Genomic DNA, 46,236 nt, shown 5'->3' with positions numbered 1-46,236 from the left:
ACCCTGACTTACTGCCAGGCGGTGCTGTGGATTGATCAGCTACTAACCGCCATTGACATGGCAAACAATCAACTCGCTGCAATCAGGAAGATAGAAAAGGATCGCCAGAATGCAAAAAATTCCTTAACTGGCTGAAGGGCCTGTTCATCCATCCCAAAGAGACAAACACCATGACAGAAGGCAAAGAAGTCACTGAAACAGCAGTAAGCGCTGAACCGGCTGTAGCATCAGCACAAGTGACGGACAAAACAGATCTGGTTCTGGCGAAGCTGAAAGAGCTTGTTGCTGCCGCTGGCGCACAGACCCACGAAGTTATTGATGACCTGATTGAGCTGGCTAAAAAACTGGCCTGATAGTTCGTGTTACAGAGCATTCATCCGTGAGTGCTCGATTATGCAGAATTAGTTTGCTGTCGGTTCGGTGGTGCATGTTTATTTTTCAGCAGGAAATTCTTAATGATAATTACCTCTGGCGCCTCAATTATCGGTGCGACTAAATCAGGCATCTGGACGCCAGGCACCACAGTAATCGGCAACGCATCATCTAAGCCGACAATCCGACCGATTGACCTGACAGCCCCGGCTCTCGACTCGCGCATCACGTACACCGGCCCGGCTCATTTTGTTCTTGATGATACAGGGAATCTCGACCTGTGCGATACGAACGAGTGGAGAGTGGAAGGAACTATGTCGCTGGGCATCCTGGGCAGGCATGAGCCTGAACCGGCTGCAACAAACCTGCAGCCTCAGTCACGTGCCACAGTGCTGGACGATTATATCAAAACGTCTGGCATCGACAGCCTGCAGGTCAGCCAGGACGGCGGCCCTGATGGTGGAGCAATCGCGCTGGCTCCGCTGGAGTGCGACGTGTATGCATTCTCACAAGATATCGGCGGCGCATACCTGTACCCGCCAACAGCCTACAATCTCACGCCCGGCTGGCAGCGTATTGTGTTCACCGTCACTTCGACAGCGCGTAGTGCTCTCAGGCTGTGGCTTGGCCGGAACAGCGTTACAGGTACACCCGCATTCTGGGGTACTCAGGGCTATCTTAATGCAGGAACTTACACAGCATCATTCTACGTGCGCAGCAACGACGACAGCACGTTCCGCGTTGGGTTTGCACAGATTGAAGCTGGAGAACTGGCAACATCTCCGATTGTCACGACTGACGCGCAAGCTTCACGCACAGCGGCTTCAGTCGTTGTCGACACTACCGGCGCATCATCAATGACTGTTCATTACAAAAACGGCGAGAGCGACACGTACGCAACGCCAGACGACAGTTTCACAATACCACCCGCTCAAAGGAATTGGGGAGTGAGGTACATGCGGAGAATTGAATTCAGATGAGTGTTTCTATCAGGTTAACTGAAGCGCCAGTCCAGATCACAGACGGAACCAACAGCGCGAACATTACTATCGGAAACGGCAATGCGGTGTACGCCGATTCGGAAAACAGCGAGGCCTGGCACCCGGCAAGTGGCCATATCTATTTCGGCTCTCCCTGGGTGATCTGGATGAAAGCAGTTAAATCAGTAGCTGGAATATCAACAGCTGACATTGTTGTGAGCTATCTCACTGAGTAAATATTATGGCAAAACCGGACTGGGGAGCTCTGCAACACCAGTTCCTCGCCGAGCATGCTAAATCCGGTATTTCCCCCAAAGACTGGTGTGAAGCGCAGGGGCTTAAATATTCATCTGCGAAACGCTACATCAAGGTAACGAGTTACGGTGCGAAATCGCAGAAAAGCACAGCGAAAAAAAGTGCGAATTCGCAACAGCAGAAACAAAGAAAATCGGAAGGTGATCGGCGTTCACAGAAAATCTGCGAATCACCCCACCCGTCAAATTCTCAGGGTGCGAAACGCGCACCCTATAACGCACGTCCAGGCAATCAGAACGCACTGAAGCATGGTGGCTACGGTCGCCGCATGCTGCTATCGGACGCAATCACTGAAGATGCTCAGGCACTCACGCTGGACGATGAGCTTTTCTGGCTGCGCGCGGCGAATCTGAAGGCGGCTGAGAATATTGGTCGCTGGCAGGCAGAGCTGGAACTGGCGGAAGGTGATAAGGCCAAAAACTATCAGGAACTCATTTCTTCCGCTGAAAAGGCCATGCATCGCAACACGGCGCGAATTGAGTCTCTGGAGTACACCAAAGGGTCGATAGCCAAGCTGTTGGTGGATACGGCGTATCGCGAAGCAGCGACAGAAAAAGTTGAATTAGAAATCGATGTAATGAAGGACGGTGACAGCGACAACGCCATCGTCGTTCACAATACGCTGCCAATACCGGGAAGATAATCATGGCCGACATTTACCTGCCCACGCTCCACGAGGGGCAGTTAACAGTCTGGTCTGATTCCTGGGATCACCAGTTAAACGCCGTTCGATGTGGTCGCCGGTGGGGTAAGACGTTCATGCTGTCCAGTGCGGCGGTGACTTATGCGACGTCGCAATTTAAACGCCCCGGCATGGATGTTTTGCTGGGTGGTCGCGTTGGCATATTCACTGCTGAATATCGCCAGTATCAGGAGATTTACGACAAGCTGGAAGAAATCCTGCTGCCGCTGAAAAAGAGCTTCAGCCGTCAGGAAAAGCGCCTGATGCTGAAGAACGGCGGAAAGATAGACTTTTGGGTCACCAATGACAACAAACTGGCCGGGCGCGGGCGTGAGTACGAAATCGTCCTGATAGACGAAGCGGCCTTTACCAAGTCTCCGGAGATGTTGAAGGAGATCTGGCCGAAGTCGATTAAGCCCACTCTGCTGACGACCAAAGGTCGGGCCTACGTTTTTTCAACCCCTGATGGCGTGGACGAGGACAACTTCTTCTACGCAATATGCCACAACAAGGATCTTGGATTCCTGGAGCATCATGCTCCGACATCATCCAACCCTTTTGTTCCTCCTGAGGAGCTGGAGAAAGAGAAGCAGAATAACGATCCGCGCGTTTTCCGCCAGGAGTTTATGGCCGAATTCGTCGACTGGTCGGCAGCCTCTCTCTTCGATGTCCGTAAGTGGTTTGAGGGTGAAAATCAGGATCAGCCTGTCGAGTTTCCGGAGATGTGCGAGGCAGTCTTTGCCGTTCTGGATACGGCGGTCAAGGGGGGCACTGAACACGATGGCTCGGCCGTTGTTTATTACGCCGTTGATACCCGACCGGGAAGGATGCGCCTGACCATCCTCGACTGGGACGTGGTTCAGATTGATGGCGCGCTGCTGGAAACGTGGCTGCCATCAGTTTTTGTGCGGCTCAATGAGCTTTCGACACAGTGCGTGGCCGTAAACGGCAGCCTTGGCACATTTATCGAGGATGCCAGCATGGGCAGCATACTCCTGCAAAAGGGAGAAAGCCTCGGCTGGCCGGTCAACAAAATAGAATCCGCGCTGACCAGCAAGGGAAAAGATGAACGCGCAATTATGGCCTCCGGCTATCACTACCGGGGGCTGGCTAAGATTTCCCGCCACGCTTATGAAAAAACAGCTTCTTTCAAGGGCGAGACGGCAAACCACCTCCACAAACAGGTTTCCCGATTTCACCTTGCTGACAAGAACGCGCACAAACGCGCTGATGACCTCCTCGATGATTACACCTACGGGCTGATCATCGCGTTCGGCAGCGGCGATGCAATCTGACGAGACAACCAATGAACGAAGATGATTTCGAGATCGGCAGCTGCTCGACAGAGCTTGTCATGCTTCTGGACAGCGAGGATATCCAGCCAGGAAGCACGGCCGGTTACCAGACGTGCAAGACGATTTACCTCTACCACCCGCTGGGCGGCAAGATGGTGGACCGCCCGATTAAAATGGCGATGAATGAGCCCAGAACAGTGCATGTTGCGCAATCATTCGGACTGGAACAGCGCCTGCGCGATGCGTTTGAACGGGAATGGAAAGCGCTGGGGGCAAATCAGCACATTGCCAACGCGGCGCGGATAGCACGAATTTACGGCGTTTCGGCGGTCGCCATGCTGGTTGATAATCAGGAGGCGAATCAGCCCCTGGACTACCGCACGCTCTATAAGCACAACATCAGTTTTAACGTTCTCGATCCGCTGAACGCCGCGGGCAGCATCGTCCTGAATCAGGATCCGAATGCGCAGGATTTCCAGAAAGTCGATGGGATCAGGGTTGGAGGAAAGCCATATCACAAATCCCGTTGCGTCGTCATGCAGAACGAGGATCCGATTTATCTGGCGTACAACCCGGCGGCATTCGGTTTCACCGGGCGCAGCGTTTATCAGCGCGCCCTGTTTCCTCTGAAATCCTTTATCCAGACCATGCGCACTGACGATATGGTTTCGGTGAAAGGCGGCCTTCTGGTCACGAAAATCAAGGGGCCAAGCTCTGTCGTCAACAACATGATGCAGAAGCTCAGCGGTATCAAACGCATGATGCTGAAGCGCGGTAAAACCGGCGAAGTTCTGCAGATCGGAGATAACGACAGTATTGAGTCCATCGACCTGAGCAACCTGGAAAAACCCCTCGACGCAGCACGTAACCATATTCTGGAAAACATCGCAGCGGCGGCTGACATGCCAGCGATAATGCTGAATTCCGAGACGTTTGCACAGGGATTCGGAGAGGGGACCGAGGATGCGCGTTCGGTAGCGGTTTACATCGATAATATTCGCGAGTGGCTGGACACGGTTTATGCGTTTTTTGTTCGGGTATGCCAGTACCGGGCGTGGAGCATTGAATTCTTCCAGTCGCTGCGCGCCGACTTCCCTGAGCTGAAAAACACTTACAGCCTGTACTTCTCAACGTGGATCAACAACTTTGAATATCGCTGGCCGTCTTCCCTCAAGGAGCCGGAAAGCGAGAAGGTGAAGGTCGACGAGATACGGTTTAAGGCGATCATCGGAATGGGAGATGCGTTGCTTTCCCAGCTGACTGACGACCCGGAAAACCGTGCTGCGCTGATCGAATGGATGTGCGAAAACGCGAATGCAAACGAGCATTTATTCCCGCAGCGCCTGGATCTGGATTTCGAAGCGCTGCTGAACAATCCGCCGTCTCAACCTCAGCAGGAATCGCCCGGCGCAGGAATGGAGCTATGAAAACGTTCACGCGCACCGTCAGAGAAGCCGTGAGGTTCTTTTTGCAGAATGGGTACTCCTCACGCGAGGAGCTGGAGCGCTGGCAAAGCATCATTCGCCAGGCGGCGGAAGGCGAGACCGCTGGCGACTACGCGAACATTGTCTCCCGGAACCTCACGCATGCGTATGACCTGCAGGTTGGCCGGGCAGCGGCGCTCAAGCGTCATCCGGGCATTTCCCGGTTCACCATTAACTATCTTGAACCAAAGCTGAGAACTGAGCTGGACCGGCGCATTATGGCCAGTGTGGATCTGATAAAGCTCAATCGCCAGAAAGCCATCGATACGACGCTCTCACGGTTTAGCGGCTGGGCTAGCAGCATTCCCTCCGCTGACTCGATATCCCTGGCCGGTATTCAGGGAAAGATGCGTGAGACGGCACAGCACATCGAGAAGGCGGCCGGGAACGTCGATTATGCCGCGCGCCGCGTAATGATCGACCAGAACCATAAGCTGATCGCCAACATCGATAATGTGATCGCGACCAGCAACAACGCTATTGCAGCGATCTGGCACAGTCACTGGCGACGACCTGGTTATAACTACCGCGAGGACCACAAGGATCGCGATCAGCTTTATTACCTGATTCGCGGGAGCTGGGCGCAGAAGAACGGGTACTTAAAAGCCGGTCCCGCCGGCTACCTCGACGAAATAACTCAGCCTGGTGAAGAGGTTTTTTGCCAGTGCTACGTGACCTACATCTACAACCTCCGCAGCATCCCTGAATACATGCTGACCCGGAAGGGAAGCAAATTCATGGAGTCACTGAAAGCAGCATAGGAGCATTAAATCTTGGCTATTTTTGGCAGCGGGATAATGTTCCGTCAGGGCAAATTCGTTTTCCTGATCCAGCGTTCTGATGATGGCACATGGTGCCCTCCTGGCGGAAAGATTGAGCCGGGTGAAATGGCTGTTGACGCAGCCCGCCGCGAGGTGATGGAAGAAACAGGCTATCAGTATGATGGACTGTTAACTCCGTACAGCGTGGCGGGCGACTACCTCACGCTACGTGCAGACGTAACGGATCAGTTTGAAGCGAAGATAAACGACGAGTCGCTGGCCGCCGGATGGTTTCACATTGACGATTTGCCAAAGCCACTTCATCAGCCATTCGCTGAGATGATGGCACAGCAGGCGCTGAATGAAACCGACGTGGCCGCGCTTATCGCGGACGGAACACTGAGCAGCCCGCAATATTTTATCAACATGTGGATGTTCGCCATCCGGGTAACCGGAACAGGGGTCACCTGGCGCTCTGCAGATCAACAGATGGCCTTCCGTAACCCGGACGACTATCTCACCCCCGAATTTCTCCAGCGTGTTGCCGGTGTGCCACTTATCTGGCTGCACCCGGAGAAAAATACGCTCGATAGCGATGAATTTGTTAAGCGTGTTATCGGCACCCTGACCAACGGTTGGGTTGCTGATAATGGTGAGGTGTGGGCGATTGCCCGCGTGTATGACGCTGAAGCAGCCGAAATTATGGCCACCCGGCAGTTAAGCACATCACCCACCGTCAGGTTTGACGAATCGCCCGGCTCAATCATCAAAATCGACGGTCAGCCTCTATTGGTGGAAGGTTCCCCGGTATTGCTCGACCACGTAGCAGTTTGTGAACAGGGTGTATGGGACAAGCTCCTTGCCCCTGGTGGTGTTAAATCTGATTCCATTCCAAAAGAGGCTGAAAAGATGGACGAGGAAAAATTCCTGGAGTTGTTCAATAAGTGCATGGATGCACGGATGGCTAAGGCTGACTCAGAGGCGAAAGAAGCCAAAGAGAAGGCAGATGCCGATGAGGCTGACAAAAAAGAGAAGGCTGACGCTGAAGAGAAAGAGGCCGAAGAGGCCAAAGCCAAAGCAGACTCTGAAGAGAAAGCCGCTAAAGAAAAAGCAGATGCTGAGGCCAAAGAAAAGGCCGATGCGGAAGCTGATGAAAAAATGGCAAAAGAAAAGGCTGATTCCCAGCTCCGTCAGGAAATTGCAGAGCTGCGTTCCCGCATTCCTGTTGAGCTGAGCGATGAAGAACGTAATGAAGTCGCTGACGCTCAGGTGAAAGCGGACAGCGTTTTCTCCAGCTTCGGTAAGCGCGCACCAGTACCGCTCTCGGGCGAGAAACCAATGGCGTATCGCCGTCGCATGATGATCCAGCTGCAGGAGCACTCAGCCGACTATAAGACGGTTGATCTGTCCGCTATCGCCGATTCTGCCCTGCTGAATGTGGCCGAAAAGCAGATTTATGCCGATGCGCAAAAATCAGCAAGCCTGTCTGTTGGTCCCGGCATGCTGCGCGAGATTAAGCGTGCGGATGCTACCGGACGTCAGATTAGCACCTTTGAAGGCGATCCTGCTGCCACCTGGGGACCGTTCCAGTCAGGCAAGCGTCAGGTAACCAGTTTTAACAATCAGGCTTAATGGGAGCTCTGAAGCATGGCAAATTTATCTTTAAATCCGATGGCTACCACCAACGCGCTTGGTTCCTTTGGTGTGCAGTCCGACGGATATATTCAGGGTGTTGCTCTGGATGATCCGGCTAACCGTTTCAATCTGGCTTCCGGTACCGTGGCGGCAACAGAAACCCGTCCGCTGTGGGGCGGTCTGCCGATTGCTGAACTTATCCCCGGCAACCAGTCAAGCCCCCGTGGTTCGACTATCCGCCGTGCTGCCTCCGTCGCAGAGCTGGAAGGTTTCACGGTGTTCAACCAGGCGCATAACGGCCTGACCACGCCGCAATCACCGGTACCGCTCTATGCGTCAGGAATGAGCGTTTCATACTATCGGATCGGTTCTAACATGCGCGTGCCGCTGAAGGCGTCCGCTCAGGTGGTGGCGCTGGCCACTTCCGGGGCGTCGGTGAAAACGCCTCTGGCGTGGGACTTCGTGAATAACCAGGTAACCACTGCCGCGACCGCTGCGTTTACCGGAGATGACATTGCTACCACGTCCGTTACGTATGACTCTGGTGTGGCAACAGCGACCACAGCGTCGGCGCATGGCCTGACGGCGGGTCAGTACGTCAAAATCAGCGGTGTGGCTCCGGATGCATATAACGGAACCGTGGCTGTTCTCTCCGTCCCGACGGCAACGACCTTCACGTACATCCCGGCAGCAGTTCCCGGTGGCAATGCAACCGCTCAGGGAACCATTGGAGCAGTTACGCCTTCCGACATCACCCTGCCGGTAAAAGTGATCGCCGTAGAAGCGGGTAACTCCAAAACTGTCAGTTACGACAGTAATACGGGTTTCCTTACCTGGAATAACACCGACAGCTGCGCGCTGGTCTTACTTTAATCGGGAGCTGAATTAAATGGCTGCAATTACCCCCAGCTACACCATCGTCAATCCGTCGTACATCGCGCCGGAGATGATCATCGGTTACCAGCAGGCGTCCGGTGCATTCGAAACCATCGCCAGCGGTAACCCGCAGGTTCGCCTCGGCGTGGGCGATCAGTACGTGTACATGCGACGCCTGGACATCCGGACTCAGGTCACATCAAGCCAGTCTGGTAACGCCAACCAGCTGCCAAGTGTTGCGCTTGAGGCGAGGATGATCTCCACACCAACCTACCTGTTTCGCTGCCGTGGTATCTACGATCACCATGATATGGCCGCCGCCGGTAACTGGAACTTTGCTCTGCCGGAAGCCCAGCGCCTGGGCATGCGCCAGGGTATTTTCCAGCAGCTTCGCTCTGCGTTGCTGTACGGCATGAACCCGGCGGGCGGGGAAGGCCTGCTTAACACCGCTGGCGCAACGACCGAAACGCTGCCGCCGGACACCAACAACAACAATACTGTTCTCACCTACGATCATGGCCAGATGGCAGTTTATCTGCTCGGCCATGTTCAGGCCGCTCTGACCCGCACCATGCAGCTGGGCCGCCAGCAGCGGGTGGTTATCCTCGGGCCTCAGCGCGTACTGGGTGCCATGGAAATTCAGCAGATTGTTCAGTTGACATCTTACCAGCGCCCTGGCGGTGGTACTGACTCAGTCGGCGGCATGGTGAAAGATGTGCTGAAGGGTGCAAACGTTCAGGTTGACTGGGTGTATGACGATACGCTGATCGGTGCCGGCGCGGGCGGAACAGATGCGGTAGTAATCACCATCCCGGAAGTTGAAGTGCCTGTGGTTAATTCCACTGTGAACACCAACGAGTTCGCGAAACTTACCCCGTCGTTGTCCGCTAACGCGCTGATGTTCTGTGACATGGCCGCGCCGCGGGAAATTCCAACACCTATCGCAGGTGGTGCGGTTGATGTCCTGTCCGAGATGCGTTCCACCTCCGGCTGGGCCGTCCGTCCTGAAGCAATCACCATCCTGTCGATGGCGTATAACGCCTGATTCATTTTTGATGTAGCTAAGCCTCTGCCGGGGAAACTCAGCAGGGGCTTTTTTACGAGGGTAAACAATGAAACTGTATATCGCTAACACCACCAAGCAGCGCAATATTTTTGCTTTCCGCACGCTGGAAACAGGCCGCCTGCGCCAGATCCCCATCGACCATGGTTCCCAAATGATGGTGCTCGATGGATCCACAGAAGAAGTGGAAGCAGTCATCCAGCATCATCAGACCTACGGGCTGCAGGACTCGTCCAGAATTGACCAGAGCAAGGCGTTTGTTGGCCTGTGCTACAGCGTCAATAAGCCCGTTCCGGCATCCGTTATTGAGAAGACCATTCGCGATAACGACATCCATCTGACCAACAATGCGCATAACCGCCGGCAGGCTTCAGTTGCAGCACTCGACAGCAAGCTTCGGGAAAGCGGGATCGGCTACGAAGGCGATATGGAATTCAACGCCGAGCAGGCCAAAGGTCGTGATGAAAATGATGACACTCCGACCGTAAACGAAACCATTGCCACCTCTAAAGCCGGAGCCCGGAAAAAATGACCATCAGTCTGTCGGGCTTTATCGAATTCGTTCGTGCTGACATGGATATCACTCCGGATCAGGTTCCCGACAACTCACTGTCATTTTCTCTGGCCTATGGCGGCGCGGTTGAATGGGTTAACCGTGATATTGAAATGGTGATGCCGAACCTGTACGCGGTCGCTGTGTATAACCTCGCCGCGTCCTTCCTGGTCAATTACGGCACAGAGGACGTGTTCGGGGCATTCCGTCAACAGATGGGGCTGAACAATATCGCAACCGGCGTGATCACAGGTGCCGGAGATAACTCTACCAGCGCACAGAGGCTGGTCCCTGACTTCTTCAAAGACCTGTCACTGACAGACCTTCAGATGCTGCAGGATCCGTGGGGTCGCCGCTACCTGATGATTGCCCAGCAATTCGGGAGTCTCTGGGGGTTGTCATGATCACCCTGCACCTTGGCGTGATTGATATTCCGTATGAGGACGAGGGCACCACAACCGGGGATGTTGCGGAGAGGCTGGAGGAAAAGTACCAGATTATGCAGACGTTTTTTAACCGGTACGGGAATGAAATCGCCGACATGATGAGTAATGACCTCGCCGCCGGTCTGGAAAACATGCTGGCCGGTGCGCCTCCGTCGAAAGACCCGTTGGCGGAATCCATGTCGCGGGTCCACGACCTGTTTGTTGCGTTTCTCGATAACAGCGAAATGAACGGCATGCCGGGGGTACCGACGCGCCGGGCGCTGCTGGGAATATCGAAACGCTTCAAAAACAAGAAGGGCACTCCACGACCTTCGTTTATCGACACCGGAACCTATCAGGCTGTAATGCGCGCCTGGGTAAGCGGGGTACTTAATGCCTTCCCTGAATGAGTTACAGCAAACGGCCAGAACGGAACTCAACGCCACGCTGACGCAGGGTCTGGATGACCTGAGTCAGTACCAGATCGTCACTTTTACCAAATATCTCCGACAGGTTCTGCCGCTGGACGGCTTCGTATTCTGGGTAAAGGCGTCGATTGTCTCTGATGATCCCGATCCGGAACCTGACACGGTTGAGGTGAAAGGCTATCTGCATCTGACTACTGAAAGCATACAGGATGACGAACAACTGTATGACCGGAACGTTGTCACGCTGACAGCGCAATCCGATATCGATCCCTTTAACGATATCGGCCCTGACGTGCTCTACATAGGGGAGTTTTACGGCATCCAGTTTTCATTCTCACGCCGTACCGGACTCAACGAACCCGCCAGGCTTTACCATTACACAGGCGAGGCGGTTTACCCGCACATGCGGTCGCAGATTATCAATTCAGCGGATGATATCGATCTGAGTGATGTCGTGGTTTCCGGCTCTCTGCCGATATGGCTTGGCCTGAACGAGTACATGCCAATGTTCCCGGCGATGCTCTCCACGCAAAACCTGTCACCACCGTATGCCACGGTAAAGTGCAGCAACACCGCCCCGGTGGCTGGCGCTTTTTATCTGGATGAACAGCAGAATCAGTATCAGCTGGTTTGTGAGGATGTGACCATTTCGGTTACCGGGCTGCGCAATTCGGCCATTGAAGATTTTTTGCTGGCGGTCCAGCAGTACACGCTGAGCGATACCGCTGAAATGGGGGTGATGAATATCCCCGTGGTGCAGGATGAGCGCGTCACCCAGAACGAGCTGAACATTCTGGCAATGCGCAAAACCATTAAATTCAAAATTAACTACTACCAGCAGCGGATGAGAAATGTTGCCCGCCAGCTGATCACGTCTGCGATCCCCGCCATTTATCCGGAGAAATAGCTACATGTCGATTGTCAATATTAACATTTCGGTGACAAATCCACCGAAGCCCTCGCAGCTGCTGAAAACCGGCGCGATGATCTCAACCGGGGGCACCACGCTGGAGGCGGGTACTTTTCAGTTGCTCACCTCAAAGGACGACCTGAGTGACTATGCCGCACCGGCCAAAACAATCTCCTCATTGTCATGGGCAACGAATACAGTGACCTTAACGCTCTCAGCAGAACATGGCTGGACGAACGGGCAGGAGGTGCCGATCGTTGTCACTGGCGCTGCGCCAGCAGCTTACAACGGTGCGTTCACTGCAACGGTGACAGGCGACGACACGCTGACTTATCCACTTGCTGCTGACCCTGGCACGGCCACGGCTATGGGAAGCCTGTCAACCGTGGCGGCCGGTGAGCTGCAGCAGATGAACACCACTTACTGGGCACAGGGAACCACCAGGGCTGTCTATGTGCTGGAACTTGGCGATATTGCGGTTCCGGCTGCTGTCACCGCGCTGAGCGCATTTATCGATGAGGATGTGGCGCTCGGAAACACCTACCAGACTTTCTTCTCCTATCTGGTGCCGAGGGAATGGGATGAAGAAACCACGTTTAAAGCGCTGGTGAATAACTACACGTCACCCGGTTCGATGGTGAAATTCTTCATTACCACCACGATTGCCACCTGGCAGGGCTGGGCCGCTGAGAAATATCCAAACGTGCTGGCAGGTGTTGAGGCCCCCGACATCAGCGCGACTGAATTCTCAATGGCTACATTCTTCCAGTCTTCGCTGGCGAACGACCCCGGATCTTCGAACATGGTGCCGCCAATGGCCTACCGGTTCGCATATGGGGTCACGGAATATCCGCCAGCCGGTAACAGTTCACTGCTGAAAACGCTGCAGGACAATAACATCAACTACATCGGTTCAGCGGCGGAAGGTGGGCTCAGCAACAAAATGTTTGTGGCCGGGCACATGCTGGACGGCATGCCGTTTAACTACTGGTACGCCGTCGCCTGGTGCGCCATCAACCTGCAGCTGGATCTGGCAAACGAAATCATCAACGGTTCCAACACCACGGTCAATCCGCTGTATTACGAGAAGGAAGGTATTGAACGCCTGCAGCGCCGCGGACTTAAAACGCTGCGATCCGGCATCAGTTACGGACTGATCCTCGGCCAGGTCATCGACACCGGACTGACGCAAACTGAGTTTAACGATCAGTATGAGAAGGGCGCTTATGCGGGCAATGCCGTTATCAATGCGGTACCGTTCACCAGCTATACCAGCCTGAACCAGTCGGATTACCAGGACGGCAAATACGGCGGCCTCAGTGCGGTTATTACGCCAAAACGCGGGTTTGAGTCCATTACCTTCAACGTCAACGTAACCAACTTTGTGGGGGCGTAATAAATGCCAAATCCATTAGTTTCACAGGGCTTTCTCAACCGCGTCAGAGGCTCTTTCACCGTTACCGATAACCCGGCGCTCAATGTCAGCGCTTCTTATCTTGGACGCGAGGGGATCAGCCTGCGCCCTGATACGGCGGCCACCGACATCATCCCGACGATGACGGGCACTGTCGGTAGCCAGTCGCCTTACCAGCAGGTTACGGCGACCGTTCACCTGCTTAAAACTCAGTCGCTGGGTAACAGCTATCAGAAGCAGTTCGCAACGGATACCGCGCTCGGTGAGGTGGTGATCACCCCTGATGCCACCACGTTCGGGAATTACACGCTGCTGAACTGCTATCTCGTCAACTTTAACGAGATGGGATTCAACGGTTCAGATGCCGGTTACGTTGTGACAATTTCCGGCTATATCACCACAAACGATAATTCCTGGAATTAATAACCGTGAAAATTGACAGAAATTTAAACCTGGTCAGCACCATTAACCGTGATGACGGTTCGCTGGTCTATCTGCATATTGTCCCGTTCCCCTACGAAGTGGTTGAGGAAAACTGCGTGCTGCTCGGCAGAATGTTCAACCAGTTTTTCACTCAGGTAGGTTCGGTAGGCGCGCCACGGGTGGCGGCGATGATGCTGCGCCAGGTCCTCAAGGCACAGCAGGAGTCCGGAGAACTGCCTGCAGGCACGCCCACGCTCATTGATGACATTCAGCGCCTGACCAGCGTGATTTACAGCGAGGGTGGAGCGTGGCGTCAGATCCCGCTTGAAGCCGCGTTTAAGCAGGGCATTCTTACTCCGGAGGAATACCGTGAGGTAGAAGGGGAAGCCGTTTTTTTTATGGTCTCCTCTGCCATTCAGAAAGCGAACCTGATAGCGCCAACCGTGGGGAGGGCGCTCGAAATGTACAGTGGGCTGCTCACCTCATCGAGCGCTACGGCATACCGAGATTCTTTACCGACGTCGAAAACGGAAGAGACTACCCAGATCCCGGAAGCCCTGCCGGAACGGTCATACATTCCCTCCTGACGTGGGCCGCAAATGAAGGCTTCCGGGATATCTGCCGGGAGCTGGATATCGGCGAGTTTAAAAGTCCGCTTCACTTCCGCCAGCGCTTCCTGCTGGAAGAAATAAGACAAAAGGGCTATTTCAATGGCGGCTAAATCCATTGTTCAGATCGATGTGGAAGACGATAAATTTGTCTCATTTCTGGACAAGTTCAACGAGTATCAGAAAGCCCTGGAGGGCCTGCCGGAACAGTGGCGCGTTGCTGCCGTGGGAATTGGTCAGGCAGCAAAAGAGACCGAAAAAGCGAAAGCAGGAACGGAAGCTGTTTCTCAGGCTTTTGCTGATGGGGTGGCGGAACTTGGTTCTCTCAATGAGGGGATCGGACGGCTGAACGGAAACCTGGAAAAGGCCAGCAAAACTCAGTCTGATCTGAACAAGAAGACGAGTGCGGGTCGCTCTTTCCTGAACAAAGCCAGTAAGGACGCCAAATCGCTGGCTGGCCATCTGAAAGATGCGACCGGCAGTATCCTGTCATGGGGTAGTGTGCTGGGCATATTTTCTGGACTGGCGGGCGCTGGTGGTCTCTGGGGCATGAATCGTCTGGCCGGATCGGCATCAGCACAGCGTTTTACTGCGATGGGGCTCGGGACCACTGCTGGCGGCCTTAATTCCAGCGCGGTTAACTTCCAGAAGGTGCTGGGTAATCCGGTCAGCACGCTGGGAGCCATTCGCGATTCACAGATGGATCTCAGTAAACGCTGGCAGTTCCAGGCAATGGGCATCAATAACCCCGATCAGGACCCGGCGAAACTCCTGCCGCAGATGATCAAAAGCGCCCGTGACATTTTCGTCCGGAATGGCAGTACCCAGCAGGGGGCTGAAGCATACGGGCTCACGAACTACTTCTCTCTCGACGATCTGAACCGCTTCAAGAAGATGAGCGACGCAGAAATCGACGCGATGTCGAAACAGGCAGAGAAGGACAGCCAGCGCCTGGCTATCACTGATAAGCAGCTCCAGCAGTGGCAGGATTTTAATGTGCAGCTGGACCGCAGCAAGGTCAGCATCGGTAACACGTTTATTCGGGGGCTGGCACCGCTGGCGCCTCAGCTGGGTAAACTCTCTGATGCATTCTCCACGGCGGTGGACACTGTCCTGAAATCACCTGAACTTGGCAAATGGATTGATGCGCTTTCTGGTGGTATTCAGCGGTTCGGTGACTATCTGGCATCGCCTGAATTCAAATCTGATGTGGAAGCGTTTATATCGGGTGTGGAGAGAATGGGCCGCATGATCGGCAAGGTTGTTGACTGGATTTCCGGTAAAACCAGCATTTCAGTGGATGATGTGGCGGCGCATTCCAGCATTCTCAGCAATGAAAAGGTTACAGATAATGCCACCGGGCAGAGTTACATTCCTGGGGGAGAAGATGATCCGCGTGTCCTTGGGATTCTTAAATCAGCACGAAGAGCCACTGGTGTTGCACCGTCGGATTATGACGGGTATTTCGAAGAGGCTGCCAAAAAATTTGGACTGGATGCGCGCCAGCTCAAAGCCGTCGCCGGAGCGGAGTCATCATGGAACGCGAAGGCCGTAAGCAGTGCGGGCGCGCAGGGCCTTATGCAGGTTATGCCTTTCAATTTCCGTAAGGGTGAAAATCCTTTCGATCCCCGCGACAACATCATGGCCGGAGCCAGAACCATGGCGTGGGCGAAAGGGATGGCAGGCGGCGATGTGGATGAAATGCTGCGCTATTACAACGGTGGAAGCAGGCGGGGAAGCCGTGAGAACCGTGAGTATCCTGGCAGAGTAAAAGAGCAGTATCAGGCGCTTTATGGCTCTCCCATGCCTGTGCAGGAAAACCCTTCTGCAAAATCAGGCAGCGGCAAAACCGATCAGATACTCCAGCAGATCCTGGATAACCAGCGCAGCGGCAATAGCCGAGGCGGCTTGATTGTTTACAACAACACCGGCGGGAATGCGATCGTCACAAGCACACAACTGGGAGGGTTTTGATAATGGCGTTCTCGCGTGAGCTGTACCGCCTTGGATTTGAAATATCACCGGTGATCCTCTGTGACGGTATCGCGCAAAGTATCCCGGGCGGCATGCTGCCGATTGTTGCACTGACGCAGAGTGCCAGCTTTATCACCAGCTTGCTGGGAGGAGGGAGCAGCCTCACCAACCTTGATAAATATTTCTGCCACTGGAAGGCGATGCAGGGCAGCACGATGATTGATTATGATCTCGGTCGCTACCCCTTCGCAAACCAGACCGTCGCGGCCAATGCCCTGCTGTCACAGCCGCTGCAGGTTTCCCTGCTTATGGATGCACCAGTCAATGAAAACACCGGGGCTATGACAAAGCTGGTGACGCTCAGTGCGCTGCAGGCCACCCTGCAGGCACACGCCAACCTGGGCGGAACATTTACGGTTGCCACTCCGGCATTGTTCTATAGCGGGTGCGTGCTGCGTACTGTCCGGGACGTGACAGGTGCCAATGAGTCGACGCCGCAGCGCCAGTGGTTGTGGAGTTTTGAGCAGCCGCTGGTGACCGAGGCGGGCGCTGCGCGGGCGGTCAACAACTATATGGGCAAGATAGACAACGGCGATCGGACAGACTCCAGCGCCTGGACAAACACTGTTTCAGCGCTGGGAAACACTTCGCTGGGCGGTGGAGTGACCGACGCCATTACCGGATTGATCGGCAAACTTAGTGGGACGTTTGGAATATGAGCACTGAATACTACCCATTCACCGGCAATGAACTGGTCAGCCAGATGTTTACGCCCTCACTGGACGGCACAGTCTGTAACTGTCAGACGCGCTGGAATAATGCTGCGCAGCGCTGGTATCTGTACATCACGGATAATTCCGGAAGTGTGTTGCTCAATACTGCTATGGTGGCCTCACCGCAGGGTACCGATATTAACCTGCTGGCTGGCGTATTTTTGCAATCCACCATGGTATGGCGGCTACCGGATGGCCGGATCGAGGTGACAACCTGATGCGATTTTATGATCTGAAAATTTTTTACCCTCCGCAGTACCCAATCGACCCCAACGCACAAAAAAATATTTTTAAACAGATTTCCAGCCTGAAAAACGGGGTGTTCAATCCTGGCTGCCTAATGGTTGAGTTCGACATTCAGAGGTTCGGTGAGTCAACCCCGAAAGGGAAAAGCGTGATATCTATCTGGGGACTTGGGCCTAAGGAGATGCAGCAGGCGCGTCAGGACCTGTTCGGCATGACCGTCGAGCTTTGGGTGGGTATGTCTGCAGGCTTGCCTCTGGCTAATCCAAAACAACAGGGGCTGGTGATGAAGGGGACCATCTGGCAGGTCCTGGGTAACTGGCAGGGTACAGAGTTGCGTCTCGACCTGGTTATTGTGGCCGGTCCGGTATCGCAGACCGACCCCACGCCACTGGCACCTTTGAACCTCACGCTTCCATGGAACAAAGGTATGAAACTCTCGGTTGCGCTGACGCAATGTTTCCAGATATTCGGCGGAGGGTACGGATACAACATTAACGTTAGCGAGCGACTGATTAACAGTTTTGACAGCACGATGATTTGCAGCAGCCTCGCGGAGCTTGCCAGGCAGGTAAACTCCCTCAGCAAAAGGATTATTCGGGACAGTAATTATTCCGGAGTGGAAATTTCAGTTGTGAACGGAAACGAGTTCCGGGCTTATGATAATGATTTTGCGAACCATTCTGACAGTTCAACTCTTAGTGGCCCTGTCCGGGTATCGGCCACCGACCGCAGAAACAACCCCAAAAAAATAGCATTTACCGATTTGGTGGGCCAGCCAACATGGGTGCAGTACGGAAAAATTGCGGTGCCCTGCGTTATGCGCAGCGATATTCAGGTGGGCGATTACATACGCATGCCGGAAAAACTGCGGCCAATGGTTCAGGCATCATCGTATTCCCAGTTTCGCGATGACTCAGCCTTCACAGGTGTTTTTTTTGTTTCTTCTGTGCGTTTGCTGGGCAACAGTCGCCAGCCGGATGCTAACGCCTGGGTGACCATTATTGAGGCACAAGTGGAAACAGGAGTAACCAGCCAGTGAGCATCAACAATAAAATGAATTTCGGCAGTAACATGAATCGATTTGCCGAAAACAAAATAGCCGAATCGCAGCTGATGTCCGGTAAAGTTCTGCCCGCCTCAGTGGTTAAGCAATCCGGGAAAATGGTCACGGTATCAATCCTGCTCAGGGATATCCCCTACACAATCCCACACCTGACCGTGCCACTGTTCGGGCCTGAGTATACCCGTTACCCGATGCAGCCTGGCGATAAGGGAATTGTGATCCCGGCGGACACGTACCTGGGGGGTGTCAGTGGCCTGGGTGGTGGCACTGCCGATCTGACTCCACCCGCAAACCTCAGTGCGCTCACTTTCCTTCCGATCAGTAACACAGAATGGCAGGACGTTGATCCGGAGGTGTTGACGTTTTACGGGCCGGAAGGGGTAACGCTAAGGGACGCTGGAAGCAACACAACCTTTCTGCTGGCGCCGGAGAGTGTCGCCATTGTTACCCCTGGCCAGTTCAAAGTTTCCGTCGGCGAAACGGTATTCACGCTGACACCTGATGGCTGGTCCCTGGTTGGGCAGAATGGCGTTCTGACCGACAGTGAAGCCAGTACCAGCCCGGCAATCATGCTTCAGGGCTGGCTGGCGCTTGTAGGTTGGGTTAACGGCCATCAGCATTCGAATGGTAACGGTGGCAACAACACCGGCGGCCCAACTTCGCAATTTAGCGGGAGCATCACACAATGAGGACTTACGGTCGTGACGCATTGGGGCGGTGGATACTGATAGAGACGGATAAAAACGGCTTTGATGACAGCGTGTATCTGACCACCCTGATCCAGAATATAAAGCTGTCCCCGCAGGAGTCGCCATTTTTTGCCAACCATGGTATTCCGGCCAATGGCTCAGTTATTCAGCAAATTATCCCTACGTATTACGTTAACCGCCTGCAGCAGCAGTTTAGCCAATATTTTTCATCACTTCAGATAGCGCTGACCAGCAGCGATCCGCCGGTCTACAGCATTTCTGTGATCACTAATTCCGGTTCAAAAATCGTAACGGATGTGTATGTATGAGTGATTTACCCGTTATTTACACCGCGTCAGGGCCGGTACCCCAGACCTCTGACGATCTTAGAGCAAAACTCATTGAAATAGCCACCACCCTGTCGCCAGGCTTAACCACAGATCTACCTGCATCTCTGATTGAGGATATCGCCAGCACTTCGACCGGAGCGCTTCTCAGCTGCGATCAGATGCGTATTGACCTGATTAACTCTGTTGGGCCGCTCACAGCCAATAATTTTCTGCTGAATACGCTCGCCCAGCAGTATGGTGCAGCACCCGTCAAATCGGAAGGGCTGACAACCGTTGCAGTGACTTTCACCGGCCCGGCCGGGTTCGCCATTCCGCAGGGGTTTCTGGTTTCGGATGGTAGTTATCAGTATGCCGTGCAGGATGCGGTTATCGTCCCGTCTTCGGGTACCACATCACCGGTAAGCTGTTCAGCGATGGTTAGCGGAATTTGGTCCGTACCCGAAGGAACTGTGACCAATATCGCAACCAGCCTGCCTGATGACATCACGCTCTCCTGCACGAATCTGACGGACGGGGTGCCTGGCGGAGATGCGGAGACCCCGGAACAGTTCCGGGCGCGCGTCTGGGAAGCCGGGATGTCGACGGTAATCGCCTATCCGGGGTTTATCAGGTCCAGGCTCACCAACGTGGAGAATGTTGTCACCCGGCTGGTTTCGGTAATTGCTGACGGCAACGCATGGGTAATCATGTGCGGGGGCGGTGACATCTACTCAATGGCCGGGGCAATATTCAAGTCGGCCGGGGATATCAGCAGGCTGAAGGGGAGCTCGCTGAACGTCACCGGGATCACAAACGCAAATCCTGGCGTTATCACCACGGATCTGACTCATGGATTTTCCACCGGCCAGGTTATCAATATTGCCGGTGTAACCGGAATGACGGGGATCAACAACACCGCTCTGTCAGTCACCGTTATTGATGCTCATTCGTTTTCGATTGGCAAAGACACCACCGGTTCTGGAGCTTGGACCGGTGGAGGGGTGGTGACCCCAAATTTGCGTAACCAGGCTGTGACTATCAACGACTGGCCGGACAGCTATATCATTCCCTTTGTGATACCGCTGCAGCAGCTCGTCACCGTGAGTTATCAGTGGAAAACTGAGGGTCTTAATTACCTCACTGACGCAACGGTGTTATCGCTGGTTTCCGGTCCGGTAGTGAATTACATAAACGGGATCTATGCCGGTCGCCCGTTAAACACCAACAGTCTGCGGGATACGTTTCTTGATGCTGTTGATACCGTGTTGAATAAAGACCTCATCAGCTCTCTGAAAATTACCGTCACTGTTAACGGGGTGATAACTGATGTGGATGAAAACACCGACATTATCAGCGGTGATCCATACAGTTACTGGTTCATAAACAGTAATGGCGTAACTGTTTCCGGGGGGTGAAATGCTGGACAATATCATTAAGGCCTATCTTTACCAGCAATATAACGATGATTCAAACCTCCAGGCGTTAATCGATGCTTACAACAAGCTGGCTCAGGAAATTTACGACTGGATGGCCGGTGCTAATCTGCCTGTTTTTATAGGCGGTTATAATGCTGGTGATCAGTTGCGATGGATTGCAAAGGGAATTTATGGTGTAGATCCACCCGTCCTGGTAAGCAGAAAAGTACGAGTCTTCGGCCCCTATAATACCCTGATGTTCAACCAGATCCCCTTTGACGGACGCCTGATCAGTGATGAGTCAGAGCAGGTAACCGCCTCTGATGACCTGTTCAAACGCATCATGACATGGAATTTCTACAAAGGGGACGGGTTCGAATTTACGATACCCTGGCTAAAAAGGCGCATTATGCGTTTTCTGACAGGGGCCGACGGTGTTGACGTGCTAAACGACCAGCACTGGAGCGTGTCGGTTTTGTTTTCTGATGATGGTGCTTCAATTTCAATTATTAAAGGCTTCAGGAAGCTCACGAATGCGGCGGTTTATGACTCATTTGCGTTTAATACAATGGTGCTGAACCAGAAAGACAGCGTTTTTATCAAAAGTGATGAGTATGAATTTGCTTACCTGTTCAAGCAGGCCTTTGACAGTGGCCTGCTGCACATGCCTTTTTATCAGTCCGTATCAGTTTCAATCGTTGGTTGATGTACTTTATAGAGGTTTAAGAATATCGATTAGTGATAAATAACCACCGCTGCCACATGTTGAAAATCTTAAAAAAACAATACCACCTGTTTTTGCTAATTCTTGTGATGCAGTTAGTTCTGGATTGTTCAATTTTTCAAAGTTTGTTGGTAGTGCAAATATTTCACCATCTTTTCTTTGTACTTTTATCAACTCAATGTATCTTCCAGATTTTGAGTATTGGTTGCCGATTACACTCATTATGCCTTGATTTAATGAACAATTATCCCCTTTCTGTGGGATGCTGTCTAACCCAGTGAAGCCAGCGGTATGCGTAACGTTATCAAAAAATACATCAACCTGAGCTATTGCACTAAAGGGAAGAAGTGAAATTGATAGGTATAAAAAAATTTTGAATGTCATTTTATTTGTCCTTATCGAATTGTGACAGCTATGCATGCAACTAAGGTATGCCATTGCTAAGTGTTATTTAAATTTCTTAAGTATGGAGGGCCCATGGCTCTAACTTTACTCGCATCAAACAACGCAACATCAGTGCTGGCCAGCTCGATCAGCGCCACGGCTACCACTCTATCCGTCAATTCGGGAACCGGGAGCCTTTTCCCGTCACCTGTCAATGGAACCAGCTACTTTAAGCTCACACTTGTGGATGCCGCAACCGGTACACTGACTGAGATTGTACACGTCACAGCGAGATCGGCTGACGTCTTCACAATACAGCGTGCTCAGGAGGGTACTACAGCTCGCATCTGGTCAGCAAACGACATTGCAGCAAATATGATGACTGCCGGAACGCTTAGCGTTTTTGCACAAAAGGATCTGTCTCTTCAGATCAATAATAATCTATCGGAAATCAATACCGCGGGGCCGGATGCAGTTAATGCTGCATTGACGAATTTGGGTTTGATAACCGGAGGGGCTGTAGGCCGACTGCTTGGCCCACCAAAGATTTTTACAGCCAGCGGAAACTACACGCCAACGGACGGCACTAAAATGATCGTCGTCGAAGTGCAGGGTTCTGGCGGTGGTGGTGGTGGTTCAGGTACTACAGGGTCATCGGCCTGTTCATCAGGGGCGGGCGGTGGAGCAGGCGGTTATGCCATGTCATTACTCACTTCCGGATTTTCTGACGGCGTTGCAATCACTGTTGGTTCTGCCGGATCCGGTGGGTCTGCCTCACCCGGTAATGGTGTTTCAGGGGGCTCGGTAACATTTGGTTCCTTCATAACATGTACGGGTGGTGGTGGTGGCGTTGCAACGAGCGCATCACCGCCATTCTCCTGCGCCCCAGGCACACCCGGAACGGCAACTGGTGGAAATATTGTGAATAAAAGTGGCAGTGGGGGCATGTCATCTCTTTTCCCATCTGTAAATAGTGGTTCTGCGGGGGCGGGAGGTTCATCTCAACTCGGCACCGGAGGATATGCGACAACAGTGAACTCTACTGGCAGCGCAGGTACTGGTTATGGAGCAGGCGGCGGCGGGGCATTTTCGAGCGTATCCACATCAGGAAAAACAGGTGGCGCTGGAAGCGGCGGCGTGGTCATTGTATGGGAGTATGCATGATGTCAAATTACGCACTGATTAAAGAAGGCTTTGTCTTAAATATTGTCGTCTGGGATGGTGAGGGTGATATTTTTGAAGATTACACCACTGTAGAAATGAGTGACGATTTTCCGGCTCAGATTGGCGACGCTTACATCAACGGCACGCTCTATCCCAAGCCGCGTGATGGCTATGATTACACGTTCGATGCTGAAAAACTGGAGTGGATAATTACCGCAGACAGTGCGAAGCAGCAGGCCGTTGATCATGCGCAGGAACAACTTCGAACTGCGCAATCGGAATATGATCGCGCATCTTCAAAAATTGATGCCCTTCAGGATCAGATTGAAGACGAAGACTACTCTGAAACTGAAACGGAAGAAGCCGTTAAAGCTGCGAAAACTACATGGACAACCTACCGTAAAGCACTGCGTGCTTATATTGCTGCAGCTGACGGCACCAAAACGCTGCCGGTAGCCCCGGACGCTTAACCCACCACCCAGCCCGGTTCGCCGGGCTCCAATCTAAATCCCCCATCATTTCAATACCATTTCCGAAACTATACAAAAATCCAGTTGATCACTAATCACCCGCAAACTACTGTGTATGCATACAGTAATTTGGGGTGAGTTATGCCACGCGACTATGAGATACCATCCGCATTCAAGAATGCGATCAAAGTGGCCGGAAACGGTCGGCGCACGGTCAGCACCATCGATTTTGTAAACGAGCTGAAAACCATAAATTTTGACTGGTCACTCAGAGAGGCGAACGTCTGGATAGAGCACTACCAGTCATGCTTTAAAGACGTCAGCACGGAAGAAGGTGATCGGCGTACATTCATGCTTTTCAATCCGAACGGGGGAGGTTGACATGGGATTTCCGAGTCCGGCAACAGATTACACCGAAGAGCGGCCGAATCTGAACACGATATGCCGCATCAGTCCCACGTCGCAGCTTTACGAAAAAGATGGCGACATCTACGTTATTGACCGGGCTGTGCGTCCTTCGCGCGGAGACGAGTTCATTTATGAGCTTTACGGGCAGTGTGGGATCGGTAAGATGCAGGGGAAGGCGTTGATCACTTCTGATGGTGAGACAATCGAAGGGCCTGTTCTTGACGACCTTATGATGTTGGGTACTGTTACCTTCACTATTGTGACTCATTATGAAGATCACCGGCCAATTATTTGAGGGTAGATTTTGAGCTGAAATCAATAGTAGTACACGGATTAGTACACAGAATTTCATGTGATGAATTTATTTTGTTGTAACCTATTGATAAATATTAACAATGGACATCAAACAGCTAATTTACCTGTGTAACCTTGAGCGGGAGCGGCATTTTGGTCGCGCCGCAGAAGCCAGTTTTGTCAGCCAGCCGACGTTGTCGATGCGGCTGAAAAACCTTGAGCGCGAGCTGGGGCTGTCACTGATTAACCGCAGCAACAACTTTGATGGCTTCACTCCAGAAGGCGACCGGGTGCTGACCTGGGCGCGGGAGATCGTTTCGGTCTATCAGGGTCTGAAGCTTGAAGTGGAATCTCTGAAGCACGGAGTGACGGGCACGCTCAGGATTGGCGTTGTGCCACAGTGCAGCGTGTCGCTGCCTGTATTACTGAAAGGCATCAGCGACCGTTTTGCGCAGTTGGATTATCGGGTCGCGGTGCTGAGTGCCGACCAACTGCTGGATGCGCTGAACAGCCATACCGTGGATGTCGGCATCGGATTCTTTGAACTGGCAACATTACGTGAGCTGCATTTTCAGGCCGAACTGCTGCAGGATAATGGTGTAGAGGTGGTGTTCCATCCCGGCCATTTTCCCCAACTGGTCGGCGAGGGCGAACTGTCCATCAGCGAGCTGAAAGACATTCCATTATGCCTGGCAGAACAGACTCGTTATTTCCGGCGTTATCTGGATATGTACTTCCGCGAGGCTGAATTGCATCCCAGAGTGATTCTTGAAACCACGTCGGTGTTTCAGCTGGCGCAGGGTGTGCAGGTTGGATTGGGCTGTCTGATCTCGCCGCGTGGTCATCTGCTGCCGGAAATGATGCCTGAGCTGCTGGCGCGTCCGCTGGCGATTGCGCCAATGGCACGGCAGGCGGCCCTTGTTATTGCGGAGCCTGGCCGGGCGACACCGCTGTCACAGCATTTCTTTGACGAAGTTCGCCGCTGGCTGAGCAAGCGCTGAGCATGGCAGGAAAAGCATCCCACCCGCGATAGCGGCTTACTCAGCAGCGCGGGTTGATCCCAACGTTTGCAGCAAGCGATTGTTCCAGTTTGCCAGGGCCACGCTCTGAATTACGCCGAAAACAGCCTGCAGTGGCAGCCCTGACTCACTCAGTGGTTGCAGATGTGCGGCATTAAAGCGTTCCGGTGAACGTGTGAGCTGGGCGGCGAGCTGGATCACCGCTTGCTCATGCGAAGTGGCTGTGGCCACAGCATGCTCAATGCCTTCCTTCAGCGCCGTGCGCAACGTCTCATTGGCATAGCGATAAAAACAGGCCGGGCTGCCATTGATTCTGGCGGTTGCGGCCGCTGCCAGAGCCCCTTCCGATGTTTCCAGCGGGGCTTCCAGCGTGTTAATTAGCAGACTCCAGCCATACAGTGCCGCGGCATCGTGCGCCAGCAGCCATGCGCTTTCACTCAACGCCTGCTGTGGCTGGCAAAAGGTTAGCGCTTCGAGCTGGCTGGCTGAAGCATAGCGTAGCTCCACAGGCGGCAACTGGGGCAGCCACGGCCCGGTATGATCAAAGCACTCAGCGTCTGCATCCTCCGGAACCGGAACACCCGGTATCCAGCGGACTGGCAGGGCGAGCAGGGCATTAATACCGGCAACCAGGCGAGCCTGGTAGCTGACAAAGCCAATAATCTGACTAAAGGTAATAATATCCGGAGCGGTAAGCCCAACGTCATCGAGACGTTGCAGTGCGGCAGCGTCAATCAGCGTTGGCTGGCTGGCAAGCTGCCGGGCATACTCGGTAATCTGCGTCAGACGGCGGTTGCTCTCACGAGAGGAGTCCGGACCGGAGAGAGGATTAAGCCGTGCTGCATAATGGTTGCACAAACGCTGAACTCCGGTCACCTGAGCAACGGTCAGCGCAGTGCTGAGGCGATCGTACAACGTCAGGGTATGCGTGTGCGAAGTGCTGAGCTGCCGTGGAAACAATAGCTGATAAAGATCGCGGGAAGCCAGCAGAGCAGGCTGTGCCTGCTGCAATATATTTTTCAGTTCACCTTCACATAGCGGCGCGAGACCAAGCAGAAAACGGTCTTCAATATCAGCGGCCTCAGGGACCAGCGGTGCGGCTTGTGAAGTGAGCGTGGATTGCGTTTCATGATACCAGTGGCTGTTGCCGGAAAAACGGCGCTGTTCCATGTTCATTCCTATTCGACCAGGGCAACACTTATCCTCGCGCAGGAGAATTGGCGAACAAAAGACCGATCGGTGCTAATAAATAGCGGAAAAGCATAAAGGCGAAGTGATATGCAATAAGCGGACAGAAACCGCTCAGGGCAGAGCGGTTAAAGGCAAGTTGGTGAAGACTGAACGCTAACGGTAGGCGATGCGGTCTTTACGCCAGGCATCGGCAGTCAGGGCTTCACCGAAATGGCTGTTAATCAGCCGTTTGGTCTGGTCATGCAAAGGGCAGGCGAGGACGTCCGCCGTGCTGCCACGCTCAACGACCTCGCCCTGATGCATCACCAGCACCTGGTCGCTGATGTGCTTCATCATCCCCAGATGCTGCGTCACATAGATGTAGGCGATGCCGTGTTTGTCCTGCAGTTCCAGCATCAGGTTAACCAGCTGCGAACGCATCGACATATCCAGCGAGGCCAGCGCCTCATCGGCAACGATCACTTTGGGCTGCAGGATCAGCGCACGTGCCAGACCCACACGCTGTTTCTGACCCGGAGCCAGCATATGCGGATAATAGGCTGCATGATCGCGAAGCAGTCCCACCTGGCGCAGCGTAGCAATAATGCGCTTTTCACGATCTTCCGCCGACAGCTCTGTATTGAGCCTCAGCGGAAAGTCGAGGATCTGGCTGATACGCTGACGCGGATTCAGTGACGTCGAAGGATCCTGAAAAATCATGCGAATACGCTGGCTACGGTAGCCGTAGTCACCATACTCCAGCGGATGATCGTCAATCACGATATCGCCTGCGCTGGGTGCAATCATACCGCTGAGCATCTTCGCCAGCGTCGATTTACCAGAGCCATTTTCGCCGATAATGGCCAGGGTCTGGCGTTCCCGCAGCATAAAGCTGACTTCCTTCACCGCTTCAACATGCTGTCGTCTGAACAGCCCGGTACGATAACGGTAAGTCTTGCTGAGACTGCGGACTTCCAGCAGTGTTTCAACCATTACTGACTCTCCATGTTAAGCGGGAAGTGGCAGGCAAACAGATGCGTTTTTGCGCCGGTCAGTCGTGGTCTTTGAATGCAGGTTTTCTGTGCATAAGGACATCGCGGCCCCAGACGGCAGCCAATCGGCAGATGTTCCAGTGACGGAATGGCACCCGGCAGCGTATTCAGACGGCTTTTGTGCGGCAGCGACAGGCCAAAGTCCGGCATCGCACGGATCAGCGCCTGAGTATAAGGATGATGCGGCGAGGCGATCAGCTCATCGCTGGGCGCTGTTTCCACCGTCTGGCCGCAGTACATCACGTTAATGCGATCTGCCCAGTGACTGAGCATCTGCAGATCGTGGCTGATCAGCAGGATGGTGGTGTTATTGTTCTGATTGAGCCGCGTCAGCAGGCGGAAAATCTGTGCCTGGGTGGTTGGCTCCATCGCGTTGGTCGGTTCATCGGCGATCAGCAGACGTGGCTGGTTGGCCAGCGCAATGGCAATCATCGCTTTCTGGCACTCGCCTTCGGTCAGTTCGTAGGGGAAGCTGCGCATGATATCTTTATGATCTTTAATCCCGACACGGTGCAGCAGCTCAATGGCCCGGCGATGGCGCCAGCGGAAACGCTGATACCAGCGGCCTTTGTATGTCCAGCCCGGAATAGCCTGCATCAGTTGCTTACCGATGCTTTCGGAAGGATCCAGACAGGACTGCGGTTCCTGGAAAATCATCGAGACGTTATGACCAACCAACTTACGGCGCTCACGGGGCGACAGGTGCAGCAGATCGATGTCGTCAAAACGCATACGGTCAGCGGTTATGCGCCAGTTATCTTTGGTGACGCCGCAAATCGCTTTAGCGATCAGGCTCTTACCTGAACCAGACTCACCCACAAGACCGCGCACTTCGCCCTCTGTGAGGGTGATACTGACGCGATCCACCGCTTTCACCGGCCCGTCGGCAGTCATAAATTCAATGGTCAGGTTACGAATATCGAGCAGCGGCATTTATTCAACTCCCGCAACGATGGCCCGGCGGACGCCGTCACCCAACAGATTAATAATCAGCACGCTCAGCATGATTGCCGCACCTGGCAGCATTACCGTCCAGGGAGCGACATAAATCAGCTCCAGGGCATCTCCAAGCATGGCTCCCCATTCCGGCGAAGGCAACTGCGCGCCCAGATCCAGAAAGCCCAGCGCAGCAATATCAAGGATCGCCATCGACAGCGCCCGGGTAAATTCGCTGACCATCAGCGCCAGAATATTAGGCAGGATGGCGTGGCGCAGGATATTCATGCTGGTGGCACCGTCCAGACGCGCGGCCACCACATAATCTTTTTCCAGCTCATCATGCAACGCAGTATAGATAGCCCTGACCAGGCGCGGGATGATAGCCAGAAATACTGCCAGCAGGGCATGCTCCAGCTTCGGACCGAGAAAAGCCACCACAATGATCGCCAACAGCAGCGACGGGATCGACAGCAGGGTATCCAGGATATGGTTCATCACCGCGGAGCGAAGCCCACGGGTCAGGCCGGCAAAGACCCCAAGCACCATGGCACAAACCGACGCGAGAACGGTCACTAAAATTGCTGACCCCACGGTCGGGCCTGCACCGCTCAACAGACGGCTCAGCACGTCACGGCCCAGGTCATCGGTTCCCAGGAAGAAAGAAACGTCGCCATAGCGAGACCAGGAAGGCGGCAGCAGTTGATAACCGAGGAACTGCTGGTCAAGGCCATAGGGTGCAAGCAGGCGGCCAAAAATGCAGACAAACAGCAGCGCGCCAAAGGCATAAAGACCGACCATCGCGGTGGTGTCACGATAAAACAGCCGCCACGTGTTACGCAGCGGGCTGGGCAATCGCTTCTCGGAGTAAATATTATCGGAGGGCATACCATTCCTTATGCTTCAATGGCGTGGTCATGGCACCCAGAATATCGGCGAGCACGTTCACGGTTATCACCAGACCACCCACCATCATCACTCCGGCAGAGATGGCGGCGTAATCCTGCTGGCGGATTGCGTCCACCAGCCAGCGGCCCAGGCCTGGCCAGCTGAACACCACTTCGGTGATCATCGCCAGCGTTAACATGGTCGAGAACTGCAGGCCAAGGCGCGGGATCACCGGTGGCAAAGCATTGTGCAACACATGGCGGCGAATGATGGTCAGGCGTGAAAGGCCACGGGTTGCCGCTGCTTTAATATAGTTCTGCTCCATCACTTCCCGCGTACTGATTCGCAGCAGGCGAACCACTTCGGTTGTCGGAGCAACCGCCAGCGCGGTGACAGGCAGGATCAGGTGTTTCAGTGCGCTGACCAGCATCTCATGCCGCCAGGGAGAATGGCTCATCCACGCATCAATCAGCGCAAAACCCGTGATATTTTTTACCGGATAAAGCAGGTCAAAGCGCCCGGAAACCGGCAGCCAGCCAAGATTCAGCGAGAAGAACAGCGTCAGCAGCAGCGCCAGCCAGAAAACCGGCATGGAGAAGCCCAGCAGGGCTAATGCGCTGATGGTCTTGTCCTGCCATTTGTTGCGCATCATCCCTGCGGCGATACCCATCGGGATGCCTGCCAGCAGCGCCACAGCAAAGGCCATAATGCACAGTTCAAGGGTGGCCGGAAACACTTCACCCAACTGATGACTAATCAGTTCACCATTGATGCTGGATACGCCAAAATCCAGCTGAAACAGCCCTTTATACCAGAACATACAGGCATCGGTGAACGACGCACCCTGCAGGGGCGCATGGGGGGTGAAATAGCTCAGGCTGAAACCGACCAGCGTCAGCATCGACAGCGTGACCAGCCACAGCACCAGACGACGCAGCGTATAGATCACCATGATTATTTTTCCTCGCCTTTATCCCGGTAAACCCCGGCAAACGACGCATTGCCAAACGGGCTGAGCACCAGTCCGTGGATATCATAACGGTAAGCCTGCAAACGCAGGGAATAGGCCAGCGGCAATACCGGCAGCGACTTCGCCAGCATAGTCTGCGCGCGGTCATAATATTCAATACGCGAGGCTAACTGCTGCGAAAGCAGGGCCTTGTGCAGGGTTTCGTCAAACTCTGTATCACACCAGTGAGCATAGTTGGTCTGTGAGCCCATAGCGGCACAGCTGAGCAGAGGGCGGAAAAAACTGTCCGGATCGTTACTGTCAGTGGCCCAGCCGGTCAGGGTCAGATCGTGATTCATCTCCATCAGGCGGGCTTCCTGGAAGCGGCCCTCTACCGGGACAATAGTTACCTTTACGCCTACCTGTGCCAGATCGGCCTGCAACAGCTCAGCCGTTTTCAACGGACTGGGGTTCCAGGCCTGAGAAGAAGTGGGTACCCACAGCGTAAGGTGCAGGTTTTCAACCCCCAGCGCCTTCAGCTCCTCACGGGATTTCTGTGGATTATATTCCGTCACTCTGGCGTCATTATCATAAGCCCAGGAGGCGCGCGGCAGGATTGAAGCGGCGGTTTCCGCCGTGCCGTAATAGATCGACTCCATCAGGCGTTCATTGTTGATCGCCAGCGACAGCGCCTGCCGGACTTCCGGCCGGTCAAGCGGTGCTTTACGGGTATTGAAGGCGAGATAGGCAATATTCATCCCCGGGCGCAGCGTCAGGCGCAGGCGGGGATCGTCACGCAGAATTGAAATCTGGCTCGCGGCGGGATAGGCCAGCACGTCGCACTCGCCGGTCAGCAGCTTGGAGAGCCGCCCGGTGCCGCCCGCTCCCATATCAATCACCACCTGCGGCATTTTAGGTTGCCCTTTCCACCAGGAAGGATTGCGCGCCAGGCGAATGTACTGGCCGGTGCGATACTCACTCAGCTGAAACGGACCGGTACCCACCGGCTGGCGGTCCATCTGCTCCTGACGACCTGCTTTGGTCAGCTGGTCAGCATACTCGGCTGACAGAACCGGCGCGTAATCAGTGGCGATATGCCAGAGGAACGAGGCATCCGGACTGTTCAGCCGGATTTCGACGGTATCTTTATCCAGCTTTTTCACGCTCTGCACCGAATCGGCAAATTGCAGGCTGTCGAAATAGGGATAGCTGCCGCCATTGACATTATGCCAGGCGGATTTGCGGTCGAAAATGCGCTGGAAGCTGAATACCACATCGTCAGCGTTCATCGGGCGGCTGGGCTTAAACCAGCTGGTTTTCTGGAAGGGGACATTATGGCGCAGGTGGAAACGGTACGTTGCGCCGTTATCCAGCACCTCCCAGCTTTCTGCCAGCTCCGGGATCAGCCGGTAAGTGTAGGGATCAACATCCAGCAAACGGTCATAGAGTTGGGCGGCGAGCGTGTCGACCACCAGTCCGCCGCTGGCCATCTGCGGGTTAAAGGTGGTCACCGCGCCGCTGACACAATAGACAAAGCCGCTCTGACGGATATCGCCCGGTGTGGCGGACCAGGCAGCGGCGCTGAACACGCTGAGGCCAAGCAAGAAGGTGGAGAAAAATGTGCGCATAAGTCATCTGAAATATCAGGCAATAGTCAGAGTGTACCGCACCTTCCGGTCTCGCCCAAAGTTTGCAGGGACAACTGACGTTTTTTCGTGCGAAGCGGCAACATAATGGAATCCACAGTAACGGCAGGGCTGTTCAGAATACGCACAATGTCGCTATGGAAATGAGAAAAATTCTCAACAAAGTGCTTTACAAGTGATAACGAGAATGATTACTATTCCTCTGCGCTTCGACGGTGGCTCTACCGAAGAAGAGCACGACATTGCTCACATTGCTTCCAGTATTTTCAGCCCGCCTTGCGCGGGCTTTTTTTTACTGAAGCGTTTGGCCGGCTGCCTGCAGGAAACTGCGAAACGCATTGCTGGCCGCCGCGACGGGCAACGGTATGCTAATTCTGGTTCATCCAGGGAGAGCCGATCCGCAACCGGCAGCCAGGCTAATCCGGCTCGCCTTTTAAATCCACATCATGCTTCTTCATCATCGCCCGCAGCTGGTGGTAAGTAACGCCCAGAAGTTCTGCGGCGCGACGCTGATTAAAACGCGCCTGTTGCAGGCTTTTATCCAGCAGATCTTTCTCCTGCTGGTTCTGCCAGCGGCGCAGATCCAGGGGAAGCGCAGGCAGGATGTCCTGCTGTGGGTTTTCATCGGTCACTAAAGGTTGTTTGCGCTGGAAGGGATTGATAATGATGTTATCCAGCTGCTGTTCAGTTTCGCTGTGGCGATAGACCGACCGCTCGACCACGTTCTTCAGCTCACGCACGTTACCCGGCCAACCATAGTCCAGCAGAACCTGTCGCGCTGCCGGGGAGAAGCCCGGAAACAGAGGCAACCCCAGCTCGCGGCACATCTGAATGGCAAAATGTTCTGCCATGACCAGAATATCGCTGCGCCGCTCACGCAGAGGCGGCAGCTGGACCACGTCAAACGCCAGCCTGTCCAGCAGATCGGCGCGAAATTTTCCCTGTTGCGCCAGTAAAGGCAAATCATCGTTGGTGGCGCAAACCAGCCGCACGCTGACCTGTAAGGGCTGGCTGCCACCAACACGTTCCAGCTGGCCGTACTCGATCACGCGCAGCAATTTTTCCTGCACCAGCATCGGTGCTGTGGCCAGCTCGTCGAGAAACAGCGTACCGCCATCGGCACGTTCAAAGCGGCCCAGATGGCGCTTCTGCGCGCCGGTAAAGGCTCCTGCTTCGTGGCCGAACAGCTCAGAGTCGAGCAGATTCTCATTCAGCGCCGCGCAGTTAAGCGAAATGAAAGGTCCCTGCCAGCGGTCGGACAGGTAGTGCAGGCGGCTGGCGATCAGTTCTTTGCCGGTTCCGCGTTCGCCGATGACCAGCACCGGCTTGTTCAGCAGCGCCACGCGGGAAACCTGTTCCAGCACTTCCAGGAAGTTGTTCGACTCCCCCAGTAGGGTATCGTTAAATTCGCTCATGAAATTCACCAGGTGTTAGTGATTTACACCACATTAGACAATCCATCCCGCACTGTAAAGGATACGAGTGCATGAAAATCAATAAGATAAAAACTGGCACGCTAATTGTATAAGACAATTGCATCAATTAATCAGCGCACCGCGCAATTGAAACAGACTACAGAGGATTTGGATTATGGGTATTTTTTCTCGTTTTGCTGACATCGTGAACGCCAATATCAACTCGCTGTTGGAAAAAGCGGAAGATCCGCAAAAGTTGGTACGCCTGATGATCCAGGAAATGGAAGACACGCTGGTTGAAGTTCGTTCCACCTCCGCCCGCGCGCTGGCTGAAAAGAAACAGCTGCTGCGTCGTATCGATCAGGCTGAAACCCAGCAGGCGGAATGGCAGGAGAAAGCCGAGCTGGCGTTGCGTCGTGACAAAGATGATTTGGCCCGTGCGGCGCTGATTGAAAAACAGAAGCTGACCGAGCTGACCGCCTCACTGAAAAGTGAAGTGGAGCAGGTGGAAGAAACCCTGACCCGTATGAAAGGCGAAATCGGCGAGCTGGAGAAAAAACTCAGTGAAACCCGCGCCCGTCAGCAGGCGCTGACGCTGCGCCACCAGGCCGCTTCTTCTTCTCGCGATGTGCGTCGCCAGCTGGATAGCGGTAAGATCGATGAGGCAATGGCTCGTTTTGAATCCTTTGAGCGCCGTATCGATCATATGGAAGCCGAAGCGGAAAGCCAGCGCTTTGGCAAACAGAAAACGCTGGATCAGCAGTTTGCTGAGTTGCAGGCTGATGACGAAATCGGTGAGCAGCTGGCCGCGCTGAAAGCCAAAATGAACCGCAGCGAGTAACCGCTGCGCACGGCAGTCCGGCGACGGATGCCATCCCGAATGCCTGAATTTTCAAGGAGAGTGAATGAGCGCGTTATTTCTGGCCATACCCCTGACGATATTTGTGCTGTTCGTGGCACCGATCTGGTTATGGCTTCATTACAGCAACCGCCAGAACGGCGGTGCCGACCTGTCCTCCGGTGAACTGCAGCGCCTGCAGCAGCTGACTCAGGATGCAGGAAGAATGCGTGAGCGTATCAAGGCGCTGGAAGAGATCCTCGATGCTGAGCATCCCAACTGGAGGCAGCAATGAGCGGTGTGACAATTAAAGGCAGAAAGCTTTACCGGATTCCGGCACAAGGGAAAGTGAAGGGGGTCTGTGCCGGCATAGCCGATTACCTGGAGATCCCGGTACGGCTGGTGCGGGTGATTGTGGTGCTGTCGATGTTTTTCGGCCTCTTTATGTTCACCACCATCGTCTATTTCGTGCTGGCTTTTGTGCTGGATGAAATGCCGGAGAGTTACACCCACGACGGAGAAAAAGCGCCAACGGCACATGAATTGCTTAATCAACTGAGTGCTGAACTGAACGGCGGTGAGCGAAGCCTGCGTGAAATGGAACGTTATGTGACATCGGAAACGTTCAGCGTGCGCAGCCGTTTTCGTCAGCTGTAAACCCTCTTCAAATGCGGGCCCGGGTGCGGGCCTTCACCTTTTACCGGAGAATGAGTATGCGTAACTGGCAATCATCTGTTCGTCGTAATGCCGCGCCCGCGTTGAAGAGGGCCGGTAAATTTGTGCTGATCAGCGCATTGACTTACGGGCCAGCGGGTCTGACCGGCCTGGCGGTGAAATCTGTCGCCCGCCGCCCGCTGAAGATCCTTCTTGCCTGGGCGCTGGAACCCTTAATCCGTCGTGCAATGCGTGGCGCAACTGCCCGCTGGAATAAGTCCTGAAGATCGTTATTACCGCAGTAATTTGCTACGCTTGGCTGTAAATATAATGAGCTAAAAATTAAAAAAAAGGTGCCGACACCCAGATGAAACGACTTCAAAATGAATTGCTGTCGCTGGTAAACCGGGGCGCGGATCGCCACCTGCGCCTTGCGGTCACCGGCCTTAGCCGCAGCGGGAAAACCGCTTTTATCACTTCACTGGTCAATCAACTGCTTAATGTCAACTCTGGTGCGCGCCTGCCAATGTTCTCGGCGGTGCGCGAAGAGCGCCTGCTTGGCGTAAAGCGGGTGCCTCAGCGAGATCTGGGCATCCAGCGCTTTACCTATGATGAGGGGCTTTCGCAGCTTTACGGCGCGCCGCCCGCCTGGCCCACGCCAACGCGGGGTGTAAGTGAAATGCGCCTGGCGCTGCGCTACCGCTCCCGTGAGTCCCTGCTGCGTCACTTCAAAGATACCTCCACGTTGTACCTGGAAATTGTCGATTATCCCGGGGAATGGCTGCTCGACCTGCCTATGCTGGCACAGGATTACCTCAGTGGTCGCGACAGATGACCGGTCTGCTGCTGGGCGATCGCGCCAGCTGGTCATCGCACTGGCAGAAACTCTGTGAAGGGTTTGACCCGCTGGCACCGGCTGATGAGAACCGCCTTGCGGAGATTGCCGCGGCCTGGACCGGCTACCTGGTGAAGTGCAAACAGGAAGGGCTGCATTTTATCCAGCCCGGTCGGTTTGTGCTGCCCGGCGACATGGCTGGCGCACCAGCTTTGCAGTTTTTTCCGTGGCCACAGGTGGATGAAAGCGGTGAGTCAAGGCTGGCTCAGGCCGATGCCAGTACCAATATCGGCATGCTGCGCGCGCGCTACAACTACTATTGCCAGCACGTGGTAAAAGGCTTTTATAAGAACCATTTCCTGCGCTTTGACCGCCAGATTGTGCTGGTTGATTGCCTGCAGCCCCTGAACAGCGGACCGCAGGCCTTTAACGATATGCGGCTGGCGCTGACCCAACTGATGCAAAGCTTCTCCTACGGCCAGCGGACGCTGTTCCGTCGCCTGTTTTCACCGGTGATTGATAAGCTGCTGTTCGCTGCCACCAAATCCGATCATGTGACGGGCGACCAGCACGCCAACCTGGTCTCGCTGCTGCAGCAGTTGGTGCAGGATGCCTGGCAGAACGCGGCTTTCGAAGGGATCACCATGGACTGCGTGGGGCTGGCTTCTGTACAGGCCACGCAGAGCGGGCTGGTGGATCATCAGGGCGAGAAGATCCCGGCATTGCGCGGGCACCGACTTGGAGACAATGAGCCGCTGACCGTCTATCCGGGAGAGGTGCCGCCAAGGCTGCCGGGCCACGCATTCTGGCAGAAGCAGGGGTTCCATTTTGAACAGTTCCGGCCGCAGGATCTGGACGTTGACCGTCCTTTGCCGCATATCCGGCTGGATGCCGCGCTGGAATTTTTACTGGGAGATAAATTGCGATGAGCGCACCGCTGAAACCGCGGATAGATTTCGCGCAGCCGCTGGAAGCGGACAAAACGTTAACGCTGAAGGCGGCTCAGGCTGTTGAGCAGCAGGAGAGTCAGTTTGTGGCTGTCGATCCTGAAAAAGAGCCGGAGGAAGAGGGTGCAGGAGAAAAAGTGGTGGAAGCCGCTCTGCGTCCGAAACGGAGCTTGTGGCGCAGGATGGTGAAAGCCGGGCTGGCCGTTTTTGGCGTCAGTGTGGTGGCGCAGGGCGCGCAGTGGACGCATAACGCCTGGGTTCAGCAGGACTGGATTGCTATGGGGGGTTGTGTGGCCGGTGGGCTGATCGTTTGCGCAGGAGCGGGTTCGCTGATTGCCGAATGGCGTCGTCTGTTTCGGCTGAGGGAGCGAGCCGATGAGCGTGACGATGCCCGCGAGTTGCTGAACAGCCATGGGGTGGGAAAAGGCCGTGAGTTTTGTGAAAAGCTGGCGCGTCAGGCCGGGCTGGATCAGGCGCATCCTGCGCTGCAACGCTGGCATGCCTCGCTGCATGAAACTCATAACGACCGTGAAATCGTCGCACTGTATGCCCAACTGGTGCAGCCGGTGCTGGATCGTCAGGCCCGTCGGGAAATTGGCCGCAGTTCAGCGGAGTCCACGCTGATGATCGCTGTCAGCCCGCTGGCGCTGGTTGATATGGCTTTTATCGCCTGGCGCAATCTGCGGCTGGTTAACCGTATTGCTGCGATTTATGGCATCGAGCTGGGCTACTTCAGTCGCATTCGCCTGTTCCGACTGGTCCTGCTCAACATAGCCTTTGCCGGTGCATCTGAGCTGGTCAGGGAAGTAGGTATGGACTGGATGTCACAGGATTTGGCGGCCCGGTTTTCTGCCCGTGCAGCACAGGGGATCGGGGCCGGTTTGCTGACTGCCCGGTTGGGGATCAAAACCATGGAGTTATGTCGTCCGCTGCCGTGGATGGAAGATGATAAGCCACGGCTGGGGGATTTTCGCCGCGCTCTGGTGACTCAACTGAAAGAAACGCTGCAGAAGTGATCAACTGTCAAGATTTCCTTCCAGAACTCTTCTGACGCCTGCCCTGATAGAGTATCATCAGGGCTCGCCCGATATGAATGAAGGTTGCTACGCATGCGTCTGGAAGTTTTTTGCCAGGACCGACTAGGTCTGACCCGCGAACTGCTTGATCTCCTTGTGGAAAGAAGCATCGATTTGCGCGGTATTGAAATTGCCCCCATCGGGCGCATCTACCTGAATTTCTCCCCCATTGAGTTTGATCAGTTCAGTCAGTTGATGGCAGAAATCCGCCGTATACCCAGCGTGACGGATGTCAGAACGGTGACCTTTTTGCCTTCCGAACGGGAGCACCGGGCACTGAGCGCACTGCTGGTGGCGTTGCCGGAGCCGGTTTTTTCTATCGATCTGAAAAGTAAGGTGGAACTGGCAAATCCGGCGGCACAGACGTTGTTTTCGCTTAATGAAGAGAAAATGCGTAACTTTGGCGCAGGCGCGCTGATCGCCGGATTCAATTTCCAGCGCTGGCTGGAAAGCGAGCGTATTGAACCACAGGCCCATCACGTGGTGATCCAGGGCCGCGACTTCCTGATGGAAATCACCCCTATTTATGCCGCTGGTGAAAATGAGCAGCCCGGCAACCCGGTCGGCGCGGTAGTGATGCTGAAATCCACCGCGAGAATGGGCCAGCAGTTGCAGAACCTGGCGGTGAATGACGACAGCGAATTCCAGCATATTGTGGCGGTCACGCCGAAGATGCGTCAGGTTGTTGAACAGGCCCGCAAGCTGGCGATGCTGGATGCGCCGCTGCTGATTGTCGGGGACACCGGGACGGGCAAAGATATGCTGGCCCGTGCCTGCCATCTGCGCAGTGCGCGTGGAAAAAAGCCGTTCCTGGCACTGAACTGTGCCTCGCTGCCGGATGATGTGGCAGAAAGCGAGCTGTTTGGCCACGCGGCCGGGGCATACCCGAACGCGCTGGAAGGGAAAAAAGGCTTCTTCGAGCAGGCTAATGGTGGCTCGGTGCTGCTGGATGAGATTGGTGAGATGTCGCCGCGGATGCAGACCAAACTGCTGCGATTCCTCAACGACGGCACCTTCCGTCGGGTGGGTGAAGAGCATGAGGTCCACGTTGACGTTCGCGTGATCTGTGCCACGCAGAAGAACCTGACGGAGATGGTACACCGTGGCGAATTCCGTGAAGATCTGTTTTATCGTCTCAACGTCCTGACGCTGAATCTGCCGCCGTTGCGCGATCGTCCGCAGGACATCCTGCCTCTGACCGAAATGTTTGTTGCCCGCTTTGCGGATGAACAGGGAGTGGCCCGACCAAAACTGTCACCTCAACTGAATGCTTTTCTCAGCCGCTACACCTGGCCCGGCAACGTCCGTCAGTTAAAGAATGCGCTGTATCGGGCGCTGACCCAGCTGGAAGGCTATGAGTTGCGACCGCAGGATATTGTGTTGCCAGAATTCGCGATGGATCTGCCGCTGGGAGAAGAAGTGATGGAAGGCTCTCTGGACGAGATCACCAGCCGCTTCGAACGTTCAATCCTGACCCGTTTATACCTGTCCTATCCCAGCACGCGCAAGCTGGCAAAACGTTTAGGCGTTTCGCACACGGCCATTGCCAATAAATTGCGTGAGTATGGTTTGAGCCAGAAGAAAAGCGAGGGGGAAGGGAAGTAATCACCCGTGCGGCGTTACCCTGGACAGAAATTGCCTGATTTACTGCGGATCAGGCAAATTTAGTTTACAGAAGTTGATAAAAAAGCACCGTCGACATCATCGCGCGGTGCTTTTAAATTTATCAGACTATTGATGCACGTCCGGGGCGGTTAGCTTTATTTCAGCGCTGCCAGCGCGGCGTCATAATCCGGCTCGGTGGTAATCTCATTCACCAGTTGGCTGTAAAGTACGTTGTCTTTATCATCCAGCACGACGACGGCGCGAGCCGTCAGGCCTTTCAGTGGGCCATCATCGATCGCCACACCGTAGTCCTGTTTGAACTCGCCACCCCGCAAAGTGGACAACGTAACCACGTTGCTCAGGCCGTCAGAGCCGCAAAAACGGGACTGGGCAAACGGCAGATCGGAAGAGATGCACAGTACTACCGCATTATCCAGCTCGCTGGCCAGCTGGTTGAATTTACGCACCGAGGCGGCGCAGACACCGGTATCAATGCTGGGGAAGATGTTCAGAACTTTACGCTTGCCCGCGTAGTGGGAAAGGGAGACATCGGAGAGGTCTTTGGCAACCAGCGTGAAAGGTTTCGCGGCATCGCCCGGCACCGGTAACTGGCCTGCAACGGCAACCGGGTTGCCCTGAAAATGTACAGTCTGTGACATAATCTTTCCTTATAAGCGCAGTAAACACTGAACTGAGTGTAAGCCATGCTCTGCAAGTGGGACAGTAAAAAGCCTTTCTTTACCTGCGCATTGCCAAAGGGCGGCCGCAATAGCTATGGTGTTGAGGTGGCATTTCTTTTTTTCTCCTGAAAGGACCCGTTAATGAGAGCAGTCAAGGTATACCCGGAAGCCTGGCCGTTGCACACGCCATTTGTGATTGCGCGTGGTACCCGCAGCGAGGCCGGAGTGGTGGTAGTGGAGCTGGAGGAAGAGGGGATCAGGGGCGTGGGGGAATGTACGCCTTATCCGCGGTATGGCGAAACGGAAGCGTCGGTGCTGGCGCAAATTGCCGCCTTATTTGATGAACTTGAACAGGGCATGACCCGTGAGCAGCTGCAGCAGGTATTACCTGCCGGTGCTGCGAGAAATGCCATCGATTCTGCATTATGGGATCTTCAGGCGCGAAAACTCGGCAGCGACCTGTGGCACCTCACCGCCAATCCTCAGCCACCCGTTATAGAAATGGCTCAGACTGTCTCAATTGATACGCCGGAGGCGATGGCCAGCAGTGCGCTGGCACTGTGGCAAAACGGCGCGCGGCTGCTGAAAGTGAAACTTGATAACTCGCTAATCACTGAACGCCTGGTGGCGGTGCGCGCCGCCGTGCCTCAGGTGACGCTGATTGTGGATGCTAATGAGTCCTGGCACAGCGAAGGGCTTGCCGCGCGCTGCCAGCTGCTGGCGGATTTGAAAGTGGCAATGCTGGAACAGCCGCTGCCAGCAGGCGAGGACGCCGCGCTGGAGAATTTTATTCATCCGTTGCCGATTTGTGCCGATGAAAGCTGCCACACAAGAGAAAGTTTGCCGAAGCTGAAAGGGCGCTACGAGATGGTCAATATCAAGCTGGATAAAACCGGTGGCCTGACCGAAGCGCTGGCGCTGGCTGAAGCGGCAAAAGAGGCGGGGTTTGAAGTGATGCTGGGCTGCATGCTCTGCACCTCCAGAGCTATTGCTGCCGCACTGCCGCTGGTGAAATCCGCCCGCTTTATTGATCTGGACGGGCCAACCTGGCTGGCTGTTGATGTGGATCCGTCGCTGCCTTTCAGCTGCGGCAGGATCACGTTTTCAGGGCGGCCAGCTCAGTAAGTCCACCATCGCGCCGAGGTATTTTTCTGTAGATTCATCGGCGGAGATCGGCGGCAGTTCCGCGGTAATCACCGGCAGGTTGAGATCAGCACACCAGCTGCCAAAAGAGCCGGGGGTGGCATACCCTACGGTGGTGACCAGCGGCAAATCCATTTTTTTCGCCAGCCATTCTCCCAGTGCGCTGGTCTGTGGATCTTCAATACAGGCCAGCGGCTCATGGAAAGTCACAATCCACGCCGGTTTAATCTGATGAATCAAATCACAGAGGGCCTGAGTCTCAGGCTCTGAGGCTGCGTGCTCTCCCGTTGAAAGTAACACATCACGTTCATCCGCGACGCTGTTCCAGCGATAAACGGTATCACCAGACTGCCAGTTGGCCGCGGGGAAGTTACGGTTGAGGTCCACACCATGAGAGTTGGCGCGCAGCCCGAGCTGGCAACCATCAGGGTTTACCGCCAGCACCACATGGTGGCGACGATGCGGCTCCTGCAACGTGCGCATGGCACAGGAAAGCGTGACCACCGCGGCGGTTTCATCACCGTGCGTTCCGGCGAGGATCAGTCCGCTCTCTTTATCAGCCGCCGGAGCGGGAAACCACAGGAGAGGAGCGCCCAGCACGCTGGCACCATAGACTTTACTTTCTGCATCCAGTTTGCCGCGAAGCGGGCGCGGATGAATCAGGGACATCAGTTTCACTCCGGAAAAGTTTTTCTAAAACTAACGTAAAATGGCGGGGAAAAAAAGTGCCGGGCGGCTCACTGTTCTTTCCTTCTGAGTGCCATCGTGGCGAAAAATGCTACTGACCTATCAACGATTTGCGTTAAAGTCCGGGTATAAGCCCGTTCCGTTGACCTTTTCGAGGTATGCCGATGAGGAATTACCGTTTCACGCTGGCCATGTTGTCCCTGGCCGTCAGTGCTTCACTGTACGCAGCCGATGTCCCGCCTGGCACGCAGCTGGCCGCCAGTCAGGAGATTGTCCGCCATATCAAAGATGAGCCTGCTTCGCTCGATCCAGCTAAAGCTGTAGGTCTGCCAGAAATTCAGGTGATCCGAGACCTGTTTGAAGGGCTGACCAATCAGGATGCAAAGGGCAATATCGTGCCTGGCGTCGCTACCCAGTGGCAGACTACTGACAATAAAACCTGGATTTTCACCCTGCGCAAAGATGCCCGCTGGTCGAATGGCGAGCCGGTAACGGCTAATGATTTTGTTTACAGCTGGCGGCGTCTGGTCGATCCGAAAGTGGGTTCAACGTTTGCCTGGTTTGCCGAACTGGCCGGTATCCAGAATGCAGCAGCGATCACCAAAGGTGAAATGACGCCGGATAAGCTGGGTGTCACCGCGCTGGATGACAACCGCCTGAAAGTGACGCTGGATAAACCGGTGCCGTTTTTTGTCAGCCTGACCGCCAACTTCAGCCTGTATCCGGTACCGGAAAAAATCATTGAGAAAGACGGTAAAGAGTGGACCCAGCCTGGAAACCTGGTAGGCAACGGTGCCTATAAATTGCAGGAGCGTGTGGTGAATGAAAAGCTGGTGCTGGTGCGTAATGACCAGTACTGGGATAACGCGCACAGCGTGCTAACTAAGGTAACGTTCGTGCCGATTAACGAGGAATCCAGCGCCACGAAACGCTATCGTGCTGACGATATCGATATCACCGAATCCTTCCCGAAAAACATGTACGGCCTGCTGAAAAAACAGATCCCCGAAGAGGTCTACACGCCTGACCAGTTGGGAACATATTATTACGCCTTTAACACCACCAAAGGCCCGACGGCCGATGTGCGGGTGCGTAAGGCGCTGTCGTGGAGTATTGACCGGAAAATCATTGCCGAAAAAGTGCTGGGAACGGGTGAGAAACCAGCCTGGCATTTCACGCCGGACGTGACGGCTGGTTTCAAATCGAAGCCGGACTTTATCCAGCAGCACGATCAGGCAGAGCTGAATGCTCAGGCGAAGGCGCTGTTGACCGCTGCCGGATATGGACCGACTCATCCGCTGGATTTGACGCTGCTGTATAACAGCTCGGAGAATAACCAGAAAATTGCCATTGCCGTGGCCTCAATGTGGAAGAAAAACCTTGGGGTCACAGTGAAGTTGCAGAATCAGGAGTGGAAAACCTACATCGACAGCCGCAACACCGGCAACTTTGATGTGATCCGCGCTTCCTGGGTCGGCGACTACAATGAGCCATCGACCTTCCTCAGCCTGCTGACGTCAACCCACAGCGGCAATATCGCGAAATTCAAAAGTGCGGATTACGATGCGATCATTGAACAGGCCAGCCGTGAAACCAACAGCGAAAAGCGCAACGATGATTACAACCGTGCAGAGCAGATTATTGCCGATCAGGTGCCGATCGCACCGCTTTACCAGTATACCAATGGCCGCCTGATCAAGCCGTGGGTTAAGGGCTATCCAATCACCAATCCTGAGGATGTGGCCTACAGCCGCACGATGTATATCCTCAGGCATAAATAATCACCGCAATATCGGTCAGGGGCTGGGGCTTCTGGCCGCAGCGTGCTATGGGTCAATTAACCACCGGTAACTGCAGTTGCTTTGCGCATCAATTTATACGCGATGCCGGATACTGGTGCCGTTAACGTTCATATCTTGCGCTCGGGTGTTATATGCTTAAGTTTTGCTCGGTATTTGCTGTGGTTTTACTGCTTTCTGGTTGTGCGCTTAAACAGTATCCTTCCTCTCCACCGGTCAGCGTGGTGCAGTCAACGCAGCTGGACTGCAGCGGCGTACAGAAGGAGATTGCTGACCAGCAACAGGTACAGATCAAAATTGATCAGACCGGACAGTTTGACGGTCTGACGGTACTGGGCTTCCTTGGCGATTTTGGTATCGGCAATGGCGTAGCGAAGAGCCTTGCGCAGAAACATGCGGATGAACGTATGGGGCAGTTGAAGCAGCTGGAACAGAACAAGTGCGCAGCCGCGCAGCAGAGCTGACGGTCGGCAATTTTCGAGAGCCGTCACAGAACCAACGGCCCACGCTTGAGCTCAGGGCGTAATGAATTACTGTAGCGTCTGGATTGTTACTGCTTCGCTGCAGGCAAAACCTGGCAGTCGGACCTCTCCGGCGGTCAGGTTTTTTTATTTTCAGGCCAGGATATGAAGATTATAAAAGTGCTCAACAATAACGTGGCGATCGTTCACGATGCACAGGGAAAAGAACAGGTCGTAATGGGACGGGGACTGGCTTTCCAGAAGCAGGCAGGGGAGGTCATCGATCCCGCTGCGGTGGAAAAAGTTTTTGCCCTGCAAAACCGCGAACTGCTGGGACGGCTGAGCGAGTTGCTGTCTGAAATACCGCTGGAGGTGGTTACCACCAGTGAGTGTGTTATCGCGATGGTGAAACAGGAGCTTACCGGTCATCTGCATGAGAGTCTGGCGATTGGTCTGACCGATCACATCAATTTTGCGCTGCAGCGCCAGCGTGAAAATATCCCTCTGCGCAACGTTCTTAACTGGGAGATCCGCACGCTCTATCCGCGTGAGTATGCCGTTGGCCTCAGCGCCCTCGATATTATCGAAAAACGGCTGGGCATCCGCCTGGAGCAGGACGAAGCCGGCTTTATTGCCCTGCATCTGGTTAACGCTCAGCTGCACAGCAATATGCCTGAAGTGATACATATTACTGGCTTTATGCAGCAGATCCTCGATATCGTCAGATACCAGCTGAAAATTGACTATCAGCCGGACTCTCTCAGCTACAACCGCTTCGTGACCCATCTGAAGTTTTTTGCCCAGCGGATGCTCGGTAAGCGCGGTGTGTACAGCGATGATGATTCTTTGCATGACGTGGTACGCAGCCGCTATCCACAGGCTTACCGTTGCGTAGAGAAAATCGACAGCCACGTGCATAAGACCTGGTCATATGCACTGGGAGCGGAAGAACGGATGTTTCTGACCATCCACATCGAACGGGTGAGAAAAGAGACGCTGGCGCTGGAAGAGAGTGAAGATGAAGCCTGAGCAGGACCGGGACAGGGTTGCCCCATCCGGTCCTGGTTAATCAAAAGGTGACGACTGTTTTCAGGCCGGTTACCCAGGCATCCTGAGTTTCTTTCACTCCGCCAGGACGATGCCAGTACTGCAGGCCTGGCTGCAGCTGCAGCCAGCTGGTGGCATGTATCCGGTAATAGAGTTCGGCATTGACCGAATGGCCTGCCAGCGGTTGGTACAGTGGATTGCTGTAGTCATCAACGCCCTGGAGCTGATTTAACGTTTCCTGATTGTGGCGATAGCTGTTGCTCATTTTTATCCACGAAAAGCCCAGCCCCAGCCAGTCTTTCGGACGAGCATTCAGCAATCCGCTGTAGCGCAGCGAAACCGCAGTGGCAACATGCAAAGGATTGGTACGCTGGTCGCCCAGACCGAGGCTCCACGATGTGCTGAGACCGCGAGTTGCGTCATCCTGATGGCGGGTGAGCTGCTGATTAAAGCCGGAATAGAGGAACCAGGTGCGGTGATGCTGACGATAACCCTGCGGATCGTCCGCGCCGGTTTCCTGCGATTTACCGGCATAGAGATCCTGCTGGGGTGCATTGGTAAACAATATGCCCAGATTGTAGATCCCCGGCAGCTCGTTGAAATGCGTTTTCATCTCCAGTTCGACGGGCAGCAGGAAACCTCGGGTGCCTTTGGATGAGGTATTCCAGGCCTGTCTGCGCGAGGTGGCAGAGGCGTTTTGTTCCATAACGCCGCCTTTCAGCGTCAGCTCACTGGTCAGCTTGTACTGCAAAGTGGTGCCCCAATAATGGATATTCCAGTTATACCACGTCAGCGAGTTAGCCGATTTGCCGCCGCACTGGGAGAGCAGCTGAAAATCGCAGGGGATAATCTGATCGAAGTCCTGCACCTTATTCATCATCCCAATGCGCCAGTGCAGACGCTGGTCGTCAAAGCTACGGGAAAATGTCAGCCAACCCAGCCGCGTAATTGAGCCTGAACCGGAGCTCTCCTGCGCCAGATCGTTAATGCCCATGCGGGTATCCTGCAGACGTCGGGTTGTCAGGCTGTCATCATGGTTACGGTTAACGATATTTCCCTCTATTTTGGCATCGGGAATACCGGTCAGTGCTTCCAGATCCTGCTGAAAGGTCAGCGCAACCTGATCAATATAAGCGGTGTGATGGTCGGGGTTATACCCTCCGGAATTGTTATAAGCGATTTGGTTTAAATAACCAAGATTAAAATAGAAACCATTATCTTCCAGCATCGGT

Annotated in this window: 51 protein-coding genes and 1 pseudogene (1 of these 52 cut by a window edge); 41 read left to right on the top strand and 11 right to left on the bottom strand. The window is 54.4% G+C overall.

Annotated elements, in window-relative coordinates:
• The first annotated feature begins 170 nt into the window (after positions 1 to 170).
• The 25 genes from GSQ70_RS05395 to GSQ70_RS05275 all read left to right on the top strand — a co-directional run bounded on the left by GSQ70_RS05395 (position 171) and on the right by GSQ70_RS05275 (position 21,419).
• The gene (locus tag GSQ70_RS05395) at positions 171 to 353 is read left to right on the top strand and encodes a hypothetical protein (RefSeq protein ID WP_158781602.1); all 183 of its coding nucleotides are present in this window, start codon (positions 171 to 173) and stop codon (positions 351 to 353) included.
• Positions 354 to 455: 102 nt separating this feature from the next.
• Positions 456 to 1,352, top strand: coding sequence for a hypothetical protein (locus GSQ70_RS05390; protein WP_158781601.1), 897 nt, complete (start codon positions 456 to 458; stop codon positions 1,350 to 1,352).
• Positions 1,349 to 1,588, top strand: a complete 240-nt coding sequence (locus tag GSQ70_RS05385; protein WP_158781600.1) for a hypothetical protein — start codon at positions 1,349 to 1,351, stop codon at positions 1,586 to 1,588. Before GSQ70_RS05390 ends, GSQ70_RS05385 begins: the two co-directional genes overlap by 4 nt.
• Before the next feature lie 5 nt (positions 1,589 to 1,593).
• Complete coding sequence (locus GSQ70_RS05380; protein WP_158781599.1) at positions 1,594 to 2,310, top strand: hypothetical protein; 717 nt, start codon at positions 1,594 to 1,596, stop codon at positions 2,308 to 2,310.
• A 2-nt stretch (positions 2,311 to 2,312) separates the two neighbouring features.
• Complete coding sequence (locus tag GSQ70_RS05375; protein WP_158781598.1) at positions 2,313 to 3,644, top strand: terminase large subunit domain-containing protein; 1,332 nt, start codon at positions 2,313 to 2,315, stop codon at positions 3,642 to 3,644.
• Positions 3,645 to 3,655: 11 nt separating this feature from the next.
• Positions 3,656 to 5,071, top strand: a complete 1,416-nt coding sequence (locus tag GSQ70_RS05370) for an anti-CBASS protein Acb1 family protein (RefSeq protein WP_158781597.1) — start codon at positions 3,656 to 3,658, stop codon at positions 5,069 to 5,071.
• Positions 5,068 to 5,889 carry a hypothetical protein gene (locus tag GSQ70_RS05365; protein ID WP_158781596.1) on the top strand — a complete coding sequence of 274 codons (822 nt, stop codon included), beginning with the start codon at positions 5,068 to 5,070 and terminating at the stop codon, positions 5,887 to 5,889. The genes GSQ70_RS05370 and GSQ70_RS05365 overlap by 4 nt, the downstream gene beginning before the upstream one ends.
• Positions 5,890 to 5,901: 12 nt before the next feature.
• The gene (locus tag GSQ70_RS05360) at positions 5,902 to 7,521 is read left to right on the top strand and encodes an NUDIX hydrolase (RefSeq protein ID WP_158781595.1); all 1,620 of its coding nucleotides are present in this window, start codon (positions 5,902 to 5,904) and stop codon (positions 7,519 to 7,521) included.
• Positions 7,522 to 7,536: 15 nt separating this feature from the next.
• On the top strand, positions 7,537 to 8,397 hold the full coding sequence (locus tag GSQ70_RS05355) for a hypothetical protein (protein ID WP_158781594.1): 861 nt from the start codon (positions 7,537 to 7,539) through the stop codon (positions 8,395 to 8,397).
• A gap of 16 nt (positions 8,398 to 8,413) precedes the next feature.
• Positions 8,414 to 9,445: a DUF2184 domain-containing protein gene (locus GSQ70_RS05350; RefSeq protein ID WP_158781593.1), complete on the top strand. Its 1,032-nt coding sequence runs from the start codon at positions 8,414 to 8,416 to the stop codon at positions 9,443 to 9,445.
• 67 nt (positions 9,446 to 9,512) lie between these two features.
• Positions 9,513 to 9,995, top strand: a complete 483-nt coding sequence (locus GSQ70_RS05345) for a hypothetical protein (protein ID WP_158781592.1) — start codon at positions 9,513 to 9,515, stop codon at positions 9,993 to 9,995.
• A complete protein-coding gene (locus GSQ70_RS05340) occupies positions 9,992 to 10,420 on the top strand; it encodes a hypothetical protein (protein ID WP_158781591.1) in 429 nt (142 codons plus the stop codon). The genes GSQ70_RS05345 and GSQ70_RS05340 overlap by 4 nt, the downstream gene beginning before the upstream one ends.
• A complete protein-coding gene (locus GSQ70_RS05335; protein ID WP_158781590.1) occupies positions 10,417 to 10,851 on the top strand; it encodes a hypothetical protein in 435 nt (144 codons plus the stop codon). The genes GSQ70_RS05340 and GSQ70_RS05335 overlap by 4 nt, the downstream gene beginning before the upstream one ends.
• The gene (locus tag GSQ70_RS05330) at positions 10,835 to 11,776 is read left to right on the top strand and encodes a hypothetical protein (RefSeq protein WP_158781589.1); all 942 of its coding nucleotides are present in this window, start codon (positions 10,835 to 10,837) and stop codon (positions 11,774 to 11,776) included. The genes GSQ70_RS05335 and GSQ70_RS05330 overlap by 17 nt, the downstream gene beginning before the upstream one ends.
• Positions 11,777 to 11,780: 4 nt before the next feature.
• The gene (locus GSQ70_RS05325; RefSeq protein ID WP_158781588.1) at positions 11,781 to 13,175 is read left to right on the top strand and encodes a hypothetical protein; all 1,395 of its coding nucleotides are present in this window, start codon (positions 11,781 to 11,783) and stop codon (positions 13,173 to 13,175) included.
• Positions 13,176 to 13,178: 3 nt separating this feature from the next.
• Positions 13,179 to 13,616 (top strand): hypothetical protein, encoded by a 438-nt coding sequence (locus tag GSQ70_RS05320; RefSeq protein WP_158781587.1) that lies wholly within the window; start codon positions 13,179 to 13,181, stop codon positions 13,614 to 13,616.
• On the top strand, positions 13,616 to 14,203 hold the full coding sequence (locus tag GSQ70_RS05315; RefSeq protein WP_158785227.1) for a hypothetical protein: 588 nt from the start codon (positions 13,616 to 13,618) through the stop codon (positions 14,201 to 14,203). Before GSQ70_RS05320 ends, GSQ70_RS05315 begins: the two co-directional genes overlap by 1 nt.
• Before the next feature lie 123 nt (positions 14,204 to 14,326).
• The gene (locus GSQ70_RS05310) at positions 14,327 to 16,198 is read left to right on the top strand and encodes a lytic transglycosylase domain-containing protein (protein WP_158781586.1); all 1,872 of its coding nucleotides are present in this window, start codon (positions 14,327 to 14,329) and stop codon (positions 16,196 to 16,198) included.
• A gap of 2 nt (positions 16,199 to 16,200) precedes the next feature.
• A complete protein-coding gene (locus GSQ70_RS05305; RefSeq protein WP_158781585.1) occupies positions 16,201 to 16,917 on the top strand; it encodes a hypothetical protein in 717 nt (238 codons plus the stop codon).
• Complete coding sequence (locus GSQ70_RS05300; protein WP_158781584.1) at positions 16,914 to 17,189, top strand: hypothetical protein; 276 nt, start codon at positions 16,914 to 16,916, stop codon at positions 17,187 to 17,189. Before GSQ70_RS05305 ends, GSQ70_RS05300 begins: the two co-directional genes overlap by 4 nt.
• Complete coding sequence (locus tag GSQ70_RS05295) at positions 17,189 to 18,256, top strand: hypothetical protein (RefSeq protein WP_158785226.1); 1,068 nt, start codon at positions 17,189 to 17,191, stop codon at positions 18,254 to 18,256. The genes GSQ70_RS05300 and GSQ70_RS05295 overlap by 1 nt, the downstream gene beginning before the upstream one ends.
• The gene (locus GSQ70_RS05290; protein WP_158781583.1) at positions 18,253 to 18,969 is read left to right on the top strand and encodes a hypothetical protein; all 717 of its coding nucleotides are present in this window, start codon (positions 18,253 to 18,255) and stop codon (positions 18,967 to 18,969) included. Before GSQ70_RS05295 ends, GSQ70_RS05290 begins: the two co-directional genes overlap by 4 nt.
• Positions 18,966 to 19,298, top strand: a complete 333-nt coding sequence (locus GSQ70_RS05285; RefSeq protein WP_158781582.1) for a hypothetical protein — start codon at positions 18,966 to 18,968, stop codon at positions 19,296 to 19,298. The genes GSQ70_RS05290 and GSQ70_RS05285 overlap by 4 nt, the downstream gene beginning before the upstream one ends.
• Positions 19,295 to 20,713, top strand: coding sequence for a ubiquitin-activating E1 FCCH domain-containing protein (locus GSQ70_RS05280; RefSeq protein ID WP_158781581.1), 1,419 nt, complete (start codon positions 19,295 to 19,297; stop codon positions 20,711 to 20,713). Before GSQ70_RS05285 ends, GSQ70_RS05280 begins: the two co-directional genes overlap by 4 nt.
• Position 20,714: 1 nt before the next feature.
• Positions 20,715 to 21,419: a hypothetical protein gene (locus GSQ70_RS05275; protein WP_158781580.1), complete on the top strand. Its 705-nt coding sequence runs from the start codon at positions 20,715 to 20,717 to the stop codon at positions 21,417 to 21,419.
• Between the two features lie 6 nt (positions 21,420 to 21,425).
• Here the strand turns inward: GSQ70_RS05275 and GSQ70_RS05270 are convergent, their stop codons facing one another.
• Positions 21,426 to 21,821, bottom strand: a complete 396-nt coding sequence (locus GSQ70_RS05270) for a hypothetical protein (protein WP_158781579.1) — start codon at positions 21,819 to 21,821, stop codon at positions 21,426 to 21,428.
• 93 nt (positions 21,822 to 21,914) lie between these two features.
• Here GSQ70_RS05270 and GSQ70_RS05265 point away from each other — a divergent pair, with 93 nt between their 5' ends.
• The 5 genes from GSQ70_RS05265 to GSQ70_RS05245 all read left to right on the top strand — a co-directional run bounded on the left by GSQ70_RS05265 (position 21,915) and on the right by GSQ70_RS05245 (position 25,158).
• Complete coding sequence (locus GSQ70_RS05265; protein WP_158781578.1) at positions 21,915 to 22,985, top strand: hypothetical protein; 1,071 nt, start codon at positions 21,915 to 21,917, stop codon at positions 22,983 to 22,985.
• Positions 22,982 to 23,455 carry a hypothetical protein gene (locus GSQ70_RS05260; RefSeq protein WP_158781577.1) on the top strand — a complete coding sequence of 158 codons (474 nt, stop codon included), beginning with the start codon at positions 22,982 to 22,984 and terminating at the stop codon, positions 23,453 to 23,455. Before GSQ70_RS05265 ends, GSQ70_RS05260 begins: the two co-directional genes overlap by 4 nt.
• A 141-nt stretch (positions 23,456 to 23,596) precedes the next feature.
• The gene (locus GSQ70_RS05255) at positions 23,597 to 23,836 is read left to right on the top strand and encodes a DNA polymerase V (RefSeq protein ID WP_158781576.1); all 240 of its coding nucleotides are present in this window, start codon (positions 23,597 to 23,599) and stop codon (positions 23,834 to 23,836) included.
• Position 23,837: 1 nt separating this feature from the next.
• Entirely contained in the window at positions 23,838 to 24,158 is a 321-nt protein-coding gene (locus tag GSQ70_RS05250) for a hypothetical protein (RefSeq protein WP_158781575.1), read from the top strand.
• A 100-nt stretch (positions 24,159 to 24,258) separates the two neighbouring features.
• Positions 24,259 to 25,158, top strand: a complete 900-nt coding sequence (locus GSQ70_RS05245; RefSeq protein ID WP_158781574.1) for a LysR family transcriptional regulator — start codon at positions 24,259 to 24,261, stop codon at positions 25,156 to 25,158.
• A gap of 36 nt (positions 25,159 to 25,194) precedes the next feature.
• Here the strand turns inward: GSQ70_RS05245 and GSQ70_RS05240 are convergent, their stop codons facing one another.
• The 7 genes from GSQ70_RS05240 to pspF form a co-directional block, all read right to left on the bottom strand.
• Positions 25,195 to 26,346, bottom strand: coding sequence for an oxidoreductase (locus tag GSQ70_RS05240; protein WP_158781573.1), 1,152 nt, complete (start codon positions 26,344 to 26,346; stop codon positions 25,195 to 25,197).
• Between the two features lie 174 nt (positions 26,347 to 26,520).
• Positions 26,521 to 27,339: a putrescine export ABC transporter ATP-binding protein SapF gene (gene sapF, locus GSQ70_RS05235; protein WP_158781572.1), complete on the bottom strand. Its 819-nt coding sequence runs from the start codon at positions 27,337 to 27,339 to the stop codon at positions 26,521 to 26,523.
• Positions 27,339 to 28,331 carry a putrescine export ABC transporter ATP-binding protein SapD gene (gene sapD, locus GSQ70_RS05230; RefSeq protein ID WP_158781571.1) on the bottom strand — a complete coding sequence of 331 codons (993 nt, stop codon included), beginning with the start codon at positions 28,329 to 28,331 and terminating at the stop codon, positions 27,339 to 27,341. Before sapD ends, sapF begins: the two co-directional genes overlap by 1 nt.
• Positions 28,332 to 29,222 (bottom strand): putrescine export ABC transporter permease SapC, encoded by an 891-nt coding sequence (gene sapC, locus GSQ70_RS05225; protein WP_158781570.1) that lies wholly within the window; start codon positions 29,220 to 29,222, stop codon positions 28,332 to 28,334.
• Positions 29,209 to 30,174 (bottom strand): putrescine export ABC transporter permease SapB, encoded by a 966-nt coding sequence (gene sapB / locus GSQ70_RS05220; RefSeq protein ID WP_158781569.1) that lies wholly within the window; start codon positions 30,172 to 30,174, stop codon positions 29,209 to 29,211. Before sapB ends, sapC begins: the two co-directional genes overlap by 14 nt.
• 2 nt (positions 30,175 to 30,176) lie before the next feature.
• Positions 30,177 to 31,799: an ABC transporter substrate-binding protein SapA gene (gene sapA, locus GSQ70_RS05215; protein ID WP_158781568.1), complete on the bottom strand. Its 1,623-nt coding sequence runs from the start codon at positions 31,797 to 31,799 to the stop codon at positions 30,177 to 30,179.
• A gap of 434 nt (positions 31,800 to 32,233) precedes the next feature.
• Positions 32,234 to 33,232: a phage shock protein operon transcriptional activator gene (pspF, locus tag GSQ70_RS05210; protein ID WP_158781567.1), complete on the bottom strand. Its 999-nt coding sequence runs from the start codon at positions 33,230 to 33,232 to the stop codon at positions 32,234 to 32,236.
• A 175-nt stretch (positions 33,233 to 33,407) separates the two neighbouring features.
• On the opposite strand from pspF, the gene pspA reads away from it, so the two are divergent.
• From pspA to tyrR, 7 genes and pseudogenes are all read left to right on the top strand, one after another.
• Entirely contained in the window at positions 33,408 to 34,073 is a 666-nt protein-coding gene (gene pspA, locus GSQ70_RS05205; RefSeq protein WP_158781566.1) for a phage shock protein PspA, read from the top strand.
• 64 nt (positions 34,074 to 34,137) lie between these two features.
• Positions 34,138 to 34,365 (top strand): envelope stress response membrane protein PspB, encoded by a 228-nt coding sequence (gene pspB / locus GSQ70_RS05200; protein ID WP_158781565.1) that lies wholly within the window; start codon positions 34,138 to 34,140, stop codon positions 34,363 to 34,365.
• Entirely contained in the window at positions 34,362 to 34,727 is a 366-nt protein-coding gene (gene pspC, locus GSQ70_RS05195) for an envelope stress response membrane protein PspC (protein ID WP_158781564.1), read from the top strand. The genes pspB and pspC overlap by 4 nt, the downstream gene beginning before the upstream one ends.
• Positions 34,728 to 34,783: 56 nt before the next feature.
• Complete coding sequence (gene pspD / locus GSQ70_RS05190) at positions 34,784 to 35,008, top strand: phage shock protein PspD (RefSeq protein WP_158781563.1); 225 nt, start codon at positions 34,784 to 34,786, stop codon at positions 35,006 to 35,008.
• Between the two features lie 83 nt (positions 35,009 to 35,091).
• Positions 35,092 to 36,488 (top strand): annotated as a pseudogene (locus GSQ70_RS05185) (YcjX family protein).
• Positions 36,485 to 37,522 (top strand): YcjF family protein, encoded by a 1,038-nt coding sequence (locus GSQ70_RS05180; RefSeq protein ID WP_158781562.1) that lies wholly within the window; start codon positions 36,485 to 36,487, stop codon positions 37,520 to 37,522. Before GSQ70_RS05185 ends, GSQ70_RS05180 begins: the two are co-directional and overlap by 4 nt.
• Before the next feature lie 93 nt (positions 37,523 to 37,615).
• Entirely contained in the window at positions 37,616 to 39,187 is a 1,572-nt protein-coding gene (tyrR, locus tag GSQ70_RS05175) for a transcriptional regulator TyrR (RefSeq protein WP_158781561.1), read from the top strand.
• Between the two features lie 155 nt (positions 39,188 to 39,342).
• Here tyrR and tpx read toward each other — a convergent pair whose 3' ends face one another.
• Positions 39,343 to 39,846, bottom strand: a complete 504-nt coding sequence (gene tpx, locus GSQ70_RS05170) for a thiol peroxidase (RefSeq protein ID WP_158781560.1) — start codon at positions 39,844 to 39,846, stop codon at positions 39,343 to 39,345.
• Positions 39,847 to 40,008: 162 nt separating this feature from the next.
• Between tpx and ycjG the strand changes: the two genes are divergently transcribed.
• Entirely contained in the window at positions 40,009 to 40,992 is a 984-nt protein-coding gene (gene ycjG, locus GSQ70_RS05165) for an L-Ala-D/L-Glu epimerase (RefSeq protein WP_158781559.1), read from the top strand.
• Here the strand turns inward: ycjG and mpaA are convergent.
• Positions 40,972 to 41,679 (bottom strand): murein tripeptide amidase MpaA, encoded by a 708-nt coding sequence (gene mpaA, locus GSQ70_RS05160; RefSeq protein WP_158781558.1) that lies wholly within the window; start codon positions 41,677 to 41,679, stop codon positions 40,972 to 40,974. The genes ycjG and mpaA overlap by 21 nt on opposite strands.
• Before the next feature lie 182 nt (positions 41,680 to 41,861).
• Between mpaA and GSQ70_RS05155 the strand changes: the two genes are divergently transcribed.
• The 3 genes from GSQ70_RS05155 to licT all read left to right on the top strand — a co-directional run bounded on the left by GSQ70_RS05155 (position 41,862) and on the right by licT (position 44,986).
• Positions 41,862 to 43,478 carry an ABC transporter substrate-binding protein gene (locus GSQ70_RS05155; protein ID WP_158781557.1) on the top strand — a complete coding sequence of 539 codons (1,617 nt, stop codon included), beginning with the start codon at positions 41,862 to 41,864 and terminating at the stop codon, positions 43,476 to 43,478.
• A 152-nt stretch (positions 43,479 to 43,630) separates the two neighbouring features.
• Positions 43,631 to 43,960: a hypothetical protein gene (locus GSQ70_RS05150; RefSeq protein WP_158781556.1), complete on the top strand. Its 330-nt coding sequence runs from the start codon at positions 43,631 to 43,633 to the stop codon at positions 43,958 to 43,960.
• A gap of 162 nt (positions 43,961 to 44,122) precedes the next feature.
• The gene (gene licT / locus GSQ70_RS05145) at positions 44,123 to 44,986 is read left to right on the top strand and encodes a BglG family transcription antiterminator LicT (protein WP_158781555.1); all 864 of its coding nucleotides are present in this window, start codon (positions 44,123 to 44,125) and stop codon (positions 44,984 to 44,986) included.
• Between the two features lie 40 nt (positions 44,987 to 45,026).
• Here the strand turns inward: licT and GSQ70_RS05140 are convergent, their stop codons facing one another.
• A protein-coding gene (locus tag GSQ70_RS05140; protein WP_158781554.1) for a carbohydrate porin crosses the window boundary here: on the bottom strand, positions 45,027 to 46,236 show its 3' portion. The gene runs 110 nt beyond the window's last position; 1,210 of the gene's 1,320 nt are visible here — the last part of the coding sequence; the start codon falls outside the window, past its right edge; its stop codon occupies positions 45,027 to 45,029.

Origin of the sequence: Pantoea sp. BAV 3049, assembly GCF_009765445.1 — a bacterium.
Lineage (GTDB): Bacteria > Pseudomonadota > Gammaproteobacteria > Enterobacterales > Enterobacteriaceae > Erwinia.
This window is presented reverse-complemented; position numbering and strand designations above follow the sequence as displayed.

Excerpts from the sequence above, each read along its gene's own strand:
- pspA (WP_158781566.1), top strand. The coding sequence starts at position 33,408 with ATGGGTATTTTTTCTCGTTTTGCTGACATCGTGAACGCCAATATCAAC.
- GSQ70_RS05150 (WP_158781556.1), top strand. The coding sequence starts at position 43,631 with ATGCTTAAGTTTTGCTCGGTATTTGCTGTGGTTTTACTGCTTTCTGGT.
- pspD (WP_158781563.1), top strand. The coding sequence starts at position 34,784 with ATGCGTAACTGGCAATCATCTGTTCGTCGTAATGCCGCGCCCGCGTTG.
- tpx (WP_158781560.1), bottom strand. The coding sequence starts at position 39,846 with ATGTCACAGACTGTACATTTTCAGGGCAACCCGGTTGCCGTTGCAGGC.
- GSQ70_RS05305 (WP_158781585.1), top strand. The coding sequence starts at position 16,201 with ATGGCGTTCTCGCGTGAGCTGTACCGCCTTGGATTTGAAATATCACCG.
- GSQ70_RS05265 (WP_158781578.1), top strand. The coding sequence starts at position 21,915 with ATGGCTCTAACTTTACTCGCATCAAACAACGCAACATCAGTGCTGGCC.
- GSQ70_RS05370 (WP_158781597.1), top strand. The coding sequence starts at position 3,656 with ATGAACGAAGATGATTTCGAGATCGGCAGCTGCTCGACAGAGCTTGTC.
- GSQ70_RS05260 (WP_158781577.1), top strand. The coding sequence starts at position 22,982 with ATGATGTCAAATTACGCACTGATTAAAGAAGGCTTTGTCTTAAATATT.
- GSQ70_RS05380 (WP_158781599.1), top strand. The coding sequence starts at position 1,594 with ATGGCAAAACCGGACTGGGGAGCTCTGCAACACCAGTTCCTCGCCGAG.
- GSQ70_RS05335 (WP_158781590.1), top strand. The coding sequence starts at position 10,417 with ATGATCACCCTGCACCTTGGCGTGATTGATATTCCGTATGAGGACGAG.
- GSQ70_RS05385 (WP_158781600.1), top strand. The coding sequence starts at position 1,349 with ATGAGTGTTTCTATCAGGTTAACTGAAGCGCCAGTCCAGATCACAGAC.
- GSQ70_RS05255 (WP_158781576.1), top strand. The coding sequence starts at position 23,597 with ATGCCACGCGACTATGAGATACCATCCGCATTCAAGAATGCGATCAAA.
- licT (WP_158781555.1), top strand. The coding sequence starts at position 44,123 with ATGAAGATTATAAAAGTGCTCAACAATAACGTGGCGATCGTTCACGAT.
- GSQ70_RS05350 (WP_158781593.1), top strand. The coding sequence starts at position 8,414 with ATGGCTGCAATTACCCCCAGCTACACCATCGTCAATCCGTCGTACATC.
- GSQ70_RS05330 (WP_158781589.1), top strand. The coding sequence starts at position 10,835 with ATGCCTTCCCTGAATGAGTTACAGCAAACGGCCAGAACGGAACTCAAC.
- GSQ70_RS05240 (WP_158781573.1), bottom strand. The coding sequence starts at position 26,346 with ATGGAACAGCGCCGTTTTTCCGGCAACAGCCACTGGTATCATGAAACG.
- pspB (WP_158781565.1), top strand. The coding sequence starts at position 34,138 with ATGAGCGCGTTATTTCTGGCCATACCCCTGACGATATTTGTGCTGTTC.
- GSQ70_RS05275 (WP_158781580.1), top strand. The coding sequence starts at position 20,715 with ATGCTGGACAATATCATTAAGGCCTATCTTTACCAGCAATATAACGAT.
- sapC (WP_158781570.1), bottom strand. The coding sequence starts at position 29,222 with ATGCCCTCCGATAATATTTACTCCGAGAAGCGATTGCCCAGCCCGCTG.
- GSQ70_RS05180 (WP_158781562.1), top strand. The coding sequence starts at position 36,485 with ATGAGCGCACCGCTGAAACCGCGGATAGATTTCGCGCAGCCGCTGGAA.
- GSQ70_RS05250 (WP_158781575.1), top strand. The coding sequence starts at position 23,838 with ATGGGATTTCCGAGTCCGGCAACAGATTACACCGAAGAGCGGCCGAAT.
- pspF (WP_158781567.1), bottom strand. The coding sequence starts at position 33,232 with ATGAGCGAATTTAACGATACCCTACTGGGGGAGTCGAACAACTTCCTG.
- GSQ70_RS05300 (WP_158781584.1), top strand. The coding sequence starts at position 16,914 with ATGAGCACTGAATACTACCCATTCACCGGCAATGAACTGGTCAGCCAG.
- GSQ70_RS05285 (WP_158781582.1), top strand. The coding sequence starts at position 18,966 with ATGAGGACTTACGGTCGTGACGCATTGGGGCGGTGGATACTGATAGAG.
- sapB (WP_158781569.1), bottom strand. The coding sequence starts at position 30,174 with ATGGTGATCTATACGCTGCGTCGTCTGGTGCTGTGGCTGGTCACGCTG.
- sapF (WP_158781572.1), bottom strand. The coding sequence starts at position 27,339 with ATGGTTGAAACACTGCTGGAAGTCCGCAGTCTCAGCAAGACTTACCGT.
- GSQ70_RS05320 (WP_158781587.1), top strand. The coding sequence starts at position 13,179 with ATGCCAAATCCATTAGTTTCACAGGGCTTTCTCAACCGCGTCAGAGGC.
- ycjG (WP_158781559.1), top strand. The coding sequence starts at position 40,009 with ATGAGAGCAGTCAAGGTATACCCGGAAGCCTGGCCGTTGCACACGCCA.
- GSQ70_RS05340 (WP_158781591.1), top strand. The coding sequence starts at position 9,992 with ATGACCATCAGTCTGTCGGGCTTTATCGAATTCGTTCGTGCTGACATG.
- tyrR (WP_158781561.1), top strand. The coding sequence starts at position 37,616 with ATGCGTCTGGAAGTTTTTTGCCAGGACCGACTAGGTCTGACCCGCGAA.
- mpaA (WP_158781558.1), bottom strand. The coding sequence starts at position 41,679 with ATGTCCCTGATTCATCCGCGCCCGCTTCGCGGCAAACTGGATGCAGAA.
- GSQ70_RS05155 (WP_158781557.1), top strand. The coding sequence starts at position 41,862 with ATGAGGAATTACCGTTTCACGCTGGCCATGTTGTCCCTGGCCGTCAGT.
- sapA (WP_158781568.1), bottom strand. The coding sequence starts at position 31,799 with ATGCGCACATTTTTCTCCACCTTCTTGCTTGGCCTCAGCGTGTTCAGC.
- GSQ70_RS05365 (WP_158781596.1), top strand. The coding sequence starts at position 5,068 with ATGAAAACGTTCACGCGCACCGTCAGAGAAGCCGTGAGGTTCTTTTTG.
- GSQ70_RS05395 (WP_158781602.1), top strand. The coding sequence starts at position 171 with ATGACAGAAGGCAAAGAAGTCACTGAAACAGCAGTAAGCGCTGAACCG.
- GSQ70_RS05245 (WP_158781574.1), top strand. The coding sequence starts at position 24,259 with ATGGACATCAAACAGCTAATTTACCTGTGTAACCTTGAGCGGGAGCGG.
- sapD (WP_158781571.1), bottom strand. The coding sequence starts at position 28,331 with ATGCCGCTGCTCGATATTCGTAACCTGACCATTGAATTTATGACTGCC.
- pspC (WP_158781564.1), top strand. The coding sequence starts at position 34,362 with ATGAGCGGTGTGACAATTAAAGGCAGAAAGCTTTACCGGATTCCGGCA.
- GSQ70_RS05355 (WP_158781594.1), top strand. The coding sequence starts at position 7,537 with ATGGCAAATTTATCTTTAAATCCGATGGCTACCACCAACGCGCTTGGT.
- GSQ70_RS05295 (WP_158785226.1), top strand. The coding sequence starts at position 17,189 with ATGCGATTTTATGATCTGAAAATTTTTTACCCTCCGCAGTACCCAATC.
- GSQ70_RS05310 (WP_158781586.1), top strand. The coding sequence starts at position 14,327 with ATGGCGGCTAAATCCATTGTTCAGATCGATGTGGAAGACGATAAATTT.
- GSQ70_RS05390 (WP_158781601.1), top strand. The coding sequence starts at position 456 with ATGATAATTACCTCTGGCGCCTCAATTATCGGTGCGACTAAATCAGGC.
- GSQ70_RS05325 (WP_158781588.1), top strand. The coding sequence starts at position 11,781 with ATGTCGATTGTCAATATTAACATTTCGGTGACAAATCCACCGAAGCCC.
- GSQ70_RS05280 (WP_158781581.1), top strand. The coding sequence starts at position 19,295 with ATGAGTGATTTACCCGTTATTTACACCGCGTCAGGGCCGGTACCCCAG.
- GSQ70_RS05270 (WP_158781579.1), bottom strand. The coding sequence starts at position 21,821 with ATGACATTCAAAATTTTTTTATACCTATCAATTTCACTTCTTCCCTTT.
- GSQ70_RS05375 (WP_158781598.1), top strand. The coding sequence starts at position 2,313 with ATGGCCGACATTTACCTGCCCACGCTCCACGAGGGGCAGTTAACAGTC.
- GSQ70_RS05345 (WP_158781592.1), top strand. The coding sequence starts at position 9,513 with ATGAAACTGTATATCGCTAACACCACCAAGCAGCGCAATATTTTTGCT.